Origin of the sequence: Agromyces sp. NPDC056965, from assembly GCF_042673425.1 — a bacterium.
In the GTDB taxonomy this organism is placed as follows: domain Bacteria; phylum Actinomycetota; class Actinomycetes; order Actinomycetales; family Microbacteriaceae; genus Agromyces.
The window spans coordinates 1-44,443 of record NZ_JBHURI010000034.1 but is presented as its reverse complement, the minus strand read 5'-3'; the positions used below and the strand labels follow the sequence as shown (position 1 = coordinate 44,443).

Genomic DNA, 44,443 nt, shown 5'->3' with positions numbered 1-44,443 from the left:
CACGAGGGCGGGCGTACGTCGTTCAGGCGGGTGTCGCGGGGTCCGATGCCGTGTCAGCTGCTCGGCGCCGAGCGGCCGACCGCCTCGCTGGAGACGACGCCGAAGCGCGGCCACCAGCACCGGATCGCCGACCGGTACCTGCGGAACTCCTCGCCGAACCGCGCCTCGAGATCTGACTCCTCGAGCGGCCGGATGACGGAGTTCCACAGCAGCGACCCCGCGATCGCGTAGACGACGACCAGCCACGACGACAGCAAGAGGCCGACCGCGACGCCCTGGACGATGCCCGAGATCGCCATCGGGTTGCGGACGAATCGGTACGGACCCGCGATGACGAGGCGATTCGGCATCGCCGCCGGCAGCGGGGTGCCGCCGCCCCTCGTCGACATCGCGGCCGCCGACCACAGCCCGAGGGCGCTCGCGAGCACGAAGACGACGATGCCGACCGGGACGGCGATCGCCGGGAACGGGATCGCGAGCGCCCAGCGGTGTTCGAGCGCGGCCAGCGCGAACGGGATCACGCCGAGGAAGAGCCCCCAGAAGACGACGATCTGCAGGGCAGCGCCCGTCAGGTGCCTCGACGTGGCCGCACGCGCATCAGCGGGGCGGAACGCGAACGGCCCCGCTGCGATGCGTTCCGTCGGCACCCGCCCGATGAGCACGAGACTCAGGGCGACGATCGATGCGAATGCGGCTGCCGACATCGCGAGCACGCCCCACCCGGCCTCGGTCGTCACGGTCGCGTAGACGGCGAGGGCGACCGTGACGGCGACCGTCCATGCGGTGGCGACGACGGCGGCCCACCTCAGCCCGAAGGCCGCTGCCGCCGACGCGGCGACGAACAGGGGAATGTCGAAGGCGGCGACGACGACCGGATCCAGGCTGCCGAGCGTGGCTTCGCGCACGGCGGGCACGAGGAACACCGCGACCCACCACATGGCACCGGCGACGGCCTGCGCGGCGAAGTACGTGCGGCCCCAGGGCATACGCGAATGATATCGGCGCGGTGCGCCGCGGCATCCGTGGATCTCGCCGACCGACTCGGCGTCGTCGAGCGCGACCGCCTGCTGACGCTCCGCGGGATCCTGGGACTTGATCGTGTCAAGCCCCTCGGCGTTTCTTGTGCACCCCGTCGCACGGGCAATACGGTTCCTCCAACCGGCCATCACAGTCGGCACGAATGACCGGAGCGAACATGACGAGCACCTCGGCAGAACTCACCACACCCCGCGGCGACCTCACGAGACAGATCACGGTCGCCACCAGTGCGGCGCTCGCGGTGATCGGCGCGTTCGTCGGGTCGGGCGCAGCCGGAGGCACGCCGGTTCAGGATGCCTCTGGCGGGGCGCTCGCCGCCGACGCCACGCTCATCGCGCCGGGCGGCGGTGCGTTCAGCATCTGGTCGGTCATCTATCTGGGACTGGTTGCGTATGCGGTGTGGCAGTTCCTCCCGGCGCAGCGCGCTGCGCAACGGCAGCGCCGTCTGGGCTACCTCGTCGCCGCATCCCTGGTGTTGAACGCCGCGTGGATCCTCGCGATCCAGTTCGACCAGCTCGCGCTCAGCGTTCCGATCATCGTCGCACTGCTCGTCGTGCTCATCCTCGCGTTCCGGATCTGCCGTGCGACCCGTCCGACCGGTCGCGTCGACGCCGTGCTGACGGATGGCACGATCGGCCTCTACCTCGGCTGGGTCAGCGTCGCCACCGCTGCAAATCTCACCGCCGTGCTCGTGGCGGCCGGGTTCGACGGCTGGGGACTCGCACCCGAGGCATGGGCCATCGCAGTGCTCGTCGCCGTCGGCGTCATCGGGGTCTGGCTCGCCATCTGGGATCGCGGCCGCATCGCCCCGACCCTGTCGCTTGCCTGGGGCTTGTCGTGGATTGCGATCGCGCGGCTCACGGATGCACCGCCGTCGACCCTCACCGCTCTGGCGGCCATCACCGCGGCGGCGGCCATCGTCGTCGCGACGATCTGGAGCCGGCTCTCGACGATGCGGACACGGTCGAGTGTTCAGTGACCGCACGAAACGACACAGTCGCATCGCGCTCTTCGTGCCCGTCACTCGCACCGTGAGCACGTGCTCGGTGGCCGGGCGGCGCATGCCGCGGCATCCGCTGCCGGCTCGGCTCAGCCCTTCGCGGCAGCCGACTCGGCGTAGTCGAGCGCGACCGTCGCGATCATGTCGACGTAGTCGTTGTCGTGGTTGTACGAGAAGACGGCGGCACGCCAGCCCTCGGAGTTCGTCATCGGACCGGACTCGCAGAGGTACCGCGCCGTCGACAGGGCGGCATCGTCGATCTGGTTCGGGTCCGCGATCCCGTCGCCGTTGGCGTCGGTGCCCCACTTCTTCCACGTCGAGGGGATGAACTGCATCGGCCCGACCGCTCGGTCCCACGTGGTGTCATCGTCGAACTCGCCGTCGTCGGTGTCCTCGATCTTCGCCACGTCGGCGCCACCGTCGAGCGCCGGGCCGATGATCGGCGGCATGGCGTTGCCGTCGTCGTCGAGCATGGATGAATCGTGGCTCCCGTGCTCCGATTCGACCGCCCCGATCGCAGCGATCGTGGCCCAGTCGAGGCCGCACTCCGCGTCTTCCTCGGCGATCACGACGTGCGCGAGCGCGTAGGCCGCAAGAGCCCGCTCGGGAATGCCCGTGTCATCGGAGACGCGCTCGAGCCATTCGGGATCGACCGACGGCATCGGCGCCAGCTTCGACCCCGAGAGCCCGCTCGGCTCCTCGGCGTCGCCGGTTTCGCCCGCGTCGCCGCTCTCGGCCTGCTCGTCGCCCTCCTCTTCGGACGGCGTCGTCACGGGCGGCATCGCAACGCCTGGCCCGAAGGCGTCGGGCGCCGCGAACCCGCCGGGGTTGCTCGCCGTGCCGACGAGGTTCACCGCGAAGACCGCGCCGATCACCAGGGCGATGGCGCCGACGACGATGCCCACGGATGCCGCAGCGCGCCGGACGAGGCGCCACTTCGACGCCGGCGCTCGATTCGGACGACGCTCGCCATACGCGTCATCATCGAAATCGTCATGCCAGGACAAGGTCGCTCGCTCCGTTCAGCCGTGGGCGCAGGGTCCCACCGGGCCCGTCGTCGCCGCGCTCTCGAGCTCGACGATGACGACCCGAACCTTCACAGTACCCGCGCGTCGCGACCGCCGCATCCGTCGTCGCGGTCGTCGCGGTCGTGCGGGCACCTTGCCGTCACCCCGCGCGGCCGATGCTCAACCAGCCATCCGGTCCCGGTTGCTCCGTCGCGCCGCCGCCGGCCTGACCGGAGGCGCCTTTCAGCGCCTGCAGCTGGCGTTCGATCTCGGCCTGGGCCGAGACCGCTGCGAGCTGACGCTCGATGTCGGCGTCGGGCGCGGCCGTGAGGTCCGTCAGGGCGCCGCTGGCGAGCAGTTCGTCGGTCGCCGCCGCGCGCGCCTGCATCTGCGCGACGCGATCGCGGGCACGGTCGAGACTCGACCCCACATCCGTGATCGTGTTGCTGATGCCCGACACCGCCTCGTTGGCGCGCACCTGCGCCTCGGACGCCGTGTACGTGGCCTTGATCGTCTCCTTCTCGATGCGGAATGCGGCCACCTGGTCGGTGAGCCGGCGCTCCCGATCCTGCAGCTGCGCCGTCTGCCGGTCGAGGGCCGTGAACTGCTGCTGCAGCTGCGCGACCTGCCCTTCGAGCATGGCGCGGCGCTCGAGCGCGGCCCGTGCAAGGTCTTCGCGCCCCTGCGCGAGCGCCTCGGCGGCTTGGGAGCCCAGGCGCTGATACCGCGCACCCATCTCCTCGCCCTGCATCTCGATGCGCTTCTTCGCGGTCGCGACCTCCGCGACCGCGAGTCGCACCTGCTGCAGCAGCTTCACCTGCTGGTCGTAGCTGTCGTCGAGCGTCTCCCGCGGATCTTCCATGCGGTCGAGCGCCTTCGACGTCTTGCTCCGGAAGATCGTGCGCATCCGCGCCGAATTGCTGTTGCTGGTGCTCATGGTCGGTTCCCCTCATTTCGAACTTCGGACGTCGTCGGTGGTCGCACCGCTCCGACGCGGCCGTCGCGTCGGTTCAGTGCCTGAAGCTCTTCGATGCCCGACTGCAGCGCCGCGACCTCGCGATCGACGTCGGAGCCGAGCGCGGAGAGCGCGTCATCGGTCGTGCCCGAGAGCCCGGATGCCACGGCATCTCGCACTCGGCGCACGAGCGCCTCGACCTGCTCGACGCGGCGACGAGCCGCCGGAATCTCGTCGGCGAGCACCGGGGCGCTCGTCTCGGACTCGAGCAACCGCAGCTGCAGGTCGAGCACGCCGCCCTCTTCGCCGATGCGCCGGAAGAGCCGTGGCAGCTCGCCGCGGGCGCCGCCCGATCCACCCGATTCGCCGGCGAGCTCGACGGCGGCGCTTCCGCTGCGCAGGGCGTCATCGAGTCGCACTCGCAGGGCGAGCACCGTTCGTTGCGGCCCGTGACTCACGCGAGCTCGGGCGCGCAGCGCCGTCGCGCCGACGGCTCGGCTTCGGCGAACGCGGCGCACGAGGGCCCGCACGATGAGCACGAATGTCACCATGACGCCGATCGAGAGCAGCACGATCGCTCCCAGCCCGATCAGGATCGCTTCGATGCCGGTCATGTGCATCACCTCGCCAGTTCGACCAACTCGCCATAACGCGATATAACGCGTGTCGCACAAGATACTCCGGAATCGCCGGAACCGTGAGTGCCGACGCCCGATTCGCAGGCGGCACGCAGATGACGCACCGCTCGAACGGTCAGCCGCTCGACGCGATCGAGCGCAACGAGTACTGGCGCACGCGCACGAATCGCGTCGCTGCGCATGTCGACAGCAGGGGCTCGGAGCGCGTCTCCTCCAGCTCGACGACGATCTCGCCGCCGGAGTCACCAGCGCCGTGCGGCCCGCCGAGCCGAACGCGCCATCCGATGTCGGCCGCCTCCTCGGCGATCGGCGCGAACGCGTCGATGCGCTCATCGCCGAACGCCTCGCGGGCGAAGTGCTGGGCCGCCTGCACCGGATGCGTCAGCGAGCTGCGGCCCCGATAGCGTTCGGGCACGATGCGGCCGGCGTCGAAGGCGTCGGCGATGCGCACGGGGTCGCCGTCGTCGGCGTACCCGTAGTAGAGCCCGTGCGGGAAGACCACCATGGTGCCCGCGAAGCGGTCGCCGCCGAGGTGCGAGCACTCCCAGGTCTCGTCGGGGCGCGATCCGGCGAGCGCGGCGACCACCCGGCGACCGCGCACCGCGCAGCACTGGTCGTGCCGGGCATGGGTGCAGACGCAGTAGACGGGCTGCGATGACGGCGTGCCCGTCGACCCGTCGAGCGGCACGTCAAGCAGGGCCGCGGCATTCGGCACCTCACCCCAGACGACGCGCTCGCTGCCCGGCCGCGAATCGACGATCGCCCATCGTTGCACCGTGGGAGCAGCGCGCCGACCGGTGCGGCGGATCGCGAGGGGCCGCATGCCGGCGCCCTCGATGCGCCGCACCAGTGCACGGCCGAGTTCACGGTCGAACGGCTCGTCGAGCAGGGCGTTGTGCCCCCAGCTGCCCGCCACCTCGACGAGGAACCAGCGCAGCCCGCGCGGGCCCGTACCGACGAGCGGATCGTTCCGCTCGCGAGCTCGATCGCTGCACGGGGCCCAGTGCTCGACGGCGAGGGTCACGCGGGCGCCACCACGAATCCCTCGCGCACGAGTCGGCGTACGACGACGACCGAGCTCTCGGCATCGAGGAGGGGCAGCTCGCCCGGCGTGACGATGTCGCCCTGCGCGAGCCGGCGCACGGCCTGCTCGGCCTCGACCGGGAGCGACAGCGTCTTCGCCCGCCCCACGATGCGCACGCGGTCGTCGATCGTCGTGACGCGCACGGGCAGCGACGCGCGCCAGCGCACGGGAGTCGACGCGTCCAGCGTCGCGAGCGCCTCGAGCGTCGCGAGCGGTGCAACCGGTTCTGCGCGGGTCTCCCCGTCGAACCGGCCGCCGAGCACGGCGGCCGGCCGCGAGGCATCCGTCTGCTGCAGCGTCTCGACGAGTGCCTGCACCGTCTGCGCGACGATCGGCGCGAGCGCCTCGGGGTCGTGCACGTCGATGCCGAGCGGGAGCGAGGTGCGCAGCGCGGCAGTGTCGCCGACCTGGCGCAGCAGCGCGTCGACGAGGTCGGCGCGCGTGTAGGCCGCCACGCCGATGGTCAGGTGCACGGATGTCTCGCCGAGCGCGGTCGCCGAATGGATCCACCCGCGCGGCAGGTAGAGCGCATCCCCCGGTCGCAGCACCGCATCGATGACCGGCTCGCCCGTCGCCGCCCGGGCGACGGCGCCGCGATGCTGGTCCCACGGCTGGGCTCGCAGCGGGTCGACGTGCACCGGCGCGTGGATGCGCCAGTGCTTCTCGCCCGAGATCTGCAGCACGAAGACGTCGTGGGTGTCGTAGTGCGGGTCGAAGCCCTGCGACGACGACGGGGTGACGTAGGCGTTCACCTGCGCCGGGTGACCGAGGTCGTCGATGAGCTCGCGCGTGAAGTCGATGATCGGTGGCCACAGGCGGTGCAGGCCCTGCAGCACGATGGTCGCGCCGCCCGCGAACTCGGCGAGCACCTTGTCGCTCGAGACCTGATCGGCGATCTCGGCACCGAAACCACCCGAGGCGGTGTACGCGGATGCCGCGAGCACCGAACCCTCGTTCGCCATCCGGATGAACGGAGTGCGCACGCCGCGACGCGTGATGAGCTCGTCGACGGCGGCGACCGAGAAGAGATCGTCGAAGCCGTGCTCGAGGTCGGCGGCGGTCGAGAGCAGCGGTTCGCGACCCCAATGTCGTTCGGCGAACTCGTCAGCCGGGACGCGGATGCAGCGCGAAAGCGCGGGCCGCTCGATGGGCCCGCGCTCCGGTGCGGTCACTACGCCGAACCGTCGGCGCCGCCGTCGTGTCCACCGGGGTTCGCGCCGCCGTCGGCGACACCCTCCCCCGCTGCCGCGGACCCGTCGGCACCGCCGTCGTGACCACCGGGGTTCGCGCCGCCATCGGCGACACCCTCACCCTCGGCGGCCGATCCGTCGGCCCCTCCGTCGTGGCCCTTCGGGTTGGCGCCGCCATCGGCGGTGCCTTCGCCTTCGGCCCCGGGCTCGAGCGTGATGTCGTCATCGTTGATCGTCATGAGAGTTCCTCTCTTCGCCTGCTCGCTCAGCGTATCGAGGGCACCCCTTCTCCGAAACGGGTTGACGGATTCCGTTCGATGCGACGTGAGCGCGATCGGGATGGGCTCAGTGCGCTTGCAGGGCGTCGAACGGAGCGATCGTCACGATGCCCTCCACCTGGCGCGCGAATTCGGGGTCGAGCGTGATGAAGGCGTCGGCCTGAAGCTTGGCGACGGCGACGAACTCGGCGTTCGTCGTATCGTCCCAGTCGAGTTGCTCGGCGATCTGCCAGGCGACCGCTCGAGACACGCGGTCGCCCAGGAGACGCACGCGCATCGATGTGAGCCGCCCGAGCTGCTCGATCGCCGCATCGCGGCTCACCTCGCCGTGACGCACCTTTCGATAGAGGTGCGACAGCACCCGCGAGCGGAGCACGTTCGGCGCGACCAGCTGGTGGTCTTCGGAAGCCGTGAGCCCCGCTTCGATCAATCGCGTCGCGGTGAGGGCGTCGATCCCGAATCGTGTCATGGCTCGTTCCTCTGCTCGCGGCCATTGCCGGTGTTGGAGCGCGGCCGACCCGGCCGGTGCCGACTGATCGGAGTCGGGGCGCGCTGCGCCATACGATACGACGGTCAGTCCCTCGGCGCATCCACGCCATCGGGACCCGGACCCGGACCCGCCGTCCGGCGTCTCCAGCACGTGGATGCGCACTCTTCCGCACGCAGGTCCGGACCGCTAGCGTGAGGCCACCGTTGTTCGCTCGGTGCAAGCACACTGCATCACCCGATCAGCTGAGGAGCTCATCGATGGACACTACTGCGCATCCGACCGTGCTCGAATCGCTGTCGGCCTGGCTTCTCGTCGTCGCGTTCGCCCTGTCCCTTGCCTACGAGCTCTGGAGGGCGACCGCCAAGGCGGGCGTGTCGCGTCACGACTCCATGCGAGCATTCGTGCGCGAATCCTGGCTGTACGTCGTCGCCGCCGTCGTGATCTTCCTGCTGTTCGCGGGAGTGCCGTTCGCTGCGTGGGTCGGCCTGGTCTTCTCGATCCTGGTCATCCTCGTCTCGATCTTCTACTACAACCCGAAGATGATGGTCGAGCGGAAGCCCGGCATGATCGACTGGTTCGAAGACCTCGTCTACACCGGGTTGGCGTTCGTCGTCGCAACGCTGTTGAGCCTCGAGGTGTCAGGACTCGCACTCACCTAGGCCCCTCGCCAGCGAGCCGCATCGTCTGCCCGGCCCTCGCCGCGAAGGCCGTCGCGCTCGCCGTGATCGTGTGCCGCATGACCTCGACCGCCGCGGTCGACGCGACGTCGGCAGGGCGGGCGACGCTGATCGTGCGCTCGAGGGCGGGCCGGTCGAGCGCGGGCGCGGGCGCTCCGAGCCGCACCGACCGCAGGCCGGGCCGGTCGATGAGCACCATGGCGGGAACGATCGCGACCCCGAGCCCGCGCTCGACGAACCGCAGCACGGCATCCATCTCAGCGCCCTCGAGCACGACGTCGGGCGTGAGGCCGGCCGCACGGAACGCCGCGTCGGTGGCGCTGCGCAGGTCGTAGCTCGAGCTGAAGACGATCTGCGGCAACGCCGCGACATCCGCCAGCTCGATCGTGTCTCGCGTCGTGACCGGCGGCGCTCCTGCCGACGAGATCACCACGAGCTCCTCGACGAGCAACGGCGTCACGGTGAAGCGCTCAGCGGTCGCGGCGTCCGACGTGGTGATGAGGGCGAGGTCGAGCTCTCCGCTCGCGAGTTCGTCGAGGAGCCTCCGCGATCCCTGTTCCGAGAGGTGCAGTTCGATGCCCGGATGCTCCGCGTGGAACGCGCTCAGCACCTCGGCGACGAGGCTGATGCAGAGGGTGGGTGTCGCGCCGAGCCGCACCCGCCCGCGCTCGAGGCCGGCGAGCTCGGCGAGTTCGCGCCTGACCGACTCGGCGTCGGCGAGCATGCGCCGGGCGAGCGGCAGCAGCGACTCCCCCGCCGTCGTCAGGGTGCTGCCGCCCCGAGCACGGTGGAAGAGCTCGGCCCCGAGGTCGTGCTCGAGTGCGGCGATCTGGCGGCTCAGCGAGGGCTGGGCGAGGTAGAGCTCTTCGGCGGCCCGCGTGAAGTTGCCGAACCGGGCCACCTCGACGAAGCTGCGCAGTTGCTCGAGGTTCATATCGAGAGCCTATGCACATCGTCGCCGCGACATCCATGCGTTCGGCGGATGCGTCCGGGTCGGTTACCCAGGGTGCGTGACGCACGACCTGATAGCGTCCAGAAGATCCCGCACCTGGAGGCCAGCGCATGACGAACGACCCCATCCGCGTGCTCTCGACCCTGCCCATCGACGCGGCGCCGGGACACGAGGGCACCGAGGCGTGCAGCGTCGACAACCCCGCCAGCCGCGTCATCCGCGAACTGCTCGCCCGTGTCGGCGACAAGTGGAGCATGCTCGTCATCGGCGTGCTGCACGACGGCCCGCTGCGGTTCACCGAACTGCAGCGCAAGATCGACGGCATCTCGCACCGCATGCTCACCCAGACCCTGCGAAGCCTCGAGCGCGACGGCCTGGTCACGCGCACGAGCTACCCCGAGATCCCGCCGCGTGTCGAGTACGCGGCGACGGAGCTCGGCCGCTCACTCTCGGTGCCCGTCATCGAACTCGCACGGTGGGCCGCTGCGCACCACGACGACATCCTCAACGCGCGAGACGCGTTCGACGACGAGCACTGAGCCCGGCGCAACTGGGTCGGGCGACGGCTGGGCGCAGTTTTCGATAGCCCCCGTGCATGGTTTCCACGACTTATATGCATTGGAGTAATCGACAGCGCAAACCTAGCGTTGACGGCATGAGCACCCCCAGCACCCCCAGCACCTCGGGCAGCACCCCTGCCGAGCGCCAGATCTCCACCACCGTCCTCATCATCGGCACGGGCGGATCCGGCCTTCGCGCCGCCATCGAACTCGCCGAGGCGGGAGTCGACGTGCTCGCCCTCGGCAAGCGCCCCAAGTCCGACGCGCACACTTCGCTCGCGGCCGGCGGCATCAACGCCGCCCTCGCCACGATGGACGCCGACGACAGCTGGCAGCAGCACGCCGCCGACACGCTCAAGGAGAGCTACCTGCTCGCCGACCCGCGCACCGTCGTCACGGTCACGGAGGGCGCGGCCCGGGGCATCGAAGACCTCGAGCGCTACGGAATGCCGTTCGCCCGCGAAGACGACGGCCGCATCTCGCAGCGCTTCTTCGGCGCGCACACCTACCGCCGCACCGCCTTCGCGGGCGACTACACGGGGCTCGAGATCCAGCGCACGCTCGTCAACCGGGCCGCGCAGCTCGACGTGCCGATCCTCGACACGGTCTACGTCACACGCATCCTCGTGAACGACGACGGCGCCGTGTTCGGCGCCTACGGCTTCGACCTCGAAGACGGCACGCGCTACCTCATCCACGCCGACGCGGTCATCCTCGCCGCGGGCGGTCACAACCGCATCTGGCGGCGCACCTCGTCGCGGCGCGACGAGAACACGGGCGATTCGTTCCGCCTCGCCGTCGAGGCCGGCGGGCGCCTCCGCGACCCCGAGCTCGTGCAGTTCCACCCGTCGGGCATCATCGAGCCCGAGAACGCGGCCGGCACCCTCATCAGCGAGGCGGCGCGCGGCGAGGGCGGCATCCTCACCAACGGCCTCGGCGAGCGCTTCATGCACAAGTACGACCCCGAACGCCTCGAGCTCTCGACCCGCGACCGCGTCGCCCTCGCCTGCTACACCGAGATCAAGGAGGGGCGCGGCACCCCCAACGGCGGCGTCTGGCTGGATGTCTCGCACCTGCCCCGAGAGACGATCATGCAGCGCCTCCCCCGCGTCTACCAGACCATGCTCGAGCTCCAGATGCTCGACATCACGAAGGAGCCGATCGAGATCGCGCCCACCGCGCACTACTCGATGGGCGGCGTGTGGGTGCGCCCCGACGACCACGGCACGGATGTCCCCGGGCTCTACGCCATCGGCGAGGCATCCAGTGGCCTGCACGGCGCCAACCGGCTGGGCGGCAACTCGCTCATCGAACTGCTCGTCTTCGGACGCATCGTGGGCCGGGCCGCGGCCGCGTACTCGGCCGGGCTCTCGGCGCAGCAGCGCTCGGCCGCCGCGGTGCAGACCGCGCGCGACGAGATCGCGGCGCTGCTCGCCGCCGACGGCACCGAGAACGTGCGAGCCCTGCAGCGCGCCATTCGCAACACCATGACCGAGCACGCCGGCGTCGTACGCGACGAGGCCGGCCTCCTCGCCGGGCTCGACGAGCTCGACGCGATCGAGGCGCGCATGGCCGACATCGGCGTGCATCCCGACATCGCCGGCTACCAGGACCTCGCGCATGCCTTCGACCTGAAGTCGGCCGCGCTCGCCGCCCGCGCCACCCTGGCTGCGGCGCTCGAGCGTCGCGAGACCCGCGGCTGCCACAACCGCAGCGACTACCCCGAGACGGATGCCGCGCTGCAGGTGAACCTCGTCTGGTCGCCGTCGACCGGCGTGACCCGCGAGGCGATCCCGCCGATCCCCGACGAGATCGCCGCCCTCATGCGCGAGGAGGTCTCGGTGGCGGGCAAGCTCGTCGAGTAGGCGGGTCGCCCCGCACCCGTCAGGCGCGTTCCACCGGCAGCCACAGCTCGGTGGTCGCCGTGCTGAAGTCGGCGGCGCGGTCGAGGATGGCCACCATCGACGGGCCGGGCCTCAGCTGCCACGGGTTCGAGGGGAACCACTCCGAGGCCGTCGCCGCCCACGTGGATTGGAGCGCCGCCGGGTAGGGTCCCGCCGTGCGGAACACCGCCCAGGTGCCGGCCGGAACCTCGATCGCATCGAGCTCCTCGGGCACCGACGTCGCTTCGCCGACGGCCACGCCGTGCAGGTAGGTCAAGTCGCTCCCCTCGGTGGCGTCGGGGTCGACGTCGGCGCTGACCTGGAGCAGTCCTGCCGGCTCGGTGTCGCTCAGCGCCTTGAGGCGAAGATGCTCCGCTTCGGGCAGCGAGGCGATGTGGGCCTGGATGTGCGGATTCGGGCCCCGGTGGATGAGCGGCACGCGAGCTGCGTGGCCGACGAGCCGGAATGCCGGTCGATCTGCGATGCGAGTCTCCATCGTGGTGTTCCCTTCTATGGTCAGGCGGAACCTGAGCTGCGGTTGTGTGCGAAGGGGGCCACCGTCTCGCCGCGCGTCGCCCGGACTGATGCCGTGCACCGCCCGAAAGGCTCGGCTGAACGCCTCTGCGGAGCCGTAGCCGAAGCGCACCGCCGTTCCCAGCAGGTCTCGTCCGTCGAGCACGTCTGCCGCGGCGACCGTCATCCGCCGTCGCCTGATGTACTCGGACAACGGCATGCCCGCCAGTGATGAGAACATCCGGCGAACGTGATACTCGGTGACGCCGAGGCCGGTCGTCAGTCCGGCGATGTCGATCTCCTCGGTGAGGTGATCCTCGATGAGATCGATCATCCGGTTCAGCACTGCGATCACGATTGCCTCCTTCGACACCAAGCCTCGTCATCGGCCCGCGCCCACACCCAACTATCCCGGTTCGATCCGATCGAGCTCCGATTCGCCCGTGCGCGTGGTCTACTGGAGCTTTCGCCTCGCGCCCGAGCAACTTCAGGAATGCACATGTGCCACCCGCCGATTTCCGCCACCGAACTCGTCGGCCTCAGCACATGAACGACGCACCGTCCCCCTCCGCGAACACGACGACCACGACGACGACCCCCGACCTGCGATGGCTGCAGGCCTCGGAACGCGAGGTGGCCACCGCGATGGCGACCATTCGTCGCGAGTCACGCCCGAAGTGGGTGCCGACGAAGCGGCAGGTGCTCGTGCACGTCAACGGCTGCCTGATCCTCTGGTACCTCTGCTTCGTCTTCATGGCCATCGGCATGCGCGTCCACCTCTACGAAGTCCGTCAGGCCACCGCCGCGGACATCGGCGAACTGGTCATCGCGATCGCCGTCCTCGCCGTCTGGCTCTTCGGCGCGTACCTGCTGCGGCGCTGGGCGGCACAGCCGCCGTCGCCGCGGGCCCGGCTGAAGGAATGGCGGCAGACGCTGACCGCACTTGCCAACGGCTTCGAACCGAAGCCGAGCCCCGTCGCGACCTTCTCCTCGATCATCACCGTCGAACGCACCGCCGTTCGCGAGTACCCCCGATTCGTCGCACCGGGCGTCGAGATCGGCAACCTCAGCTACCGCAGCTCGGGTCGCTCGGGCGAGTGGCACTACATCGCCGTCGAGTTGCCGTCGCCGCTGCCGCACCTCATCCTGGATGCGACATCCAGCGGTCGCATCAGCGGCGACCTGCCCGTCGGTTTCGAACGCGAGCAGCGGATGTCGCTGGAGGGCGACTTCGACCGGTGGTTCCACGTGTACGCACCGCAGGCGTACGGGAAGGAGGCGCTCTACGTCCTCACCCCCGACGTGATGGCCGCGCTCATCGACGATGCCGCCCGCTACAACGTCGAGATCGTCGACGACACCCTCGTCTTCTTCATCCCGGGCGCCGCAGATTTCGCAGAAGCCGAGACGTGGGAGTCCGCTCACGCGATCCTCACGACGGTGGCTCCGCGCATCGTCGCGAAGTCACGACGCTATCTCGACGAGCGAGTGCCGGGCCAGGACGTTCCGCGGGTGCTCACGAAGATCGCGGCCGCGCGCACGGACCCGAAGGCCCGGTGGATCGAGCCGCGGCCGATCATCGGGCCCGACGGCCGACGGCTCGACATCCGCGATCGGCGCACGGGCGCCTGGTCCATCGTGGCTGCTGTCGGCTGGTTCGCGCTGCTCACGTTCCTCTACGCGGTGCCGGGCATCTTCGCCTTCGCGGGCCTCATGTCCATCGTCGACGGCCGGTAGCCGGCATGACCAGGTCCCGACGTCGCCGTGCGGCCCGCGATGCCGCCGTCTACGGTTGGCGGAGGTCGGGCCGACTCGGCGCGCTCGAGCGCATCGGTCATTCGTCATGGGTCGCCGCACTGCTCGTGCAACTCCTCGCGCTCGTGGCGGTGCTCGTCGTCGCCGCGAGCTGGCTCGTTCCGGCCGTCACCGCCGGGGTCGCCTCCGGCTGGGACACGAACCTCGATGGAGGGCCGCTCCGGGCCGCTTCGCTCTCCGGGCCGGCGTGGATGTACGGCCTGTTCGGCCTCGCCTTCCTGGCGATCGCGGTGTGCGGGCTTCCGTACGTTGCACGCGAGGTTCGGAAGGACCGCCGGCCGAATCCGATCCTGACGCTTGCGCCGGGCTTCCTGACGGTGCAGACCGTCCACGATGTCAGCCGCGGCACGGGCGTTCGGAAGCCGAGGCTCAGGGAGGCTCCGATCGTGCTCGAATGGCACGAGATCGCGGGGGTCGAGTCGAGCGGCGACCTCGAAGACGAGCGTCCGATACTCGTCGTTCGTCGCTCCGCGGCAGCCGACCGTGGCCTGCCGCTCGACGCTGCCGGCGACGGCGATGACGTGAGGATCCGCTTCCGCGGGAGCGCTCGCGATGTCGCGGTGCTCTCCTACTTCCTGCACAAGCGACGACGGCAGCAGCAGCTCGGATCGGAGGAATCGCTCCGACTGGCGCAGCAGCTGTCGACGACCGGGCTGCCCGCCCACTGACGATCACCGGCTCGACTGGATGGCGCGCTCGATCAATCGGGCCGACGCCGCCGCCCCATCGGCGCCGCGATACGCCTCGCGGACCTCGTCGGCCGCGGCGCGGATCACCGGGTCGTCGAGCACACGACGCACCGCATCGAGGAACTCGGGCTTGCGCACCTGCTTCGGAGACACGGCGATCGCGTTGCCCCGACGCTCGCAACTGCGCACGTGCCAGGTCTGCTCGGGCTGGAGGCCCATGCCGACGAACGGCACGCCCGTGGCGCAGGCGGTCTGCACGGTGCCCTGTCCGCCGTGCAGCACCGCGGCGTCGACGAGCCCGCCCAGCCGGTGCGCCGGCAGCAGCTCGGTGACGTGCACGTTCGCCGGCACCGCATCGCCGGGTTCCAGGTAGTGCCGGATCGGCGCGATGACGTTGATCGGCAGGGTGCCGAGGGCCTGTGCGGCGTCGAGCGCCAGCCGACGGTCGGCCGAGGATCCGAGGCCGAGGTAGACGAGCGGCTCGGGTGCGGCGGCGAGCTCGGTGACGAGATCGGGCAACGGCGACTCGAGGTGGGCGAAGATCGGCCCCACGAGCTCGAATCCGTCGGGGAGCTCGAACCCGTCCATCTCCCACGGCATCTCGGTGACGAGGTTGCGATCGGCGGTGAGCAGGTCGGAGACGGTGCGCAGCGGAGGGACGCCGTTCGCCTTCGCAACGCTCGTGAAGGCGCGTGGCGCGAGCGGTGCCGAGTTGTAGATCCACCGGAACACCGAGGTCGCGACCCGGTCGGCTGCGCGCGCGAGCCGCCCTTCACCGCCGACGAGCCAGAGGTGCTTCGCCTGCGCCACCTGCGGGCGAGTGAGCGGGAACGGCACCGGGTAGAAGAGCGGAACAGCTTCGGCACGGGCCGAGATGAAGGAGGTGAGGTTCGATCCCGTCACGACGGCGGCAGCGCCGAGCTCGCGGATCATCCGCCGCTCGAGCTCGACTCGCGTGGTGACCAGCGCCGTCGTGAACGGGCTGCGGAACGAGCGACCCTGATCGAACGCGATCGCCTGATCGCGCTCCGCCCGACTCCACGCCGGCTCGCACGCGCGGTAGTCGAACCCGGCCTCGCGGATGAGGTCGACGAAGTCGGTCTCGTACCCCATGAACACCACGCGGTGCCCCGGGTCGAGCGCCTGCGCCACCTGGATCATGCGCGTCGTCTCGGCGAGGTTGAACGTCACCGGGCAGAACAGGACGGTGGCCATGCGAGAACGTTAGCGCGGAGCGCGGCATCCGCTCTTTCGTAGACTCGGTGAGGGCCTGATCTCGGCACACCGCCATACCTCTGCACGAAAGGCGCGAAGTGCTGACCGACACCGCGCGAGAGTTCCTCTCCGAATACCACCTCGCCACGCTCTCGACCCTCGATCGGCACGGCCGCATCCACTCGGTACCGGTCGGCATCACCTACCTCGACGGGGTCGTGCGCATCATCGGGGGCGGCGGCTCGCAGAAGTTCGTCAACGCCGAGCGTAGCGGCCGAGCCAGCGTCAACACGGTCGACGGCGGGCGCTGGATCAGCTTCGAAGGTGCGGCTCGCGTTCACAGCGATCCCGAATCGGTGGCCCTCGCGGTCGAGCTCTACGCCGCGCGCTACCGGCAGCCGCGCCCGAATCCGGAGCGGGTCGTGCTCGAGCTCACCGTCGAGCGAGTGCTCGGCTCGGCCGGGATGCGCGCGAGCGACGGCTGACCGACCGCCGCCGTCTCGATAGCCTGTTCGTCCACCCCACGAACGAAGGAGATGCTGTGAGCATCCAGCGCATCCAGCCCGGCCCCCGCATGAGCCAGGCGGTCGTCCACGGCGACACGGTCTACCTCGCCGGCCAGGTCGCCGCCGGCGCCACCGTCGAAGCGCAGAGCGCGGCCGCCCTCCAGCAGATCGACGAGTTGCTCGCGAGCGCGGGCACCGACAAGTCCAAGCTGCTCAGCGCCACGATCTACCTCGCCGACATCGCGACCTTCGCCGCGATGAACTCGGTGTGGGACGCCTGGGTCGACGGCGCCAACCCGCCTGCCCGGGCGACGGTCGAGGCGAAGCTCGCCACCCCCGAATTCTTCGTCGAGTTCTCGGTGATCGCCGCGATCTGATCGGGTCGAGCCTTCATTGCGGGAGGGCCGGATGCCTCGTGGCATACGGCCCTCTCGCATGGTTCTGCAGGCGTCATGTTGCTGGCATGCTTGTCGCCATGGTCGGCATCCGATGAAGCAGACGTCCACGGTGACGATGGTCGATCGATTCACCGCGTTCCCGTCACGGGCGAAGGTCGTCGCCGCCACCGCCGGTGTCGTCATCGTGCTCGGCGCCGTCGCGATCCCGATCGCCGCGGTCGCCGTCGACGGGCGCAACCGACAGCTCGCTCTCGAGGTCGCTGCGGCTGAGGCCGCCGCCGAGCAGCAGGCGTCGGCCGAAGCTCTCGCTGAGGCGATCAGCGCCGCGGCGCAGCTCAACGCCGAGTACGCCGGGCTCACCGTCTCCCTCGCTGCTGTGGTGCATCCGACTGCCGCCGAGGCATTCGAGACGGCGCGCATGGCGCTCGCCATGGCCATCGCCGCCGGTGACCTCGACGAGGTCTCGACGGCGGTCACCACCGCGGCGAAGGCGATGAACGGCCTCGTCGCCAGCGCCGAGGTGCAGGCCGAGGCGCTCATCAGCGCGAGTCCGCTCGCCGGCGCATCGAGGGATTCCCTCGCCCAAGCTGTCGCCGAACTCGCCACCGCCGACGACATCACCGCGGCGCTCGCGCAGGTGAAGATCGCCTCCGACGCTGTCGTCGCGGCTCAGGCGGCCGGCCAGGCGGCGGCCGACGCGGCAGCCGCCGCGAAGCAGGCCGCGGAAGCGGAAGCGGATGGCTCGAGCGAGTCAGGACCATCCGGCGGAGGCCCCTCCGCCGGACCCAGCTCGGGTACGCATCCCGACGCCCCCGGGATCATCGGGATGCGGCCGGGCGGGCGCGGGAGCTGCGGCGAGAACCCGACCGGCCAGACCGTCTGGCTCGATTTCGGCTGGCAAGCACGCGAGGGCAACACGGTCGAGATCTACTCCGCCCTCACCGACGGCGACTACCAGGCGAGCGGCGGCTTCAGCCTCATCGCATCGGGAGGCTCATCGGGTACCGCCAGCATCCCGGTGACGTGCCCGGTCGGGCTCGGGCCGGCCTCCTTCGTCACGGTCAAGGCCGTCGCGAGCAACCCGAACGGGTCAGTTGCCGCCTTCTACTGGGGCCTCTGACGCGACCATCTTCGCCAGATTCGTTCATATAAATATTGACTTATATAAGCGACAGTGCAATCATGCTCGTATGCACGCGCTCGATGTCCTCGGAGATCCGGTACGACGCCGCATCCTCGAACTGATCGCCGACGGCGAGGCCCCGGCCGGCGACGTCGGCCGCGTCATCCAAGCGGAGTTCGGCATCTCGCAGCCCGCGGTCTCGCAGCACCTGCGAGTGCTGCGAGAGTCGGGCTTCGTGACCGTGCGACCCGATGGGGCACGGCGGCTGTACGCCGTCGATCCCGCACCGCTGGCGCAGGCCGACGCCTGGTTCGACACGTTCCGAAGCTTCTGGCAGCCGAAGCTCGACGCGCTCGGCACCGAGCTCGCACGGGGCAGGCTGGCGCAGCGGAAGGCCGCCGACGGCGAGCGCGAGCAGAACGATCCATCCCCGAACGGCGTCCCGACGACACCCGTCGACCCGCCGCGACCGTGACCGAAGGAGCACCGAAATGGTTGACGTGAACGCCCAGATCGACGCCGTCGCACGCCGCATCGAGACGAAGGAGGTCGACGACGCGCTCGCCTACGTGCAGACGCTCGCCCAGACCTACCCCTCCCCCATCGACGACGTGTGGGACGCCGTGACCTCTGCCGAGCGCATCCCGCGCTGGTTCCTCCCGATCAGCGGCGACCTTCGACTCGGCGGCACCTATCAATTCGAGGGCAATGCCGGGGGCGAGATCCGTCGCTGCGATCCGCCGGCGGGCGGCCAGGCGGGCTACACCGTCACCTGGGGCATGGGCATGGGCGAGCCGGCGATCGTGAACGTCCGACTCGTCGCGCTGGATGCCTCGTCCACTCGCCTCGAGCTCGAGAACGTCGCCACCGCCGCGAGCATCCCGGAGGGCTTCTGGGAGCAGTTCGGCCCCTCCGCCACCGGCATCGGCTGGGACCAGGGCCTGCTCGGCCTCGCCCTGCACTTCGCGGGCGGCGACGACGGTATCGCCCCCGAAGAGGCGGCGGCGTGGGTCGTGACCGACGAGGGCAAGTCGTTCATGCGACGCTCGGCCGACGCGTGGGCTGCAGCCCAGCACGACGACGGCACCGCAGCGGATGTCGCGAAGGCCGCCGCCGACCGCACCTATGGCATGTACACCGGCGAGCTGCCGCCGCCCGAGATGGGCTGACGGCACGTCACGTCGTCGCGACGCCCGTCAGCGAACCGAGCACGGCATCGATCGTCGCCTCGGCGGCGTCGCGCCACGGCACCCCGTCGAGCAGGTCGTCGGTGGCGAGCGCGGCGACACCGTGCACCGCAGCGAAGACGACGAGCGATTGGCGTTCGACGTCGCCCGGCCGAACCTCGCCCCGCGCCTGCGCCTCGCCGACCAGTTCGATCACGACGGCCATGCTCGATCTGCTGAGCCGAACGAGTTCGGGCGACGCATCTGGGTGATGCTTCGCCTTGTACATGAGGTCGAGGATCGCCGGGTGCTCGACCGCGAATCCGATGTAGGCGAGCCCCGCGGCGCGCAACTGCCCGGCGAACGTCGTCTCGCCCGCCACGGCCGCCGCGAGCGTCTCGTTCATACGGGTGAAGCCCGCGACCGCGATCGCGTCGAGCAGCGCAGTGCGGTCGGCGAAATGACGAGCGGATGCCCCGTGGCTGACGCCGACGTCTCGTGCGAGCTGTCGCAGCGACAGGGCCTCGAGGCCATCACCGTCGATCGTCGCCCATGCGCGTTCGAGGAGCTCCTGGCGCAGGTTGCCGTGGTGGTAGGCGCGTTCGGTCACTCGTGCACTCTACTCGAAAGTAGACATTGACAACAATGCTGTCACTGTCTACATTTGCTCACATGACCACTGACTTCTCCGGTACCACCGCCCTGATCACCGGCGCCAGCTCGGGCCTCGGCGCCGCCTTCGCGATCGGATTCGCCCGTCGGGGCGCCGACGTCGTGCTCGTCGCCCGCCGCGAAGATCGGCTGCTCGAACTGGCCGAACGCATCGAGCACGAGCACGGCGTGCGCGCGACGCCCGTCGCACTCGACCTCGCACGGCCTGATGCCCACACGGCACTGCGCGCTGCGCTCGACAACCGGGGCATCCGCGTCCAGACCCTCGTCAACAGCGCCGGCTTCGGCGTCAAGGGCGCCTTCGTCGACGCCGATCCGGCTCGCATCGCCGCGATGGTGCAGCTGAACGTCGCCGCCGTCGTCGCGATCACGCGCGAGTTCCTCCCCGAGCTCGTGCGCGACGGGCGAGGCGCGCTGGTGAACATCGCGAGCACCGCGGCGTATCAGCCGTGCCCCGACATGGCGGTGTACGGGGCATCCAAGTCGTTCGTGCTGAGTTTCACCGAGGCGCTCGCCTACGAGACCCGCGAGTCGTCGCTGCGAGTGCTCGCGCTCAGCCCCGGCGCGACGAGTACCGAATTCTTCGATGTCGTCGGCACTCGCGACGCCGCCGTCGGCCGATTCCAGACGCCCGAGCAGGTCGTGGCGCTCACCCTCAATCGCCTCGACCGACTCCGTCCGCCCGCGAGCGTCGTCTCCGGCCGGGCCAATGCGCTCACGAGCACACTGGTGCGGTTCCTGCCGCGAAGCCTCGCGCTCGCGACCAGCGGCCGGGTGCTCGCGGAGTCGGCTCGATGAGCCTCGCGTTCCTGCTGACGACGCTCGTGGTCGTAGCCACTCCGGGCACCGGGGCGGTCTACTCCATCGCGGCGGGCCTGTCGCGGGGAGCGAAGGCCGGAATCGTCGCCGCGTTCGGCTGCACACTCGGGGTGCTTCCGCACGTCGTCGCGGCGATCACCGGACTCGCCGCGGTGCTGAACGCCTCCGCGATCGCCTTCCAGACGATCAAATGGCTCGGCGTCGCCTACCTGCTCTACCTCGCGTGGCAGACCCTCCGCGACCGGTCGGTGATCGAGGTCGACCAGGCCGCCGCGCCGGCATCGTTCTGGCGAGTCATCCGCACCGCCGTGCTCATCAACCTGCTGAACCCGAAGCTGACCATCTTCTTCTTCGCGTTCTTGCCCCAGTTCGTGCCGGCCGGAGCGGCCGACGGTACCCTGCGCATGGCGGGTCTGAGCGTCGTGTTCATGGCGGTCACCTTCGTCGTCTTCGCCCTCTACGGGCTGTTCGCCGCCACCATGCGCAACCGCGTGATCACCCGCCCCCGGGTCATGGCGTGGCTGCGACGAACCTTCGCCGCAAGCTACGTGCTGCTCGCCGGTCGGCTGGCGCTCGAAAGCCGGTGAGCGTGCGCGTCGCAGGTTCGCGCGCCGGCGCACCAGCCCTGTCGCGCTCAGAGGGTGCGCCATGCGCTCGGGTTCCGGTACGGTCATCGACGTAGACAGATCAGCGCCGCCCGCCCCGGCTCTCGCACCCGTGACCCCGTCGACCCGTCGATGGGGTCTTCCTCATGCCCTCGTCGGCGTCGGCATCTTCGTCGTCTGCATCCTCGGCCCGTCGATCATTCCGATCGAGTTGATGAGCTACCCGGTCTGGTTGGCGGTGACCTTCGCCATGCCGGTGCTCATCATCGGCTGGATCGTCGTCGTCTCGCGACGGTGGGGGTCGGGCAGCCTCATCCGCGACTACGGGTTGTCATTCAGGTGGATCGACCTGCTGGCGATTCCGGTGGCGTTCGCCGTGATCTGGTTCGCGGAGCCGTTCTTCATCTCCATCGCCCTGATGATCTTCGGCGACCCCGGCGGATCCGACACGAACGTGATCGTCACCCCCGACCCGGCGATCTGGGTGCCGATGACCTTCCTCGCCGTCGTCAGCGCCCCGATCATCGAGGAGGTCGTCTTCCGCGGAATGCTGCAGCCCTCGCTGAAGCGCTGGTTCGACGGGTACGCACCCGACCAGGACCGCAGCTACCGGGCGACGAATGCGGCCGTGATCATCACCGCGGTGATCTTCGCCTCGCTCCACCTTCCGCAGGTGCTCGGCGGCGTCAACGGCGTCAGCCTCGCCGCGGCCACGTTGTTCTCGGGCATCGTGTTCGGAGCCCTGGCGATGGCCACCCGGCGCACCGCGCCGTCGATCGTCGTGCACGCGGCGTCGAACGTCGTCGCGACCGCCTCCGCGTACGGGCTCCTGGCCTGACCTACGCCGAGCGGAGCACCTGCGTGAGCGCGTCGACCTCCGCGAGGGTCATGCCGCCGGCGCGGAGGTAGCCCGACGCATCCCCGTGCTCCGACTCGATCCAGTCGAGTGCGGCTTCGATCGCCGATGCGGGCGCTTCCGTTGCGAGCGTCTTCAGCCGTGGAGTGAGCGGCACCCCGATGGCGGTGATGAGGCCGGTCAGCGCATCGGCGAACTCGCCGGCGAGATTCTGCTGGGTCAGGGTGTAGTCGTCGACGATCGCATCGCGCGGCACGCCGGCGAGGAGCATGAGCAGTGCTGCCGCGAGGCCCGTTCGGTCCTTCCCCGCCGTGCAGTGGAACAGCACGCCGGGCCGGTCGGTGCTCGCCGCAGCGACCACGGCGCGCCCCAATTCGGCGAACTGGGGCGCACTGCTGCTGAGAATGGCGACGTACAGGTCTTCGAGCGTCGGCACCTGCTCGACGATCTCGGAGATCTGCGCGGCAGAGGGAGGGACTCCCTCAACCGACGGCAGCAACTGCCGCACCATCTCGTCCATGGCACCGCCGAGCACCGGCAACTGGACCAGCTTCACGCTGCCGTCCGGCGGAAGCACGTCGGCGGACCGCGCCCGTTCCCCATCGGTGCGCAGATCGATGACCGTACCGATGCGCAGCTCGCGAAGAGCTCGAAGCCCCTCGTCGGTCAGCCCCGAGAGCGCATCCGACCGGAACAGGACCCCGGAGGCCAGCGTGCCCCCGCCCTCCAATGGAACCCCGCCGAGCTCACGTGCGTTGTGCGTCACTTGCAGAACAGAACTCAAGTCCATCGCGTACGGCCCTCTCCCCAGTCGTCCAGTCAGACTATCGACGGATCGCTCTGAGAAGGCCGCAGCCGCTGTCAGCTCCGCGGGGTGGCAGGCCACGATCGACGCGGGCCTGATCAGTGCACGAGCGAACTCAGCCAGATGACCGCGAGTCCCAGCACCGTCGTGATCACCGCACTGAGCAGCCGGAAGTACCAGGCGCCGCGGTTTCGCTCGGAATTGACCCAGCCGATGACGGCGAGACTGACGATCCCGACGCACAAGGCGATGTAGTACGCGACATACTCGTCGACCCAGCCCAGCGTCGCGAGGGCGAGCACCAGGACCGGCAGCAGCATGGCCAGCAGCATCCCGACCGATCGCGAGGCGGAGCGAGCAACGGCCCGGCCGATGGGAACCGCACGCCCCTCTGCGGTGCGCCGGCTCGCAACGACGACGGCATAGATATGGGTCAGCCAGAACACGCCGACCGTGCCGACGATGAACAGCAGCACTTCGAGGTCGGTGTCGAACTTCCACCCGACGGTGATGAGTGCGGTGACGAGCACCAATCCGTAGACGGCGTGCTCGGTGTTGTAGGCGTCGAGCACGAACCTCACGGGGCGTGCCGCCGCAGCGGTACGACGAGAATGCGCGGCCTCTTCGCCCATGCACACAGATTCCCACGCAACGGGGCCTTCTGGCGAGCACGCGGCGAACAGCCTCGGCCCCGGCGTCAGCTCCGGGGCGTCCACCCCGACGGCAGCGGGCCGTCGATCGCCGCTCGCTCCAGGTCCGCCGCCGCGGACCAGCCCTGCGCGGCATCCGTCGCATCGAAGCCGCCGCGTGCGACACGGAACCCGACGTCTTCGTGGTGCATGCGCGGTGCGCCGCCGCGGCGAACCGACGCCCGCACGCTCCACGCGTCGTCGGCGTATCCCCCGCCGCGGAACACGCGGTACGCGTCGTAGCGAGCGGAGTCGAGCAGGTCCCAGCACCACTCCCACACGTTGCCGAGCGTGTCGAACAGCCCGTTGAGGTTCGGATGCTTCCCGCCGACGTCTTGCGGATGCGTCACGCCGTCGGCGCTCGTCCAGGCGACCTCGTCGAGCGGACCGTAGTGCGGACGCGTCGACCCCGCCCGGCAGGCGAACTCCCACTCGGCCTCGGTCGGCAGGCGATAGCCGTCGGCATCGACGTGCCAGGTGACGTCTTCTCCGTCGTACGTGTAGGCCGGCTCGAGCCCTTCCCACTCCGATGCCGCGTTGCAGAACCGAACGGCCCGCAGCCAGCTCACGTCGGTCGCCGGCCGACGCGGATGCCTCGCCGTCTCGCCGAGCAGCTCGGCGAGCTGCTCCTGCGTCACGGGGTACACGCCGATCTCGAACGGCTCGAGCTCGACACTCCAGCGCACATTGCGGCGGGCGTCGTGCAGGGCGACCGTGCCGCCGTCGATGCTCGCCATCTCGATGTCCGTCACCGAGGCAGTCTCGCACGCCCGGGCCGCGCCGTCAGTCGTGTGACGGGGACAGGGTCGCTCGTGTGACGAGTAAGGTGGCGGGCTGCCGCGACCTTCGTCTCAACCGGCAGGCGGGCTCGACGGCGACGGCGACGGACTCGCCGGGGCATCCGGCGCGGTGAGCTCGGCGATCGCCCGTTCGAAGGCGGCGATGGTCGCGGCGTCGACCGCGCCCGTCGGCTCGACGCCGAGCTCGGTCTGGAACGCCTGCAGCGCGGCGGTGAGTTCGTCCGACCAGACGCCGTCGACCGGTCCGTCCCAGAAGCCGACGAGCTTCAGCGTCTGCTGCACGGCAGCCGTCGATGCCAGCGACTCCTGGGCCGCAGCACCGCCGAGCGCCACGAGCTCGGCCTGGAGCGCCGTCGCCGTCGCCTTGTCGACCGTACCCGTCACCGGCAGACCGTTGGCCTCCTGCAGGTCTTCGATCGCCTGCACGGTCAGTGGCCCCGACACTCCGTCGACGGTGCCGGCGTAGTAGCCGGCGGTGGCGAGGTCCTGCTGCAGCGCGAAGGTGTACGCGCTGACCGCAGCCACCGCCTGCACCTGCTGGTCGTCGGTGAGGCAACCGGCATCGGCGAAGAGCCTGAGCCACGCCATCTCGAGGGCGACGACCGCACTGTTGAACTGCTCGGATGCCTCGACCAGCGGCGTCTGCTCGGTGACGGATGCCTGCGCGTCTTCGAAGTCGGCTTCGGCCTGCTTCACCCGGTCGACCGAGGAGGCAGGCGCCAGCGGCGTGCTGGTCGGTGCCGCGGTCGGAACGACGGAGGGCGTGCCCGACGGCCCTGCCTCGGCCGCAGCCAGGGCGGCCTGCGCCTCGACGAGTTCCTGCTGGGCGGTCACGAGGGCCTGTTGCGCATCGACGGCCGCTTCGGCGCCGTCGAACGCGTCGTCACGGGGGTCGGCGAGATCGGCCCCCGCGACCTGCACGTCGCCGACGGTGGGCGCGGTGTCGTTCAGCACGTCGCCGTACCGATCGAGTGCGTCGATGTAGTCGCTGCTCGCGCCGCAGAACTCCGCGGACGCGGCGTCGAACTCGGCCTGAGCGCTCGCCACGGCCTTCTCCTTCGCGGTGACCTGTGCCCTGGCACGTTCGACGCTGTCGCCGCCGGTGCACCCGCCGAGCGCCAACCCCACAACGACTGACATGACGGCAGTTACGAGGAGCCCCGACATCCCCGCGCGATCCCTGTTCACACGTATCCCCCGATCATGTGATGAAACTTGCTCACATCATGGCACCGGTGCGGGTCGCCGCGCGTGACATTCTGCAGTCACGATTCCGGCAACAGGCCCTCGTGCTTCCATCGCTCGACGATGCGACGAGTCCGCGCCGCGTCGGCGCCCTCCAGCCGCTCGAGCAGCGGCCGCACGACGTCGGCGACCAGTGGATCGACGAGTTCTCGCACCCCCGCCGATCGGAGCAGCTGTTCGAGGCGGGTGAAGTCGCTCGCGAGCAGCGTCGGCACCTGACCCTGGAGCAGCACGACCGCGGCGAGCCGGCGCTCGTACACCGGCTCGGCCCACAGCTCCGATGCGAGCGCAGCGACCTCGTCATGAGACAGTTCCGGATGCCGCCGCCGCGCGTCTCTCACAGCGCCCCGCACAGCTCCCACCGACGCACCGTAGAACCGCAGACCTCCGCCGATGCGTGCGGCATCCACGATCGCGCGCTCCTCCGACGCCTCAGCACGGAGGGTGCGGTCGATGAACTCTGCTGCGGGCGTGGTCACCCTGAAATGCTCCCCCATAAGATGGCCGAATGCGCCTCTTCGACCATCTCGGACTCTCCGTTGAAGACCTCCCCCGCTCGATCGCCCAGTTCGATCCGGTGATGGTGGCCCTCGGCTGCACGCGGCAGGACGCCGACAACGGAGTGTCCTGGTACAAGGGCGAGGACGAGCTCATCCTCTTCCCCACTCGCGAACCGGGCAGCGGGCCGCACCGGCACGGCAAGGTCGGCTGGCAGCACCTCGCCTTCCCCGTCGACTCGCGCGAGGAGGTCGATCGCCTGCACGCGATCGCCGTCGACGCGGGTTGGACGTCCGTGCGCGACCCGAAGGTGTTCACGCGGTTCAGCGACCGCTACTACGCGTCGTTCGTCGAAGACGACAACGGCATCCGCTTCGAGTTCATGTTCAATCCGCCTCGGGAGTCCACCACGAGCTGAGTACCGCGATCGCGAGATCGCTGTGGCGGTTCTGTGCCCTGTGGCGTCTGGCTTGATCCAGCTCGCAGCTGACCCCGCGACCCGCGCCGAGGGACGAATCCCAGCTTCAGCCACCCGCCGCTCATGGGCTGTGCGCTCCTCTCGTGGGGGAGCGCGCTGGCCCGCGCAGATGATGTTCCGATCGCAAGAGGTGCGTCGGCGGTGCTGGTCCGGCACCCCAGAAAGGGGGCCAGCTGACACCTGCACTAGCGCCGAGATGAAGGGGACGTGACCAGTAGGCTGTCGCTCACCGTCCCGCTCCCACCAGAAATGTGTTAAGTTTTGACTGAACATGCACCGATGCCCGTCTTCGACGGGTACGACAACGTGTTCACCATGAGTGGCCCCAACGGGAGGGACGAAGCACATGAGTTTCTCAGCACTCTCGACAAGAAGGACCAAGCACGCTTTCAGCGATATCTCGTGTATCTCCGGGACGGACATCAGGTCAAGTCCCCGGAACACATGCGACGCCTCCATGTGAAAGACCACAGAGACGCTGAGGTGCACGAGCTCAAGACGCACAGCAATGGCGGGTTGCGTCTCTACGTCGTTCGATGGAACGGAAAGTGGTACCTCACACACGGTGGCAAGAAAGTCGCCGAACGGAAGGTCACTCAAGAAGCAAAACGGGCCCTGGCGATTTTCTGGGGCGACTGAGAAAAGGACAGCAATCATGGGACTCTTTCCGATGGAAGACCCCGCATACGCGGCCACATATGCGCAGGAAGCAGCAATGGTCGACGCATCTGAGCTGATCGCTCGTGCGCTCGAAGACGCTGACGTAACTCCGGCGGAACTTGCTCGGCTGCTCAATGTTTCGCGCAGTGAGATCACGGCTCGCCTACGAGGCGAACGCAATATCACCGTCCGTAAGCTCGCTCAGACGCTTCATGCTCTCGGTGCCGAGCTCGAGCTCGGAGTACACATGCGAGAGGAAACGCCTGGGCAAAAGCCGTCCCTACGTTGGAACCTCCCCGACATCGCCGACGACCACAAGACAGACGCAAGCACGGTCCGGCCTCAATCTGGTCGCTGGAAGCTGGAAAGCGCACGACAGTGACAACTGACGCGACGCGACCGGAGACGTTTTTTGTGTCGACATTCGACGTCGTACGGGTGCGTTCTGCCGTGGCGCCGTCCGACAAAGCGCATGAGAAATGGTTCGTTGGCTACGCACCAGAAAAGGAACAGGGACTGAACGCGCGCGTCGTCTTCGGCTCGCTCCATGTGGCCTCGGAAACGTCGTACGGAGACATCACGGTATCGGCGCTCCTGTTCGATGTATCCGACAAGACGTACGAGGAGTCCCAGATCGATGAGCTGTTGGCTGGCTCGGAAGCCGTTGAGGCACTTTATGACTATGCGCGCACCAGTCTGAGAACAGTGCTCGCGGTCATAGATTCGGACGCAATCATCCCCCGTGCGGCACCTGAGGCGGAGTTTGGATACCTTGAGCGGGTTACGTCCGAGGACTCCACGACCGAAGGCAAAGCTGAGGACGTAAATAGGCCTTAGCATCCGAGCCTCGCGAAGCTTCAGGCAGACGGCAAGGAATTGCTAGTACAAGCCAACCGGAGGAACAGCGCCGTCAGACCGGGCTGAGCTGGTTGCCCTGAACGAGTCAACACGTGTCCACACGAGGGAAAGCAAATGCGGCGACGTGATCAAACCCGCACACCCGGTAGCAGCAGTGCCGATTACAGGTCATCTGACTTGACATCAGCGCGCTCAAGTCACGCAGGAGTTCAGGGGTTTAGAAGTCCCAGTCCTCATCCTCAGTCACAACGGCCTTGCCGATCACGTACGACGAGCCAGACCCCGAGAAGAAGTCGTGGTTCTCATCCGCGTTCGGCGAGAGCGCCGACAGGATCGCCGGGTTCACGTCGGTGACGGTCTTCGGGAACATCGGCTCGTAGCCGAGGTTCATGAGGGCCTTGTTGGCGTTGTAGTGCAGGAACTTCTTGACGTCTTCGGTCAGGCCGACGCCGTCGTAGAGGTCTTGCGTGTACTGCACCTCGTTGTCGTAGAGCTCGTAGAGCAGCGAGAAGGTGTAGTCCTTGAGGTCATCGCGCTCGGCCTGCGAGAGACCTTCGAGACCCTTCTGGAACTTGTAGCCGATGTAGTACCCGTGCACGGCCTCGTCGCGGATGATGAGTCGGATCATGTCGGCCGTGTTGGTGAGCTTCGCGCGCGACGACCAGTACATCGGCAGGTAGAAGCCCGAGTAGAACAGGAAGCTCTCGAGCAGCGTCGAGGCGACCTTGCGCTTCAGCGGGGAGTCGCCCTGGTAGTACTCCATGACGATCGCGGCCTTCTTCTGAAGGTTCTCATTCTCGACCGACCAGCGGAAGGCGTCGTCGATGTCCTTCGTCGAGCACAGCGTCGAGAAGATCGACGAGTAGCTCTTCGCGTGCACCGACTCCATGAAGGCGATGTTCGTGTAGACCGCCTCTTCGTGCGGGGTGATCGCGTCGGGGATGAGCGAGACCGCGCCGACCGTGCCCTGGATCGTGTCGAGCAGGGTGAGACCGGTGAACACGCGCATCGTCAACACCTGCTCGTCGCGGGTCAGCGTGTTCCACGACTGGATGTCGTTCGACAGCGGAATCTTCTCGGGCAGCCAGAAGTTGTTGACCAGACGGTTCCAGACCTCGAGGTCCTTGTCGTCTTGGATGCGGTTCCAGTTGATCGCATTGACGTGGCTGACCAGCTTCAGCTTGCCGCCGGTGTGGGCGGGGTCGTTGCTGGCGGAGTTCACCGGGTCTGTGAGGGTCATGTCAGGTTCCTTCTGAGCGGATGTCTCGTGGCGACGGGTCTTCAGCGGTGCGCGATGCTCAGAGCATGCACGAGACGCACTCGGTCATGTCCGTGCCTTCGAGCGCGAGCTGACGCAAGCGGATGTAGTAGATCGTCTTGATCCCCTTCTTCCATGCGTAGATCTGCGCCTTGTTGATGTCGCGGGTCGTCGCCGTGTCCTTGAAGAACAGGGTGAGCGAGAGGCCCTGGTCGACGTGCTGCGTCGCCGCGGCGTAGGTGTCGATGACCTTCTCGTAGCCGATCTCGTAGGCGTCCTGGTAGTACTCGAGGTTGTCGTTCGTCATGAACGCAGCCGGGTAGTACACGCGACCGAGCTTGCCTTCTTTGCGGATCTCGATCTTCGACGCGATCGGGTGGATCGAGGCCGTCGAGTTGTTGATGTACGAGATCGAACCGGTCGGCGGCACGGCCTGCAGGTTCTGGTTGTAGATGCCGTGCTCCTGGATCGACGCCTTCAGCGCCTTCCAGTCCTCCTGCGTCGGGATGTGCACGTTCGAGTCGGCGAAGAGCTGCGTGACCTTGGCGGTCGCGGGCACCCACGCGGCATCCGTGTACTTGTCGAAGAATTCACCCGAGGCGTACTTCGAGTCGTCGAAGCCCACGAAGGTCTCGCCGCGCTCCTTGGCGATGGCGTTCGACGCGCGCAGGGCGTGGAACAGCACCGTGTAGAAGTAGATGTTCGTGAAGTCGATGCCCTCTTCGCTGCCGTAGAAGATGCGCTCACGAGCGAGGTAGCCGTGCAGGTTCATCTGGCCGAGGCCGATGGCGTGCGACTTGTCGTTGCCGTCTTCGATCGAACGCACCGAGGTGATGTGGCTCATGTTCGACACGGCGGTGAGGCCGCGGATGGCGGTGTCGACCGTCTTGCCGAAGTCGGGCGAGTCCATCGTGAGCGCGATGTTCAGCGAGCCGAGGTTGCACGAGATGTCTTTACCGATCTCGTTGTAGCTCAGGTCTTCGTTGTACGTCGTCGGCGTGTTGACCTGCAGGATCTCGGAGCACAGGTTCGACATGTTGATGCGGCCCTTGATGGGGTTCGCCTTGTTCACCGTGTCTTCGAAGACGATGTACGGGTAGCCGCTCTCGAACTGGATCTCGGCGATCGTCTGGAAGAACTCGCGCGCGTTGATCTTGGTCTTCTTGATGCGCGGGTTGTCGACCATCTCGCGGTACTTCTCGGTGACCGAGATGTCGCCGAACGGCTTGCCGTAGACCTTCTCGACGTCGTACGGCGAGAAGAGGTACATGTCTTCGCCGTTCTTGGCGAGCTCGAACGTGATGTCGGGCACGACGACGCCGAGCGACAGCGTCTTGATGCGGATCTTCTCGTCGGCGTTCTCGCGCTTGGTGTCGAGGAACCGCATGATGTCGGGGTGGTGCGCGTTCAGGTACACCGCGCCGGCGCCCTGACGGGCACCGAGCTGGTTGGCGTAGCTGAAGGAGTCTTCGAGGAGCTTCATCACGGGGATGATGCCGCTCGACTGGTTCTCGATCTGCTTGATCGGGGCGCCGGCCTCGCGGATGTTGGAGAGCGAGAGCGCCACGCCGCCGCCGCGCTTGGAGAGCTGCAGGGCGGAGTTGATGCCGCGCGAGATCGACTCCATGTTGTCTTCGATGCGGAGCAGGAAGCAGGAGACGAGCTCGCCGCGCTGGGCCTTGCCCGTGTTGAGGAAGGTCGGGGTGGCCGGCTGGAAGCGGCCGCCGATGATCTCTTCGACGAGGTTGACGGCGAGCTTCTCGTCGCCCTGCGCGAGGCCGAGTGCCGTCATGACGACGCGGTCCTCGAAGCGCTCGAGGTAGCGCTTGCCGTCGAACGTCTTCAGCGTGTAGCTCGTGTAGTACTTGAACGCGCCGAGGAAGGTCTCGAAGCGGAACTTCTTCGAGTACGCCAGGTCGTTGAGCTTGGTGATGAACTCGAACGAGTACTGGTCGAGCACGGCCTGCTCGTAGTACTCCTTCTCGACGAGGTAGTCGAGGCGCTCCTTCAGCGAGTGGAAGAAGACGGTGTTCTGGTTGACGTGCTGCAGGAAGTACTCGCGCGCCGCTTCACGGTCTTTGTCGAACTGGATCTCGCCGTTCGGGCCGTAGAGGTTCAGCATCGCGTTGAGCGAGTGGTAGTCCATGCCGCTCGCCGATCGCGGTGCGTCGATGAGCGCTACGCCGTCAGTTGTCGCTGTGTTTGCCAAAATGCGTCCAATCCATCGTTGACGGCGCGAACGTCGTCTGGTGTTCCGAATACTTCGAAGCGGTAGAGGTGCGGCACCCCGGTCTTGGCGGCGATGATGTCGCCGGCCAGACCGAAGGCCGCACCGAAGTTGGTGTTGCCCGCGCTGATGACGCCGCGGATGTTCGAGCGGTTGTCGGGGTCGTTCAAGAAGCGGATGACCTGCTTCGGAACGGCACCCTTGCCGTCGCCGCCGCCATAGGTCGGCACGACGAGCACGTAGGGCTCGTCGACGTGCAGTGCTTCTTCACGCGCATGCAGCGGGATGCGGGCCGCAGGGCGGCCGAGCTTCTCGATGAAGCGCTTCGTGTTGCCCGAGACGCTCGAGAAGTAGACCAGATTCGTCATGGTGCGTCCTTCGCGACTGCGTTCTCCACCGGTTCACTCCCCCGAGCTCACCGGCACTCGTTACGCGAGTCGAGAGGCGAGTTCGTCGATCTTGTCGGGACGGAATCCCGACCAGTGGCCTTCGTCGGTGATGACGACCGGAGCCTGCAGGTAGCCCAGCTCTTTGACCTGCGCAAGGGCGCTCTCGTCGACAGAGAGGTCGAGCACTTCGTACTCGATGCCCTTACTGTCGAGGGCGCGATACGTCGCGTTGCACTGGACGCAAGAAGGCTTGGTGTAGACCGTGACCGTCATTGTTTTCCCCTCGTTCTCAGGCTCTGGAGGAGCCTGTCCCCCGGTGTTGCATTTCGTACTTCAATACTACATCTAGTGTTCGTAGAACTCGACTGCCACAACATGCTGTAGTTACATTCGTGTAGTTATCCACGGGGTTATCCACGGGTTATGAACAGCGGATGCCTCGGTGACCGGCGGATTCTCGCGGCTTCGCCCGAGGTTATCCACACCCGGCGACTTCGAAATCTCTTGCCCTGTGGATTGATGCCGGGCGTGTCGCGAATCGGAACCCTTGGGGGTGCTACACCCACCCGACCCCTACATATGGTGTTGCGACACCCACACTGCCACCACCCACCGACATCACCGCGGCACGACGCGCGGGCGCGCACGGAAGTGGCCGGCGAGGCATCCTTCACCCTCACCGGCCACTCGCGGAATCCCCCCGGCTCCGCCGTCGTCTCCCCTCGGACGACGTCTACCCGATCACGCGCAGACGAGCGTCGCGTTCCCCCAATCGGCGTGGTCGTCACCCGCGTCGTCGGCGTTGCGATCGACGACGAGCTCGAGCCGGTCGACGCCCGTGACGTCGACGTTCAGCGCCTGGCCGGGGTCGGCCCAGGTGATGACGCCCGTGCGGGCGAGCTCGACCCCGTCGCCCTTCACGATGAAGACGACGTCGCCGTTCTTCTTCGCGTCGTGCGAGTCGTCGAGGCCGACCGTCGCGGTGAACGCCGAGCACACGGCGCCGGCGAGCACCGTGACGCTCGAGTCGGCATGCGTGCCGAGCCCCTTGGCGAATGCGACCCCGCCGACCTTCAGCGGGAACCCGTCGCCCGCGGCATCCTCGCCGTTGGAGAGGTCGCGCTCGACCGGGCCCCACCCGTTCGTCGACGAGACGAAGGGCAGGTCGCTCACGAACACCGTGCCGACCGGTGCGGTCGGGCCGCCGGGCTCGGTCGCCTGGTCGGAGCAGTCGAACTTCGCGGCGGCCCAGTCGGCGTGGTCGTTGCCGTTGCCGTCGGGCGTGGTGCCGACGACCAGGTCGACGTACTGCGCCCCGGCGATGTCGGCGTTGATCGGCAGGGTCGCCGAGGTGGCGCCGAGCACGGGCGTGGTCACGACCGTGCGGCCGTCGGCGACCACGCTGAACTGCACCGAGCCGCGCGTCTTCTGCACGTCGTCGACGCCGACCTGGGCCGTGAACGCGGTGCAGTAGCCGCCGAGGTAGTAGCGAACGCTGCTCGGCGCGTGCGTGCCGAGCCCCTTCTCGTAGACGACGCCGTCGAGCGTGATCGGCTTGCCGTCGCCCTCGCCCTGCTCGCCGTTCGAGCGGTCGCGCTCGACCGGTCCCCACCCGTTCGTCGCGCTCACCCAGGGGTGGTCGCTCGCGAACACGTCGGCCTGCGGCGGGCCGGGGAGCGTGCGCACGGCGGTCTCCGCCGAGATGCTGCGCTCGCCGACCGGTTCGACGGTGGTCGAGTAGGTGGCGTTCGCGGTGAAGGTGTAGCCGCCGTCGGCGCTGGCCGGGGCGACCACGCTCCAGTGGGTGGTGAGCGAGGCGCCCGGTGCGAGGGTCGCGGCCGCAGCGGCATCCGTCGCCTCGGCCGTCCAGCCCTCCGGCACCTCGAGGGTGACCGCGACGTCGGCGATGTCGACCGCCTCGTCGGAGGTGAACGTCGTCACGAACTCCTGCGCGGTGCCCTGCTCGATCACGTCGGGCGTGAGCTCGCCGGTCAGCTGGGCGCACGCGGGCACGGCGCTCGATGCGCCGAGGTCCTCGACGAGCAGGTCGTCGAGCATCAGCTCGGCGCCGTCGGCCGAGCCGATGCGCGAGAGGCCCACGAAGGTGTCGCCGCAGAAGCCGGCGTCGACCGTCTGGCTGAACCGGGTCGTGTCGGTGGCCTCGCCGAACGTCGTCGACGCGGTCACCGCGGGCCCGCCCGCGCGGTCGTAACCCGAGACCCAGGCGTACTCCCCCGCCTTCGAGCTCTGGTAGTCGAACGAGACGCGGTAGCTGTGGCCGGGCTCGAACGGGATCGTGTACTCCGAGGTGCGGTAGACCATGCCGGGTCCGCCACCGGGGCCGCGATTCTCCTCATGCGCCATGAGCGACCAGTCGCCGTTCAGCACCATGTCGACCGGGCGGTCGTTCCAGCCCTTCTGCGTGAACGGCTCGTTGCGGCCGGCGATGTGCGTACGCGGGTCGGTCGATCCGCCGGCGTCGCCCTTGATGAACGGGCCCCAGCCGAAGTCGACGTCTTCGAAGTCCTCGGCGTAGACCACGCCGTCACCGAGTTCGGCGCGGCTCGTCTCGACGACGCGCACGTCGTCGATGATGACGGATGCCTCGCCGGCCGCGGCCGCGATCGTCAGCGTCGGCCTCGCCCCGCCCTTCGGCACGTCGATCAGCACGCGCAGCCGCTGCAGGTTCGTGCCGTTCTTGTCGTCGGCGGCCACGTAGTTCGTCGCCCCCGAGGAGTCGACCGTGACCGACTGGGAGTCGCCCTTCGGCACGTCGACCGAGAGGGTCGTCGGGCGGGTCGCACCCGGCTCGACCTCGACCCATGCGCTCACCGAGTGGGTGCCGGCGGGCAGCTTGTCGAGCTTCTGGCTGATCGAGGACGCCTCGGTGCCGAGCGACGCGAAGCGTCGACCGAGCTCGTCGCGGAGCGGCGCCGCACCACCGGTCGGGTTCCAGGCGTCGAGCGTGCCGGCGTTGAACCCGGGGTCGGCCACGACGGTGCCGTCGCCGAACTCGGCCTTCTTCGGCAGCTCGCTCGCGACGGTCGGCTTGCTGCCGCCCGAGAGCACGTAGGCCTGCGCGGCATCCGCCTCGATCGTGACGGTGCCGTCGACGACGGCGACATCCGCGACCTTCTCGCGGCCCGTGTCGGTGAGCTTGAACAGCTGGAGCGAGCGGTTCTTCGCGAACTCGTCGGTGAGGGTCCACGTGGTCGTGCCGCCCGCGGGGTTGTAGTGGTAGAGCTTGTCGTGCTTCTCGCTCTCCTTCGACGACCACGGCAGCAGGTAGGTGCCGCCCTGCAGCACGCTCGTGCCGTCGACGGTGATGTTGCGCTCGGCCGCGGTGGCGCCGGTGACGCTCACGTCACCGGTGAGGTCGATCTGCTCGGGCGTCCAGCGGGTGATCTCCTCGTGCTGGAGGAACTTCGCCGGCAGGTTCGCGGTCCACACGTTCGTGAGGAACCCGTCGAAGTCGTTCTGCCCGGTCCAGCCCTCGAACTCGATGATGTGCGTCGCGCCGAGCTTGGCGTCGGGGTTCCAGACGTCGGCCTGCGAGTTGTTCACGAACCGCAGGATCTGGGAGTTCACGCCCTTGTTGTCGGTGCCGCCGTACTTCTCGTCGTTCGCCCAGTGCGACCAGGTGTTGTTCTCGCTGAGCTTGTCGGCCCACTCGGAGCCGACGCGGAAGTCGTGCTCGACGAGCGAGTCCTGGATCTTCTGGGCGAGCCAGCCGAACTGGTAGTACACGTCGACGTAGACGAAGTCGAGGTTGTCGTGGGTCGCGTCGGCGAGTTCGCCGATGCGCTCGTCGAGGGTGCCCGAGACGACGTCCTCGCGCTGGTCCATGTAATAGGACTGGTCGAGCCAGTTCCATCCCTTGGCGTTCTCGTCGGCGAGCGCATCGCTGAACGACTTCGCCTCGGGGTAGATCTCGGTGGCGTTCACGTGCACGCCGAACGAGGCGTTCCACTTCTCGCCCCGCTTCAGCAGGGTGTTGAGGTCGTCGAGACCGCCGGCGCGCTCGTTGAAGTTGTCGCCGTAGTCGGTGTTCGCCGAGTCGTGGCCCTCGCTCGTGTAGCCCTTCAGCATCGCCACCTGGCCGAGGCCGTCGGTGGCGAGCGAGACGCGCTTCACGTCGTCGAGGGTGCGCAGGAACGGGTGCGTCGCCTGCGACGCGAAGTTGAACGGGATGTGCGTCACGACGTTGTCGGGCGTCTCGTCGCCCTTGAACGGGGCGACGCGGATGTCGCGCGTCGCGATCGCGCCGTCCTGCCAGTCGACCGTGCCGTCGCCGTTGGCGTCTGGCGTGATGGCGACCTTCACCCAGGGCAGCTCCTCGACCGTGGTCGAGCGGTCGGCCCGCACGAGCCACTGCCCGCTCGAGACGCCGACCTCGACGCCGCCGGCGCCGTCGCTCACGGCCTGCCGCCAGAAGTTGCCGGAGTCCTTGTTGCCCGGGCCCGAGGAGGTGTCGTACAGCGAGTTCGTCGCGAACGCCGCGGCGAGCTCGCCGGTGTTCACGATGATCGCGTTCGACGACTTGGCGCTCGCGTCGAGCGGCGTTGCGGTGCTCACGGGGATGAAGGTGTCGCCCGAGACGTTGCGGTTGACCGAGAGGTTCGCCGCGGCGACGGATGCCCCGGGGTCGGCCGACGACACCGTCACGAGGTTCTGGCCGGGGATCTGCAGCGTGCGCACGACCCCGCCCGGATCGGTGATGCCCGTCACGGCGAACGTGACGACGTTGCCCTTGAGGCTCAGGCGCGCCTCGATGACGACGCCGTCGAGGTTCGTCGGGGTGAGCGTGTAGTCGACCGCCTGCTTGCCCGCGCGCTCCGACGCGACGGCGACCGGCTCGGCCGTGCCGTTGACCATGAGGCTCGTGAGCACGTCGGGGTTGCCGGCGATCGAGGCATCCGTCGCGCGGTCGGTGTAGCCGACCACCTGCGGGAACGCCGCCGAGACCGCGACCTCGAGCTGCTTCGAGGTGAGCGTCAGCAGGTCGCCGGAGGTCGCGGCGGCACCTGCCACGGCGGCGGCCGCGCGGTCGGCGGCGCCCCCGAGCGGGGCGGCCGAGGCCGACGCCGCCGTGATCGGGATCAGCGCGCCGGCCGCGAGCACACCCGCGAGGCCGATCCTGCCGAGTCGGTCGATGAAACGTGGTGAAGGCATCCTTGGCTCCAAGTGTCGATCACAATTGTTATCGGTATCAATCGACATCTTGATGGAGTTCGGCTGTCGGTGCAAGCTATTTCTTGAATGCGTCGCCGCGCGACCGCGAGATGACTCCGCGTCTTGTTTACCGATAACAGTCGTTGTCGCTACGCGGGCGACGGCGTAGCCTGACTTCGAGCCAGATCTTCGCACCCGATGAAGGGACGCCCGATGACCGAGTTCGCGACCTCAGCCGACGGCACGCGCATCGCCTACGACCGGCAGGGATCGGGGCCGCCCGTGATCCTCATCGACGGGGCGATGCAGTTCCGCGCGTTCGACCCGGCGAGCGTCGAGATGGCGAAGGAGCTGGCCCGCCACGGGTTCACCGTCTTCCACTACGACCGGCGCGGGCGCGGCGAGAGCCCCGCCGAGGCGCCGATCACCCTCGAGCAGACGCTCGACGACCTCCGCGCGCTCATCGCCGTCGCCACCGAGGGCGCCGACGACGCCGTCGCCCTCTTCGGCAGCTCCTCAGGCGGAGCGATCGCACTCGCAGCCGCGGCATCCGGGCTCGCCGTCTCGAAGCTCGTGCTGTGGGAGGTGCCGCTGAGCGCCGAGCTCGGCACCGACGGCGCGGAGTTCCTCGCAGGGCTCCGCGAGCGCATCGCGGCCGGCGACGGCGACGCGACGATCGAGTACTTCATGAAGGACATGCCGCCCGAGTGGCTCGCGGGCGCGAAGTCGAGCCCGGGCTGGCCGATCATGACGGCGATGGGCCCGAGCCTCGAGCCCGACTCCGAGGCGCTCGCCTGGACTCAGAGCGCGGCGCGACCGGCACTCTGGGCGGGTGTCACGCAGCCGACGCTCGTGCTCGTCGGCGAGCAGACGCTCGACCTCATGGGGCCCGCGGCCGACTCGCTCGTCGCGAGCCTGCCGCACGCGATCCGCGGCACCGTTCCCGCGGCCGATCATGCGTGGGAGCCGAAGTCGATGGCGCTCGCGATCGCGGGGTTCCTCGTCGGGTAGCTCGAGGCCGCTCGGCCGGGCCGCTCGACCGGGCGCGGGGCGCTCAGCCCTTGGTGGCCTTCGCAGCAGCCTTGGCGGCCTGCTTCGTGGCGCTCACCTTGGCGAGCGACTCGGGGTCGACGATGTCGGCGACCGAACGGAATGCCCCCTCGTCGCCGTACGATCCGGCGGCCTCGCGCCAGCCCGGCGCCTCGAGCCCGCACTGCTTGCCGAGCAGCGCGAGGAAGATCTTCGCCTTCTGGTCGCCGAAGCCCGGCAGGGCCTTCAGCCGCTTGAGCACCTCGGCGCCGCTCGGCTCGCCCTGCGTCCAGAGCGCGGATGCCTCGCCGCTCCAGTCCTCCACGATCGCCGACGCGAGCGCCTGCACGCGGCCCGCCATCGAGCCCGGGAAGCGGTGCACCGCGGGCGTCTGCTTGAACACCTCGACGAACGCGTCGGGGTCGTAGCCCGCGATCGTCTCGGGGTCGATCGAGCCGATGCGTGTGCGGATCTTCTCGGGCCCCGCGAACGCCGACTCCATGGTCACCTGCTGGTCGAGGAGCATTCCCGTGAGCAGCGCGAACGCGTCGTCGCTGAGCAGCTCGTCGGCGGCCTGCTCCCCCGTGATGTGCAATGCCATGCGTCCATCCTTCCACTCGGGCGCCGAGGCATCCGCTCGGCGCCTGAATGCGGACGGAAACTGTCCGCTTCATTGCCTACCGTGGAAGCAGACGATTCGATGGAACGGATCGCACCACCGCACCCCTCCGAGGAGTCACCATGGACTGGAAGATCGAACTCATCCACGTGCCCGTCACCGACGTCGACCGCGCGAAGGCGTTCTACGTCGACAAGCTCGGGTTCAACGCCGACCACGACTTCCAGGTCAGCGACGAGGTGCGGTTCGTGCAGCTCACGCCGCCCGGCTCCGCATGCTCCATCGCGATCGGCACCGGACTCGGCGGCACTCTCGAACCGGGCCGCCAGGACACGATCCAGGTCGTGATCGCCGACGCCGACGCCGTGCTCGCAGACCTCCGCGCCAAGGGCGTCGAGGCGAACGGCGTCGACGAGCAGGCATGGGGCCGCTTCGTCAGCGTGGCCGACCCCGACGGCAACGTCTGGACCCTGCAGCAGCTTCCGGACTACAGCCAGCAGGCGTAGTCCGGCAGACCGCCCGAGTTCGGGACCACTCGTGTCGCACGGGACGCACGATATCCCGTGTCCGGTGCGACACGAGTGGTCCGGAGCGGAATATTGCGCGGCGGGCGGGGCAGGCTACTGCGACGCGCCCGGCGGCCGTCCGACGGCTCGTGTCGACGCGCGCACCACGAGCGTCGGCGCCCGCACGGGCAGGTCCTCCGCCTCCTCGTCGCCGAGCACGGTGAGCACCGCGGCGACGGCATCGCGCCCGAGCAGCGCGAAGTCCTGCCGCACGGTCGTCAAGGGCGGTGCGAGGTGCTCGGCCTCGGGGATGTCGTCGAAGCCGACGATGCTCACATCGCCCGGAACCGAGCGGCCCTCGACGGTGAGCGCGTGGATGACGCCGAGCGCCATCTGGTCGTTGCCGACGAACACCGCGGTGAAGTCGGGGTCGGATGTCGCGAGCTCGCGCCCGAGGCGGTACCCGCTCGCCGGAGACCAGTCGCCCACGAGCGGTTCGCGGGCGACGAGCGAATGGGCGGCGAGCACGTCGCGCCAGCCGCGGGCGCGCTCCGCAGCATCCATCGAATCCTCCGGCCCGGCGAGGTGGCGGATCTCGCGGTGCCCCAGCTCGACGAGGTGCGAGACGGCTCGACGCGCGCCCTCGAACTGATCGAGCGACACCCGGTGCGCGAGCCCCGAGCCCTGCGACGCGACGGCGACGAGCGGCACGCCGAGCTCGATGCCCTGCACCGCGTCGACGGCCGTCCGGTGCGCCGCGATGAGCACGATGGCCTCGACGTTCTGGCGCACGAGCATCTCGGCGGCCGACCGCAGCGACGCGGCATCCGTCTCGAGCAGGCTCGCCATGATGACCGCGTACCGGGCGTCGCGCGCCGCCTGGTTGAAGTGCAGGGCCGTCGCCGACGGACCGAAGTCGGGCGCACCGGTCGTGATCAGGCCGAGGGTGCGCGAGCGTCGCGTGACGAGGGCGCGCGCCGCCTGCGACGGCACGTACCGCAGCTGCTTGATCGCCTTCTCGACACGGTCGCGCGTCGCGGGCCGCACGTTCGGCAGCTCGTTGAGCACACGCGACACCGTCTGGTGCGATACGCCTGCGAGCCGGGCCACATCGAAGATGGTGGCCGCGCGCGCCTTGTCGTCTTCACTCACCGGTTCCGTCGGCTCCTGCCCGGCGCTTCCGCGCGCTCTGTCTGCTGCACATCATTATCCGAGACGGCAGCCCGCTATCGCCGCCGCGACGTGAGCACCTTCTGCAGGATGATGAAGACGAGCAGCAGGGCGCCGATGAAGATCTTCGTCCACCACGACGACAGGGTGCCCTCGAACGTGATGATCGTCTGGATGACGCCGAGCACCAGCACGCCGAGCACCGAGCCGAGCACGAAGCCGTAGCCGCCCGTGAGGAGGGTACCGCCGATCACGACGGCGGCGATGGCGTCGAGCTCGGTGCCGATCGCGGTGAGCGGATACCCCGACAGCGTGTAGAAGGTGAAGAGCACGCCGGCCAGGCCCGAGCAGAACCCGCTGATCACGTAGACGAGCACCTTGGTCCGCGCCACGGGCAGTCCCATGAGCAGGCCGCTCTGCTCGCCGCCGCCGATCGCGTACACGGTGCGGCCGAACCGCGTGGCGTGCAGCACCCAGACGGCGATCGCCACGACGACCACCGCGATGACGACGCTGGGGGTGATCGAGAGGTTGCCGCCGAGCGGGATGCGCGCAACGGCCAGTTGCACGAACGTCGGGTCGGTGATCGAGATGGAGCTCTGGCTGATCACGTAGCAGAGCCCGCGGGCCAGGAACATGGCGGCCAGCGTGGCGATGAACGGCTGCACCTTGAACACGTGGATCATGAGCCCGACGAGCAGGCCCAGGATGCTCGTGAGCACGAGGATGAGCGGGATCACCGCTGCGGGCGACCACCCCGTCTGCAGCAGGCTCGCGGCAATCATGCCGCTGAGCGCCACGACCGCGCCCACCGAGAGGTCGATGCCGCCCGTGAGGATCACGAACGTCATGCCCACAGCGAGCACGATCAGGTAGGAGTTGTCGACGAGCAGGTTGAGGAAGACCTGGCCCGAGAAGAAGCCGCGGTAGCGCACGCCGCCCGCGATGAAGATGACGACGAAGAGCACGGCCGTCACCGTGACCGGCCCGTACTTCGGGCTGGTCAGCAGGTTCCGGATGCGTCGAGCCAGACCCGCTCGCGGGGCGCCGCCGTTCGGGCCGCCGGTGGGAAGGGAACGCTCGGGTGCGTCGAGGAGCTTCGTCATAACGCCGCCACCCCCTTGCCGGCGCGCAGGGCCAGTCTTCGTCGGAAGTCGCCCAGCGCCTCGTTCGTGGTCGGCGATTGGAGCAGGCACACGATCGTCACGACTGCCGCCTTGAACACCATCGTCGCGATCGGCGGGATGCCGACCGTGTACACGGTCGTCACGAGCGTCTGGATCACGAGGGCGCCGACGAGGGTGCCGACGAGCGAGTACCGGCCGCCGGCGAGCGAGGTGCCGCCGATCACGACCGCGAGGATCGCGTCGAGCTCGATGAACAAGCCCGTGTTGTTGGCGTCGGCCGCGGCCGTGTTCGCCGTGAGGATGAGGCCCGCGATCGCCGCGCACAACGCGCTGAACGTGTAGACCACGAAGAGGAGGCCCCGCGCCCGCACCCCGGCCTGGCGGCTCGCCTCGGGGTTGATGCCGACCGATTCGATGAACATGCCGAGCGCCGTGCGCCGGGTGACGAGCGCCGCGACGCCGAACACGACGGCCGCGATGATCACCGCGATGGGGATGCCGAACCAGAACCCCGAGCCCAGCGCCTTGAACGGCGGGCTGTTCACCGTGATGATCTGCCCCTCGGTGATGAGCATCGCGACGCCCCGGCCGGCGGTCATGAGGATGAGCGTGGCGATGATCGGCTGGATGCCGAGCACCGCGACGAGGAATCCGTTCCACATGCCGAGCACGAGCGAGATGATCAGCGCGACCGTCACGGCGACGGCGACGGTCGCCGGGTTCCCGGGCTCGGGCGACCCGAGGATGATCGAGCAGGCGACCGCCCCCGAGATCGCGGCGACGGCGCCCACCGAGAGGTCGATGCCCCGCGTCGCGATCACGAGGGTCATGCCGACGGCGATGATCAGCGTCGGCGCGCCGTTGCGGAGGATGTCGATCAGGCTGCCGAACAGGTGCCCGTCGCGCAGCGTCACCGCGAAGAATCCGGGGAACGCGATCAGGTTGATCGTGAAGAGCACGAGCAGCATCACGATCGGCCAGAACAGCCGGCTCGCGACGAGCCTGGCGAGCAGGGCGCTCATCGGCTTCCTCCTGTGGGGTCGGTGGGGGTCGTGGAGGTCGGGTCGGTAGAGGTCGGGTCGGTGGGGGCCGCGCCTCGAGCGCCGGGCACGGCGACGGCGATGGGCACGCCGTCCGCGGCATCCGGAACCTCGTCGTCGCTCGAGCCCTCGGCGATGAGCGCGAGGAGCGAGTCGACCGTGAGCCCGTCGTTCTCGAGGTCGGCGACGACGTGCCGGTCGCGGAGCACGACGATGCGGTGGCTGAGGCGCAGCACCTCTTCGAGCTCGGCCGAGATGAACAGCACGCTCATGCCGTTCTCGGCGAGGTTGAAGACGAGCTTCTGGATCTCGGCCTTCGCCCCGATGTCGATGCCGCGAGTGGGCTCGTCGAGGATCAGGAGTCGCGGTGCGATGGCGAGCCAGCGTGCGAGGAGCACCTTCTGCTGGTTGCCGCCCGAGAGGTTGCGCACGAGGGCGTCGGGGTTGCCCGGGCGGATGTTGAGCGCCTGGATGTAGCTCTGCGTGAGTTCGTCGCGCCGCTTCGCGGGGATGGGCCGGAACCACCCGCGGTCGGCCTGCAGTGCGAGCACGATGTTGTCGCGCACCGTGAGGTCGCCGACGACGCCCTCGTCGCGACGGTTCTCGGACGAGTAGGCGATGCGGTTCGAGATCGCCTGCCTCGGTGTGCGGAGCTTCGTGACCTTGCCGCCGATCGCGAGCTCGCCCTGATCGGCGCGGTCGATGCCGCCGAGCAGCCGCGCGAGCTCGGTGCGTCCGGAGCCGAGGAGGCCCGCGAGGCCGACGACCTCGCCGGCAGCGATGGGGAGATCGGCCGGGTTGATCGCGCCGCGGCGCCCGAGACCGTCGGCGTTCACGAAGATCGCGGCATCGGATTCGTCGACCACCGCCGAGCGGGCGCGTTGCTCGAGGTCGTCGAGCGTGGTCAGTTCCTTGCCGATCATCTTCTGCACGAGGTCGATGCGCAGGAGCTCCTCGACGAGGTACTCCCCCACGAGGCTGCCGTTGCGCAGCACGGTGAGACGGTCGCAGATCTCGTACACCTGGTCGAGGAAGTGCGAGACGAACAGGATCGCGACGCCCTGCTCCTTGAGCGATCGGATGACGCGGAACAGCTCGGCCACCTCGTCGGCGTCGAGGCTCGACGTGGGCTCGTCGAGGATGAGCACCTTCGCCTGCACGTCGATCGCGCGTGCGATCGCCACGAGCTGCTGCACCGCGAGCGAGTGGTCGCCGAGGAGCGAGCCGGGGTCGAGGTCGAGGTTGAGGCCCGCGAGCAGCCCGGCGGCGCGGCGGCGCATCGCCCGCCAGTCGATCGAGCCGAACCGGCGGGGCTCCCGCCCGAGCATGATGTTCTCGGCCACCGAGAGGTTCGGCAGGAGGTTGACCTCCTGGTACACCGTCGAGATGCCCGACGCCTGCGCCTGGGCGGGGCCGCTGAACGAGACCTGCTCGCCCGCGAGGGTGATGGTGCCGGCATCGATGCCGTAGACGCCCGTGAGGGCCTTGATGAGCGTGGACTTGCCCGCACCGTTCTCGCCCATGAGCGAGTGCACCTCGCCGGGGAACATGCGGAAGTCGACGCCGTCGAGCGCCTTCACGCCGGGGAAGGTGATCGAGATGCCCTGCATCTCGATGACGGGCGCGGCGACGGATGCCTGGGTCACGAGTCTCTCCATCGAGGTTGTGGCGGCGTCCGCTCGGTGCGGAGCCGTGGGTCGAGAGTAGGGCACGGCGGGTGTGCGGCCTGCAGGCCGGGCACACC

47 protein-coding genes are annotated in these 44,443 nt (G+C 68.8%); 20 read left to right on the top strand and 27 right to left on the bottom strand.

Annotated elements, in window-relative coordinates:
* Positions 1-53: 53 nt before the first annotated feature.
* Complete coding sequence (locus tag ACFTQE_RS10640) at positions 54-986, bottom strand: methyltransferase family protein (RefSeq protein WP_376925035.1); 933 nt, start codon at positions 984-986, stop codon at positions 54-56.
* Positions 987-1,195: 209 nt separating this feature from the next.
* Here ACFTQE_RS10640 and ACFTQE_RS10635 point away from each other — a divergent pair, with 209 nt between their 5' ends.
* Positions 1,196-2,017 carry a tryptophan-rich sensory protein gene (locus ACFTQE_RS10635; protein ID WP_376925034.1) on the top strand — a complete coding sequence of 274 codons (822 nt, stop codon included), beginning with the start codon at positions 1,196-1,198 and terminating at the stop codon, positions 2,015-2,017.
* Between the two features lie 110 nt (positions 2,018-2,127).
* On the opposite strand, the gene ACFTQE_RS10630 is transcribed toward ACFTQE_RS10635, so the two are convergent.
* From ACFTQE_RS10630 to ACFTQE_RS10600, 7 genes are all read right to left on the bottom strand, one after another.
* The gene (locus ACFTQE_RS10630) at positions 2,128-3,045 is read right to left on the bottom strand and encodes a lytic transglycosylase domain-containing protein (protein ID WP_376925033.1); all 918 of its coding nucleotides are present in this window, start codon (positions 3,043-3,045) and stop codon (positions 2,128-2,130) included.
* Between the two features lie 160 nt (positions 3,046-3,205).
* Positions 3,206-3,982 carry a PspA/IM30 family protein gene (locus ACFTQE_RS10625; protein ID WP_376925032.1) on the bottom strand — a complete coding sequence of 259 codons (777 nt, stop codon included), beginning with the start codon at positions 3,980-3,982 and terminating at the stop codon, positions 3,206-3,208.
* Positions 3,979-4,614: a hypothetical protein gene (locus ACFTQE_RS10620; protein ID WP_376925031.1), complete on the bottom strand. Its 636-nt coding sequence runs from the start codon at positions 4,612-4,614 to the stop codon at positions 3,979-3,981. The genes ACFTQE_RS10625 and ACFTQE_RS10620 overlap by 4 nt, the downstream gene beginning before the upstream one ends.
* A 139-nt stretch (positions 4,615-4,753) precedes the next feature.
* Positions 4,754-5,662: a sucrase ferredoxin gene (locus ACFTQE_RS10615; RefSeq protein ID WP_376925030.1), complete on the bottom strand. Its 909-nt coding sequence runs from the start codon at positions 5,660-5,662 to the stop codon at positions 4,754-4,756.
* A complete protein-coding gene (locus ACFTQE_RS10610) occupies positions 5,659-6,894 on the bottom strand; it encodes a cupin domain-containing protein (RefSeq protein WP_376925029.1) in 1,236 nt (411 codons plus the stop codon). Before ACFTQE_RS10610 ends, ACFTQE_RS10615 begins: the two co-directional genes overlap by 4 nt.
* Positions 6,894-7,151, bottom strand: coding sequence for a hypothetical protein (locus ACFTQE_RS10605; protein ID WP_056657317.1), 258 nt, complete (start codon positions 7,149-7,151; stop codon positions 6,894-6,896). The genes ACFTQE_RS10610 and ACFTQE_RS10605 overlap by 1 nt, the downstream gene beginning before the upstream one ends.
* 106 nt (positions 7,152-7,257) lie before the next feature.
* Entirely contained in the window at positions 7,258-7,659 is a 402-nt protein-coding gene (locus tag ACFTQE_RS10600; protein ID WP_376925028.1) for a hypothetical protein, read from the bottom strand.
* Between the two features lie 278 nt (positions 7,660-7,937).
* Between ACFTQE_RS10600 and ACFTQE_RS10595 the strand changes: the two genes are divergently transcribed.
* Entirely contained in the window at positions 7,938-8,339 is a 402-nt protein-coding gene (locus ACFTQE_RS10595) for a hypothetical protein (RefSeq protein WP_376925027.1), read from the top strand.
* Here the strand turns inward: ACFTQE_RS10595 and ACFTQE_RS10590 are convergent.
* Positions 8,332-9,291 (bottom strand): LysR family transcriptional regulator, encoded by a 960-nt coding sequence (locus tag ACFTQE_RS10590; protein ID WP_376925026.1) that lies wholly within the window; start codon positions 9,289-9,291, stop codon positions 8,332-8,334. The genes ACFTQE_RS10595 and ACFTQE_RS10590 overlap by 8 nt on opposite strands.
* A gap of 128 nt (positions 9,292-9,419) precedes the next feature.
* Between ACFTQE_RS10590 and ACFTQE_RS10585 the strand changes: the two genes are divergently transcribed.
* Together ACFTQE_RS10585 and ACFTQE_RS10580 are read left to right on the top strand one after the other, a co-directional pair.
* Positions 9,420-9,848, top strand: coding sequence for a winged helix-turn-helix transcriptional regulator (locus tag ACFTQE_RS10585; protein WP_376925025.1), 429 nt, complete (start codon positions 9,420-9,422; stop codon positions 9,846-9,848).
* Positions 9,849-9,964: 116 nt separating this feature from the next.
* Positions 9,965-11,734: an L-aspartate oxidase gene (locus tag ACFTQE_RS10580; protein ID WP_376925024.1), complete on the top strand. Its 1,770-nt coding sequence runs from the start codon at positions 9,965-9,967 to the stop codon at positions 11,732-11,734.
* A gap of 19 nt (positions 11,735-11,753) precedes the next feature.
* Here ACFTQE_RS10580 and ACFTQE_RS10575 read toward each other — a convergent pair whose 3' ends face one another.
* Positions 11,754-12,620 (bottom strand): GyrI-like domain-containing protein, encoded by an 867-nt coding sequence (locus ACFTQE_RS10575; protein ID WP_376925023.1) that lies wholly within the window; start codon positions 12,618-12,620, stop codon positions 11,754-11,756.
* A 191-nt stretch (positions 12,621-12,811) separates the two neighbouring features.
* Here ACFTQE_RS10575 and ACFTQE_RS10570 point away from each other — a divergent pair, with 191 nt between their 5' ends.
* Positions 12,812-14,002 (top strand): hypothetical protein, encoded by a 1,191-nt coding sequence (locus ACFTQE_RS10570; protein ID WP_376925022.1) that lies wholly within the window; start codon positions 12,812-12,814, stop codon positions 14,000-14,002.
* A 5-nt stretch (positions 14,003-14,007) separates the two neighbouring features.
* Positions 14,008-14,748, top strand: coding sequence for a hypothetical protein (locus tag ACFTQE_RS10565; RefSeq protein ID WP_376925021.1), 741 nt, complete (start codon positions 14,008-14,010; stop codon positions 14,746-14,748).
* Positions 14,749-14,751: 3 nt separating this feature from the next.
* On the opposite strand, the gene ACFTQE_RS10560 is transcribed toward ACFTQE_RS10565, so the two are convergent.
* Positions 14,752-15,984, bottom strand: a complete 1,233-nt coding sequence (locus ACFTQE_RS10560; protein ID WP_376925020.1) for a glycosyltransferase — start codon at positions 15,982-15,984, stop codon at positions 14,752-14,754.
* A 98-nt stretch (positions 15,985-16,082) separates the two neighbouring features.
* Here ACFTQE_RS10560 and ACFTQE_RS10555 point away from each other — a divergent pair, with 98 nt between their 5' ends.
* The 5 genes from ACFTQE_RS10555 (at position 16,083) to ACFTQE_RS10535 (ending at position 19,180) form a co-directional block, all read left to right on the top strand.
* Positions 16,083-16,469, top strand: a complete 387-nt coding sequence (locus ACFTQE_RS10555) for a TIGR03618 family F420-dependent PPOX class oxidoreductase (RefSeq protein ID WP_375838004.1) — start codon at positions 16,083-16,085, stop codon at positions 16,467-16,469.
* Positions 16,470-16,525: 56 nt separating this feature from the next.
* Positions 16,526-16,867, top strand: coding sequence for a RidA family protein (locus ACFTQE_RS10550; RefSeq protein WP_376925019.1), 342 nt, complete (start codon positions 16,526-16,528; stop codon positions 16,865-16,867).
* 112 nt (positions 16,868-16,979) lie between these two features.
* Positions 16,980-18,008 carry a hypothetical protein gene (locus ACFTQE_RS10545; RefSeq protein WP_376925018.1) on the top strand — a complete coding sequence of 343 codons (1,029 nt, stop codon included), beginning with the start codon at positions 16,980-16,982 and terminating at the stop codon, positions 18,006-18,008.
* 70 nt (positions 18,009-18,078) lie between these two features.
* Positions 18,079-18,486: an ArsR/SmtB family transcription factor gene (locus tag ACFTQE_RS10540; RefSeq protein WP_376925017.1), complete on the top strand. Its 408-nt coding sequence runs from the start codon at positions 18,079-18,081 to the stop codon at positions 18,484-18,486.
* A 16-nt stretch (positions 18,487-18,502) separates the two neighbouring features.
* Entirely contained in the window at positions 18,503-19,180 is a 678-nt protein-coding gene (locus ACFTQE_RS10535; RefSeq protein WP_376925016.1) for an SRPBCC domain-containing protein, read from the top strand.
* A gap of 7 nt (positions 19,181-19,187) precedes the next feature.
* Here the strand turns inward: ACFTQE_RS10535 and ACFTQE_RS10530 are convergent, their stop codons facing one another.
* Entirely contained in the window at positions 19,188-19,787 is a 600-nt protein-coding gene (locus ACFTQE_RS10530) for a TetR/AcrR family transcriptional regulator (protein ID WP_376925015.1), read from the bottom strand.
* A gap of 62 nt (positions 19,788-19,849) precedes the next feature.
* Between ACFTQE_RS10530 and ACFTQE_RS10525 the strand changes: the two genes are divergently transcribed.
* The 3 genes from ACFTQE_RS10525 to ACFTQE_RS10515 all read left to right on the top strand — a co-directional run bounded on the left by ACFTQE_RS10525 (position 19,850) and on the right by ACFTQE_RS10515 (position 22,111).
* Entirely contained in the window at positions 19,850-20,647 is a 798-nt protein-coding gene (locus tag ACFTQE_RS10525) for an SDR family NAD(P)-dependent oxidoreductase (protein ID WP_376925014.1), read from the top strand.
* A complete protein-coding gene (locus tag ACFTQE_RS10520; protein ID WP_376925013.1) occupies positions 20,644-21,255 on the top strand; it encodes a LysE family translocator in 612 nt (203 codons plus the stop codon). Before ACFTQE_RS10525 ends, ACFTQE_RS10520 begins: the two co-directional genes overlap by 4 nt.
* 130 nt (positions 21,256-21,385) lie before the next feature.
* Entirely contained in the window at positions 21,386-22,111 is a 726-nt protein-coding gene (locus ACFTQE_RS10515; protein ID WP_376925012.1) for a CPBP family intramembrane glutamic endopeptidase, read from the top strand.
* A 1-nt stretch (position 22,112) separates the two neighbouring features.
* Here ACFTQE_RS10515 and ACFTQE_RS10510 read toward each other — a convergent pair whose 3' ends face one another.
* From ACFTQE_RS10510 to ACFTQE_RS10490, 5 genes are all read right to left on the bottom strand, one after another.
* Entirely contained in the window at positions 22,113-22,895 is a 783-nt protein-coding gene (locus ACFTQE_RS10510; protein ID WP_376925011.1) for a tyrosine-protein phosphatase, read from the bottom strand.
* Between the two features lie 137 nt (positions 22,896-23,032).
* A complete protein-coding gene (locus tag ACFTQE_RS10505) occupies positions 23,033-23,515 on the bottom strand; it encodes a hypothetical protein (protein WP_376925010.1) in 483 nt (160 codons plus the stop codon).
* A gap of 116 nt (positions 23,516-23,631) precedes the next feature.
* A complete protein-coding gene (locus ACFTQE_RS10500; protein WP_376925009.1) occupies positions 23,632-24,375 on the bottom strand; it encodes a formylglycine-generating enzyme family protein in 744 nt (247 codons plus the stop codon).
* Positions 24,376-24,474: 99 nt separating this feature from the next.
* Positions 24,475-25,563, bottom strand: coding sequence for a peptidoglycan-binding protein (locus tag ACFTQE_RS10495; RefSeq protein ID WP_376925008.1), 1,089 nt, complete (start codon positions 25,561-25,563; stop codon positions 24,475-24,477).
* A 125-nt stretch (positions 25,564-25,688) separates the two neighbouring features.
* Positions 25,689-26,147: a DNA alkylation repair protein gene (locus tag ACFTQE_RS10490; RefSeq protein ID WP_376925007.1), complete on the bottom strand. Its 459-nt coding sequence runs from the start codon at positions 26,145-26,147 to the stop codon at positions 25,689-25,691.
* 29 nt (positions 26,148-26,176) lie between these two features.
* Here ACFTQE_RS10490 and ACFTQE_RS10485 point away from each other — a divergent pair, with 29 nt between their 5' ends.
* The 4 genes from ACFTQE_RS10485 (at position 26,177) to ACFTQE_RS10470 (ending at position 28,141) form a co-directional block, all read left to right on the top strand.
* Positions 26,177-26,584, top strand: a complete 408-nt coding sequence (locus ACFTQE_RS10485; protein WP_376925006.1) for a VOC family protein — start codon at positions 26,177-26,179, stop codon at positions 26,582-26,584.
* A gap of 339 nt (positions 26,585-26,923) precedes the next feature.
* Positions 26,924-27,283 carry a type II toxin-antitoxin system RelE/ParE family toxin gene (locus ACFTQE_RS10480; protein ID WP_376925005.1) on the top strand — a complete coding sequence of 120 codons (360 nt, stop codon included), beginning with the start codon at positions 26,924-26,926 and terminating at the stop codon, positions 27,281-27,283.
* A 16-nt stretch (positions 27,284-27,299) separates the two neighbouring features.
* On the top strand, positions 27,300-27,686 hold the full coding sequence (locus ACFTQE_RS10475) for a helix-turn-helix domain-containing protein (RefSeq protein ID WP_376925004.1): 387 nt from the start codon (positions 27,300-27,302) through the stop codon (positions 27,684-27,686).
* 32 nt (positions 27,687-27,718) lie between these two features.
* Positions 27,719-28,141, top strand: coding sequence for a hypothetical protein (locus ACFTQE_RS10470; RefSeq protein ID WP_376925003.1), 423 nt, complete (start codon positions 27,719-27,721; stop codon positions 28,139-28,141).
* 238 nt (positions 28,142-28,379) lie between these two features.
* Here the strand turns inward: ACFTQE_RS10470 and nrdF are convergent, their stop codons facing one another.
* From nrdF to ACFTQE_RS10445, 5 genes are all read right to left on the bottom strand, one after another.
* Complete coding sequence (nrdF, locus tag ACFTQE_RS10465) at positions 28,380-29,402, bottom strand: class 1b ribonucleoside-diphosphate reductase subunit beta (protein WP_056005472.1); 1,023 nt, start codon at positions 29,400-29,402, stop codon at positions 28,380-28,382.
* 58 nt (positions 29,403-29,460) lie between these two features.
* Entirely contained in the window at positions 29,461-31,566 is a 2,106-nt protein-coding gene (gene nrdE, locus ACFTQE_RS10460; protein ID WP_376925002.1) for a class 1b ribonucleoside-diphosphate reductase subunit alpha, read from the bottom strand.
* Between the two features lie 32 nt (positions 31,567-31,598).
* Positions 31,599-32,015, bottom strand: a complete 417-nt coding sequence (nrdI, locus tag ACFTQE_RS10455; protein ID WP_376925001.1) for a class Ib ribonucleoside-diphosphate reductase assembly flavoprotein NrdI — start codon at positions 32,013-32,015, stop codon at positions 31,599-31,601.
* A gap of 60 nt (positions 32,016-32,075) precedes the next feature.
* The gene (gene nrdH / locus ACFTQE_RS10450; RefSeq protein ID WP_056005481.1) at positions 32,076-32,309 is read right to left on the bottom strand and encodes a glutaredoxin-like protein NrdH; all 234 of its coding nucleotides are present in this window, start codon (positions 32,307-32,309) and stop codon (positions 32,076-32,078) included.
* A gap of 468 nt (positions 32,310-32,777) precedes the next feature.
* Complete coding sequence (locus tag ACFTQE_RS10445; RefSeq protein WP_376925000.1) at positions 32,778-37,208, bottom strand: endo-alpha-N-acetylgalactosaminidase family protein; 4,431 nt, start codon at positions 37,206-37,208, stop codon at positions 32,778-32,780.
* 213 nt (positions 37,209-37,421) lie between these two features.
* On the opposite strand from ACFTQE_RS10445, the gene ACFTQE_RS10440 reads away from it, so the two are divergent.
* Entirely contained in the window at positions 37,422-38,219 is a 798-nt protein-coding gene (locus ACFTQE_RS10440) for an alpha/beta fold hydrolase (RefSeq protein WP_376924999.1), read from the top strand.
* Between the two features lie 43 nt (positions 38,220-38,262).
* Here ACFTQE_RS10440 and ACFTQE_RS10435 read toward each other — a convergent pair whose 3' ends face one another.
* The gene (locus ACFTQE_RS10435) at positions 38,263-38,838 is read right to left on the bottom strand and encodes an HhH-GPD-type base excision DNA repair protein (protein WP_376924998.1); all 576 of its coding nucleotides are present in this window, start codon (positions 38,836-38,838) and stop codon (positions 38,263-38,265) included.
* Between the two features lie 140 nt (positions 38,839-38,978).
* Between ACFTQE_RS10435 and ACFTQE_RS10430 the strand changes: the two genes are divergently transcribed.
* Entirely contained in the window at positions 38,979-39,362 is a 384-nt protein-coding gene (locus ACFTQE_RS10430) for a glyoxalase superfamily protein (RefSeq protein WP_376924997.1), read from the top strand.
* A gap of 114 nt (positions 39,363-39,476) precedes the next feature.
* On the opposite strand, the gene ACFTQE_RS10425 is transcribed toward ACFTQE_RS10430, so the two are convergent.
* The 4 genes from ACFTQE_RS10425 to ACFTQE_RS10410 form a co-directional block, all read right to left on the bottom strand.
* Complete coding sequence (locus ACFTQE_RS10425) at positions 39,477-40,514, bottom strand: LacI family DNA-binding transcriptional regulator (protein ID WP_376924996.1); 1,038 nt, start codon at positions 40,512-40,514, stop codon at positions 39,477-39,479.
* Between the two features lie 74 nt (positions 40,515-40,588).
* A complete protein-coding gene (gene yjfF, locus ACFTQE_RS10420; RefSeq protein ID WP_376924995.1) occupies positions 40,589-41,638 on the bottom strand; it encodes a galactofuranose ABC transporter, permease protein YjfF in 1,050 nt (349 codons plus the stop codon).
* Positions 41,635-42,681, bottom strand: coding sequence for an ABC transporter permease (locus ACFTQE_RS10415; protein WP_376924994.1), 1,047 nt, complete (start codon positions 42,679-42,681; stop codon positions 41,635-41,637). The genes yjfF and ACFTQE_RS10415 overlap by 4 nt, the downstream gene beginning before the upstream one ends.
* Positions 42,678-44,357 (bottom strand): sugar ABC transporter ATP-binding protein, encoded by a 1,680-nt coding sequence (locus ACFTQE_RS10410; RefSeq protein ID WP_376924993.1) that lies wholly within the window; start codon positions 44,355-44,357, stop codon positions 42,678-42,680. The genes ACFTQE_RS10415 and ACFTQE_RS10410 overlap by 4 nt, the downstream gene beginning before the upstream one ends.
* Positions 44,358-44,443 lie beyond the last annotated feature (86 nt).

Bases quoted from the DNA above. Each gene is read 5' to 3' on its own strand.
- nrdE (WP_376925002.1), bottom strand. From the start codon at position 31,566: ATGGACTACCACTCGCTCAACGCGATGCTGAACCTCTACGGCCCGAAC.
- ACFTQE_RS10625 (WP_376925032.1), bottom strand. From the start codon at position 3,982: ATGAGCACCAGCAACAGCAATTCGGCGCGGATGCGCACGATCTTCCGG.
- ACFTQE_RS10415 (WP_376924994.1), bottom strand. From the start codon at position 42,681: ATGAGCGCCCTGCTCGCCAGGCTCGTCGCGAGCCGGCTGTTCTGGCCG.
- ACFTQE_RS10520 (WP_376925013.1), top strand. From the start codon at position 20,644: ATGAGCCTCGCGTTCCTGCTGACGACGCTCGTGGTCGTAGCCACTCCG.
- ACFTQE_RS10440 (WP_376924999.1), top strand. From the start codon at position 37,422: ATGACCGAGTTCGCGACCTCAGCCGACGGCACGCGCATCGCCTACGAC.
- ACFTQE_RS10595 (WP_376925027.1), top strand. From the start codon at position 7,938: ATGGACACTACTGCGCATCCGACCGTGCTCGAATCGCTGTCGGCCTGG.
- ACFTQE_RS10590 (WP_376925026.1), bottom strand. From the start codon at position 9,291: ATGAACCTCGAGCAACTGCGCAGCTTCGTCGAGGTGGCCCGGTTCGGC.
- ACFTQE_RS10525 (WP_376925014.1), top strand. From the start codon at position 19,850: ATGACCACTGACTTCTCCGGTACCACCGCCCTGATCACCGGCGCCAGC.
- yjfF (WP_376924995.1), bottom strand. From the start codon at position 41,638: ATGACGAAGCTCCTCGACGCACCCGAGCGTTCCCTTCCCACCGGCGGC.
- ACFTQE_RS10565 (WP_376925021.1), top strand. From the start codon at position 14,008: ATGACCAGGTCCCGACGTCGCCGTGCGGCCCGCGATGCCGCCGTCTAC.
- ACFTQE_RS10540 (WP_376925017.1), top strand. From the start codon at position 18,079: ATGCACGCGCTCGATGTCCTCGGAGATCCGGTACGACGCCGCATCCTC.
- ACFTQE_RS10410 (WP_376924993.1), bottom strand. From the start codon at position 44,357: ATGGAGAGACTCGTGACCCAGGCATCCGTCGCCGCGCCCGTCATCGAG.
- nrdF (WP_056005472.1), bottom strand. From the start codon at position 29,402: ATGACCCTCACAGACCCGGTGAACTCCGCCAGCAACGACCCCGCCCAC.
- ACFTQE_RS10640 (WP_376925035.1), bottom strand. From the start codon at position 986: ATGCCCTGGGGCCGCACGTACTTCGCCGCGCAGGCCGTCGCCGGTGCC.
- ACFTQE_RS10560 (WP_376925020.1), bottom strand. From the start codon at position 15,984: ATGGCCACCGTCCTGTTCTGCCCGGTGACGTTCAACCTCGCCGAGACG.
- ACFTQE_RS10475 (WP_376925004.1), top strand. From the start codon at position 27,300: ATGGGACTCTTTCCGATGGAAGACCCCGCATACGCGGCCACATATGCG.
- ACFTQE_RS10545 (WP_376925018.1), top strand. From the start codon at position 16,980: ATGAAGCAGACGTCCACGGTGACGATGGTCGATCGATTCACCGCGTTC.
- ACFTQE_RS10585 (WP_376925025.1), top strand. From the start codon at position 9,420: ATGACGAACGACCCCATCCGCGTGCTCTCGACCCTGCCCATCGACGCG.
- nrdI (WP_376925001.1), bottom strand. From the start codon at position 32,015: ATGACGAATCTGGTCTACTTCTCGAGCGTCTCGGGCAACACGAAGCGC.
- ACFTQE_RS10605 (WP_056657317.1), bottom strand. From the start codon at position 7,151: ATGACGATCAACGATGACGACATCACGCTCGAGCCCGGGGCCGAAGGC.
- nrdH (WP_056005481.1), bottom strand. From the start codon at position 32,309: ATGACGGTCACGGTCTACACCAAGCCTTCTTGCGTCCAGTGCAACGCG.
- ACFTQE_RS10430 (WP_376924997.1), top strand. From the start codon at position 38,979: ATGGACTGGAAGATCGAACTCATCCACGTGCCCGTCACCGACGTCGAC.
- ACFTQE_RS10600 (WP_376925028.1), bottom strand. From the start codon at position 7,659: ATGACACGATTCGGGATCGACGCCCTCACCGCGACGCGATTGATCGAA.
- ACFTQE_RS10580 (WP_376925024.1), top strand. From the start codon at position 9,965: ATGAGCACCCCCAGCACCCCCAGCACCTCGGGCAGCACCCCTGCCGAG.
- ACFTQE_RS10535 (WP_376925016.1), top strand. From the start codon at position 18,503: ATGGTTGACGTGAACGCCCAGATCGACGCCGTCGCACGCCGCATCGAG.
- ACFTQE_RS10620 (WP_376925031.1), bottom strand. From the start codon at position 4,614: ATGACCGGCATCGAAGCGATCCTGATCGGGCTGGGAGCGATCGTGCTG.
- ACFTQE_RS10480 (WP_376925005.1), top strand. From the start codon at position 26,924: ATGCCCGTCTTCGACGGGTACGACAACGTGTTCACCATGAGTGGCCCC.
- ACFTQE_RS10445 (WP_376925000.1), bottom strand. From the start codon at position 37,208: ATGCCTTCACCACGTTTCATCGACCGACTCGGCAGGATCGGCCTCGCG.
- ACFTQE_RS10495 (WP_376925008.1), bottom strand. From the start codon at position 25,563: ATGTCAGTCGTTGTGGGGTTGGCGCTCGGCGGGTGCACCGGCGGCGAC.
- ACFTQE_RS10570 (WP_376925022.1), top strand. From the start codon at position 12,812: ATGAACGACGCACCGTCCCCCTCCGCGAACACGACGACCACGACGACG.
- ACFTQE_RS10435 (WP_376924998.1), bottom strand. From the start codon at position 38,838: ATGGCATTGCACATCACGGGGGAGCAGGCCGCCGACGAGCTGCTCAGC.
- ACFTQE_RS10485 (WP_376925006.1), top strand. From the start codon at position 26,177: ATGCGCCTCTTCGACCATCTCGGACTCTCCGTTGAAGACCTCCCCCGC.
- ACFTQE_RS10635 (WP_376925034.1), top strand. From the start codon at position 1,196: ATGACGAGCACCTCGGCAGAACTCACCACACCCCGCGGCGACCTCACG.